Source organism: Paraburkholderia caledonica, from assembly GCF_000383275.1.
Taxonomy (GTDB): domain Bacteria; phylum Pseudomonadota; class Gammaproteobacteria; order Burkholderiales; family Burkholderiaceae; genus Paraburkholderia; species Paraburkholderia caledonica.
On record NZ_KB911045.1, the window covers coordinates 1 to 56,591 of the forward strand.

The window sequence follows — 56,591 nt, forward strand, 5'->3', positions numbered from 1 at the left end:
CGTGCAAAACGAGAGGCATCCTCTCAACTACTTCTTCCCGATTGGCTGTATTGCCCCACCGGCAGTACGGCAACCCGTCAAAGCCTGATGACCATAGCGAGTCGGTCCCACCCCTTCCCATCCCGAACAGGACCGTGAAACGACTCCACGCCGATGATAGTGCGGATTGCCCGTGTGAAAGTAGGTAATCGTCAGGCTCCCCAGCAGCATCAGAAACCCCACCCCACAAAAGGTGGGGTTTCTGCGTTTACGCAGCGGTAAATTCACACGACGGAGACCTTGGGCGGGCCGACCCCGGACAGCTTCGCCGCCGCAGTCGGAACCGCCGCGGCGTTTCCGCCGCCAGCGCATTACGTCGTGGTCCTTCCAGCCAAGCCGAGAATGACTTCCGGCAGCGCGCCCACTGCGCTATCCATTTGACGCATGTTAGCCAACAACGCCTCATCGCGCGCGATTACTTTCGGCAAATGCGTGCGCAAAAACTCGACCCACGTCCTCGTCTTCGCGTCGATGAACTTCCGCGACGGATACAGCGCATAAACGTTCATCTTCTGCAGCGTGTAGTCCGGCAATACCCGCACCAATGTGCCATCCCTCAATCCGGCGATGGCAGCGTAAAGCGGCACCATGCCAATTCCTATGCCTTCCTGGATGGCGACGATTAACGACTCCGCAATATTCACCTGCACAGGACCGTCGACTTCCATCATCTCGCTGCCGTTGGGGCCGTCGAGAACCCACTCGTGCGGCGCAAACGCTGGCGTATGCAGGATCAGGCACTCGTGATGTGCGAGATCGGCAGGTTGTTCGGGCGCACCGCGCGCTGCGAGATACGCCGGCGATGCGCAAAGTATGCTGAACGTCGTACCAAGCGGGAACGAGACAAGGTCGGAATCGGGTAGCGCAGAAGCGCCAATCACCGCGACATCCGCGCTGCCTTCGAAAAGATCCGGTATGCGCTGCGATAGTGTCAACTCCACGGTCACTTCGGGATAAAGCGCGCGATAGTGTGCGATCGCAGGCAGCACATAGTGTTGTCCGATACTCGCAAAGCTATGCATACGAAGCGGACCGCTCGGGCGCTCATGCGCGCCGCTGGCTTCTTCTTCGGCGGTATCGACGTCGGCAAGTATTTGCTGACATCGCTTCAGATAGCGCTCACCGGCGGTAGTCAGCGCGAGACGGCGCGTCGAACGGTTCAACAAGCGTGTACGCAGATGTGCCTCGAGTTCGGACACTGCTCGCGACATCGCGCCAGTCGTCGAATTGAAGGACTGCGCGGCAGCGGTAAAACTGCCGGCTTCCACTACGCGCGAGAACACCCGCATGTTTTGTAACGTATCCATCAAACCTTCTGTTTCATAGCTGAAGACGTATTGTCCGCCCGACTGATGAGCTCATTGTTGTTTGTTCTGGAAGGGACGTTCCGCGGCCGGCCTGTTAATGCCGGCATCACATGCTTCTAAAATCGGCGCCTTGCTTGCCGGTGTCCACATGAACCGGCGCTTTCTTCCGCGACAAGCCGAGGCGCATTGCCTTCCAATGAAACGCCAACATGCGATCAGCCCAACCTCAGATTCCATTGAAAAGTGGCACGCGTTATTGCGCGATTTGAGCCCAGGCGTTCGCAACTGGGTGAGTACGGACGGACTCGTCTGGCTGCACCTACTGAAGACGGTCACCGCAGGATTGCTGGCACTAGGCATAGCGATGGTGCTGGATTTGCCACAACCGCGTATTGCCATGAGCACCGTGTTCGTGCTCATGCAACCGTTCAGCGGGATGGTGCTCGCGAAGAGCTTCTATCGGATTGTCGGAACGGCGGTGGGCGCGATGGCAGCGCTGACGCTCGGCGCGTTGTTCGTCCAGCAGGCTGAGTTGCACATGCTCGGCATGACCATCTGGATCAGCGCGTGTATCGCAGCGGCAGTCCGGTATCGGCATTTCAGATGGTACGGCTTTGTTCTCGCGGGTTACACGGCGGCGCTGATCGGCATTCCGACCGTCGCGGCTCCGCACGATCTTTTCCTCGCGGCGCTCACGCGCGCAGCCGAAGTGACGGTTGGAATCGTATGCTCAAGCGCGGTAAGTGCGTTGATCGTGCCTCAGCGCTCGAGCCTTGCGTTACTGCGGGCACTGGAACTCCGGTACTGTAATTTTACTGCGTTCGCGGCCGACGTGCTTTCGCGCCAAGTCAGTCGCAGCGCGTTCGAGCGGCGTTTCGCGGCTCTCGTCGACGAAATCGTTGGCTTTGAAGCAACGCGCATCTTCGCCGCCTTTGAAGATCCGGCGATGCGTTTGCGCAGTCATCGCCTCGGCCGTCTGAACAGCGAGTTCATGGATGCCTGCGCGCGTCTGCATGCGCTGCATCAGTTGCTCAAGCGCTCTCACGCCGGCAAAGCGTCCGCAACAATGGCCACGATCGACCCGTGCCTTCGTGAACTGGCGGCACTGCTCACATTGCGGCGGGACGCATCTGTCGATGTATCGCATGTCAGCGCCCGACTACGCCAATTTCAGACGGCGCTTCCGCGGCATGTCCGGCAGATAAGAGGGCAGTTGCACGAGGCGTCGGCAGAATTGCTGGCGGATTTCGATACAGCAGCAGAACTGCTATACCGCTTTGTCGATGAATGCGCGAAGTACTCGGACACTTACAGCGCGCTTGCCCGGCGCGAAGATCGTCCACAAGAACGCAGCGCAAACCACTACGTCAGCATAACGAACGGTTATGTGGTTGCCTTCACGTTTATCCGCTCAGCTACGGTGATGGGCATCGCCGCCTGCTTCTGGATTGGGACGGGCTGGCCGAGCGGGGGCCTTGCTGTGATTGGCGCAGCGCTCGCTTGCGCGCTGACGTCGACCGCGCCGGACCCTACAAACATGGCTGTGCAGATGGGGCTTGGTTCCGCATTGGCGACCCTGGTTGGTTACGCATTCACCTGCTATGTGTACCCGAACATCGACGGCTTTCCACTTCTCTGCGTAATGCTTGCGCCCGTGTTGGCCACAGGTGCGTATCTGGCGACGCGGAAGCGGACAGCGGGGCTCGGCGTCGGCTTTTCGGTGTTCTTCTGTCTACTCGCTGCGCCGGATAACATCGTGGTCTTCGAACCTGACCTGCTCATCAACAACGGCGTTGCGCTCACAGCATCGATGTTTCTGGCCGCCATTGTCCTCGCCACGGTCTTTCCCGCCGATATGCGGTGGCTCATCGAACGAATCATAGGCGATCTGCGGGCGCAAGCTGTGCTCGCATGCAAAGACCAGCGGCCGGAACTCAACCAACGTTTTCAGTCGAGCACTCACGACCTCGCTTCGCAATTGCGTCTACTGCTGACGCGGCGGTCGCGGCGTCGCCGCCACGCATTGCGCTGGATGCTGGCGACGCTCGAAGTGGGCCACGCCGTAATCGATCTGCGCAACGAAGTGAGCCATGCCTATTATCTGCAACCGCTCGATCCGCGTTGGCGTCCGGCTGTCGAAGCCGTGCTCGATCGTCTCGCGCAGCTGTTCGAGCGGCCCGACGCGCGAACTTTGGACGGCGCCTTCGTAGCGGTTCGCTCGGCTATCTGGATCGCTCAGGACTTGTTGGCTGCGGTTCGCACAGATCCCGGCGAACGTCACGACGTGCAGCGCATTCTCAGTTGCCTTCATTTCATCCGCACAGCTTTGCTGGACAAAGATGCGCCTTTCGCATCGCGCTGACGAAAGTAGGCGTCTGCGTCACGCGCGATCTTTCCGCCGGATGGAAAGGTCACTTCTGGGCAGCCCCGTTTATTCGCACATACAGCGGCCATATAGTTTCATCGTTGTCACGCAGTAACCGTTAGTCCTGGAGAACGAAATGAAATTGAAGATTGTCCTGGCCGTGTGCTCTTTGTTTGCCGCTGTCGCTCATGCACAGACGCCGCAGGTCGCCCCGCAACAGCAGGCACCGCAGGCGATTGCCCAAAGCAACGATAGCGTTGCCCCGGCGAAGCCGGCTGTCGCGCCTGCGAACAACGCCGACGAGTGCGTCGGCCCTGTGAGCTTCTGCAACATTTACTTCGGCAGCTAATAGCATCGAGCGGCATTACGCCGCGTCCGAGAGCGTGTCGCGACGCATGGATGATGACGCCGCGGCCACCGCGACAAGTCGACCGCCGACCAAAGCGCACCGCAGACGCGCGCACCGGTAGAGCGATCGCTGACCATGGAGGGACCCGTTTCATGTACGAAGACCGGATTCGCTGCGATTCGCTGCGCAATAAAATTACATCCGCCGCCGACGCAGCACTCGCAATTAAGGACGGCATGCGCGTGGGCGCGAGCGGCTTCACGCGCGCGGGAGACGCCAAAGCAGTTCCGCTTGCATTGGCCGAGCGCGCTCGCCACGAAGACAAACCGCTGCGCATCACCTTAATGACGGGTGCGTCGCTCGGCCATGACGTGGACCGCATGCTCACCGAGGCTCATGTGCTGGCGCGCCGGTTGCCGTTCCAGGTCGACAAGACGCTGCGCGACGCAATCAACCGCGGCGAGGTCATGTTCGTCGACCAGCATCTCTCGGAGACGGTCGAAATGCTGCGCGCCAACCAGCTCGGCAAACTCGATGTCGCGATCATCGAGGCCGTGGCTATCACGGAAAGCGGCGGCATAGTGCCGACCACATCGGTGGGAAACTCGGCAAGTTTCGCGATACTCGCCGATAAGGTCATTGTTGAAATCAACCTGGCGCAGCCGCTCGCATTGGAGGGGCTGCACGACATCTGGATTCCAGGCCGCCGGCCGAATCGCGACCCGCTCCCGCTTGTTCATGCGCGCGATCGAATCGGCACGCCGGCGATCGAAATTCCAGCCGAAAAAATCGCGGCGATCGTTATAACCGACAAGCCGGATAGCCCTTCTACAGTGCTGCCCGCAGACACGGAGACGAATCTGATAGCGGGTCATCTGATCGAATTCTTCCGGCATGAAGTTGCGCACGGACGTATGCCGCGACGTTTGCCACCGCTGCAGGCGGGCATAGGCACGATCGCGAACGCTGTTTTGGCCGGCTTCGTGGATGCGCCTTTCGACGCGTTCGAAATTTACTCCGAGGTGCTGCAGGATTCCACTTTCGACCTGTTGGACGCCGGCAAGGTTACGTTCGCCTCGGGCGCGTCGATCACGTTATCTGCCGCGCGTCAGGCGCAGGTGTTCGGCGAGCTCGAACGTTACCGCAGCCGCCTCGTGTTGCGCCCACAAGAAGTGAGCAACCATCCTGAAGTGATTCGCCGGCTCGGACTGATCGCATTGAACACCGCACTCGAATTCGACATCTACGGCAACGTGAATTCAACGCATGTGGGCGGCACGCATATGATGAACGGCATCGGCGGATCGGGCGACTTCGCGCGCAATGCGTCGTGTGCGATCTTCGCGACCAAGTCGACGGCGAAGGGCGGTCGCGTTTCCAGCGTCGTGCCGATGGTTCCCCACTGCGACCACAACGAGCATGACGTGGACGTGGTCGTGACCGAACAGGGCTTAGCGGATCTGCGCGGTCTCGCCCCGCGCGAGCGCGCCACGCTCATTATTCAGAACTGCGTGCATCCGCAATATCGCGAGCTGCTTCGCGACTACTACCGGGATGCGTTGCGAGCCGGAGGTCAGACACCGCATCGGCTCGAAGAGGCTTTCGCATGGCATGCGCGGCTACGCGACACTGGGTCGATGTTGCCGGCAGCTCAGGCAGCTGCTTAAGCCAGGACAAAGCTGGCGTCGTGTACGTTGCCCCCGACGCCAGCTTTGTGCAACAAGCGCTACGTTAGCCGCCGCGCCGAACGAGGCGGATGATAAACAGCAGGATGACCGCGCCGATCACAGCAGTGATGATCGAGCCGATCCAGCCGCCACCCAGCGAAATGTGCAGCACGCCGGCGAGCCAACCGCCAATGAACGCGCCCACAATGCCGACGATGATGTCGACGATAAGGCCGAAGCCGCCGCCTTTGACGAGCACGCCGGCCAGCCAGCCAGCGATCGCGCCGATGACAAGCCAGGCAATGATGCCGTGTTCCATAATCGAGACTCCATGGTTGAATGTGGAAAATACGCGGTGACAAAGCTTAGTCGAAGCCGGTGGGGCAGTCCATATTCAGGATGCAGAATTAACATTGTCTGAAACTGTTGTAAGCCAGATGTAGACAACGCACGCGGGCAAAAGCGATTAGGAAATTTCGACGATCAACGCAGACCAATCGACAAAGTAATACGGAGTCCAAATATTGACGGCGGTCATCACGATAGACACACTATCCGCACGTTTCGTATTTGTCCGGGCATCGCAAGATCGTTACGCCTGCCTGGAAAGCCTGCCTGGAAAAATGGCCGGTTCGCTGAACCGCATTGGTTCTCCGCCGTTCTCTGCCGTTCATGTCGTCGAGGAATGTATGAAAACTAAAGCTCTTGGCATTATTGCGGGCGCGTTTATTGCCGCCGCCCCGTTCGCGTCCTTCGCCGCAGGTTTGCCTGCTACGTTTGAAGGAAGCAGTACCCTGCAGGCGGAAGGTGTCGTGACATCTGTCGACCGCGCAAAGCATTCCGTAACTGTGCGAGACGTGCAGGGCGGTGAGGCGTCGTTCGACATTACGGATAGCCGAGACCTGGCGCGAATCAGTCAAGGCGGCAAGGTACATATCCGTATGATGCGTACCGCTGTGATCAGGGTTACGCGCGGTGCGAACGGGGAAGGCGCAATCGCTGCTCCCGCTGCGTCACTCGGGCAGACCAACCCCGAACAGAACGTAAGCGCTCAAGTGCAGGCAATCGACCATGCTTCCGGCGTGATGGCGTTGAAAGACGCAAACGGCTCAGTCTTCCATCTTCAGGGCCGCGATCCGGCAAAGCTGGCGAACGTAACGCCGGGCATGCAAGTGTCGGTGGCGTTCGCGCCGCAAATCAATGTCGCGGTCGCCCCCGCGCAGTAACGAGCGTTTTCATGTGCCGGCGTGTTGCGTCGAGCGAACAACGCATGTGGTTTCGAACGCCGCTTCGAGCGGCACCTAGTCCGGCACGCCGGGCACAAGGCGCACACGGGTGATCTCCGAAGGTGCGCCAAGGCGCTTCGGCGGTCCCCAGTAACCGGTGCCGCGGCTCGTATATACCCACAATCCGTTCAGGCGTGCGAGGCCGGCGGTGAACGGTTGCTGAATCCGCACGAAGAAGTTCCATGGGAAGAACTGGCCGCCGTGCGTGTGACCCGACAGTTGCAGCGTGAAGCCCGCTGCAGCGGCTGCTTCGGCGGAGCGTGGCTGGTGCGCGAGCAGCACTTTGATCAGCACGTCGCCCGGTGCACCCGCGATCGCTGCCATCGGGTCACTGCGGTGCAGTGGATCATGATGGCCTGCCGAATAATCGGTTACGCCGGCAATGACGGCGCGCGCGCCGTCATGCTCGACGATCACGTGTTCGTTGAGTAGCACGTTGAGTCCGAGGCGCCGGAATTCGTCGATCCACGCGTTGGCTCCCGCGTAATACTCGTGATTGCCAGTAACGAGGAACGCGCCGTGACGTGCACTCAGGCGCGAGAGCGGCTGTGTGTGATGAGTCAGCTGTGGGACCGTGCCATCCACCACGTCGCCTGTCACGGCAATGAGGTCGGGCTTCAGATGATTCACCGCGTCGACGATAGCGTCCACATAGCGGCGCTTGATGGTCGGGCCCACGTGAATGTCGCTGATCTGAACAATCGTGAAGCCATCGAGGGCGGCTGGCAGATCTTCGATCGGCACGTCGATCGTCACGACGCGGGCGCGGCGGCGGGCATTGAAGAGGCCGACCAGCGTGGACAGTATTGCAAGCAACGGCACGGCTGCGGCGGTGCCGGTCCGCCAGCGAGCGAGGGCGATTGTGCCCGGCCAGATCGCGTCCACGGTCATCAGTGAGGCCAGCACCAGGTCGCGCGCAAATGTGAGAACCAGCAGCGAAGAGAAGAAGCCCATTGCCAGCAAGCCGACCCACGCGAGCCGGTCGCCAAGCGGCTGCTGTTTGATCGTGCGCGCAAGCATGCCGAGCGGAATGAGCAGGACCGACAGCACGAGCCACAAGCCTGCCAGCGTGCGGACGGTCATGCCTACTGGCATGTCCGGTATCAAACGGAAGCCGACGTAAATGTGCAGCAGGATGCCAATCAGGATCAGGCGTACAAGGAACGATGAGCGGCGCATAGAGAACGTGAGGGCGGGTAGGGGCCGGAAGGATGAAGCGCCGGCGCTGGCCAGTCACTGCGGCGATGCAACCGACTGGCTGGCTCATTCTACCGGCATGCGCAACGGCGTGCCGGCGCGTGAAATGCACAAGCGTCCGGGCGCAGTCGAGTGTTTCGCTGCAGCGCAGCGATAGCGGCAGGCAGGCCATGTGTCGACAAGGCATTTGCCTAAAGCCATCCACCATGAGCATGGCTCAGCACGCTGATAACCCTAATTAAATGGGCTTTGAATTAAGCGTGGGCGTGAACTATTCTGGAAGTGAGCCGGCTGGCGGAAAGAATCGCTGCAACGTCTATCGACACGACAGCGGTCGAATTCAGTCGGCGTTATCGCCACAAAGGCGAGGCAGGAGGCGATCATGAAGCTGCTCCGATCAGGCCATCGTTTTCACCACGGGGGGCCTGCGCGCCGTACTCATCACGTGGGATACGAGGGCAGTCATGTGATGCTGCCTCTCGTCGGCCTGTCGTTGATGGCGTTGGGTTTGTACCTCGGCGTGCGCAACATCGACTTCTCCGAGGTCGGCAAGAGCGCGCTATTCGGTGTCGTAATGCTGTGCGTCGCGCTCGGTATTGCGGGGCTGTTCGGGGTCGTCGGCGCCTGGCTGCGCTCCAATGGCGACGAAACTGTAGAAAATTTCTGCTTCGTCGGCGCGGTAATAGGCGTCGTCGTGTTTTACATCGCAATCTTCACCTGAAACGGCGTGCGTCAGACTATCCGCGCGGCCTCGGCAAAGCTCAAGCGGGGGCTGCGCGGAAACAGTTTCGACGCATCCCCGTAGCCGAGATTGACCAGGAAGTTCGACCGGATCGTCGTGCCGGCGAAGAACGTCTCGTCGACTTGGGTTGCGTCGAAGCCCGACATTGGGCCGGCGTCGAGACCAAGCGCGCGAGCGGCAAGGATCAGGTATCCGCCTTGTAGCGTCGAGTTGCGAAACGCCGTGTCGGCAATTGCCTTGTCGTTACCGGCAAACCAGCTGCGCGCATCGGCATGCGGGAAAAGCTTCGGCAGATGCTCATAAAATGCCATGTCCATCCCGACAATGACCGTTACCGGCGCCGCCATCGTCTTGTCCACGTTACCCGGGGACAACGCTGGCCGTAGCTTCTCCTTGGCACCCGGGCTCTTGACAAAGACGAACCGTCCTGGACTGCAATTGGCCGATGTCGGGCCGAGCAGCGTCAACTCGACGAGTTGCTCGAGCAATGCGTCATCAACGGGTTTCTGCTGCCAGGCACTGTACGTCCGGGCTTCCCGAAACAACTGGTCGAACGCCTGATCGGATAAATTCATCGTAATGGTCCAGTGAAGGTGGCGCCGCGATCGCAGCGCAATGAGAAGCGCCAATAGAGGCATCCGCCGGGTCCAATGAAACCGCAAGCCGCTAAAGCAGGCGGGTCGTCTTTGCCACCATAATAGTCAACGTTCCATTGCGCACGCTCCGCACTCGTTTCAAGCAACCATATGACGGACCTATTCGATGACCTTCCGACGCCCGACGTCGCCTGGTATCCCGACTGGCTCGCGCCCGATAGAGCCGAGCAGTGCCTTTCGCACCTTCTAGCCGAAGTCGAATGGCGGCAAGATACGATGGGTACGCCCGGCGGCCGCGTCGCGCTGCCGCGGCTAACCGCGTGGCAGGGCGATCCCGACGCGGTGTATGTCTATTCCGGCATACGCAATCTGCCGCAACCGTGGACGCCCACAGTCGCGGAACTAAAGACCGCTGCCGAAGCGGCCAGCAATGCGCGGTTCAATAGCGTTCTGCTCAATCGCTATCGCAGCGGCACCGACAGTATGGGATGGCATGCGGACCGCGAACGCGAGCTCGGGCCGCAGCCGGTGATCGCATCGGTCAGCCTGGGCGCGGCGCGCACATTCGACCTGCGGCATAACAAGACCGGAACCGTTCAGTCGTTTTCGCTGAAAAGCGGCAGCCTGCTGGTCATGAAGGGCGAGACGCAGGCCGAATGGCGGCATAGGGTGCCGAAAGAGCCGCGTGTAACAGGCGAGCGCATCAACCTTACCTTCCGATGGGTCACACCCCGCGAGGAAGCGAGCCGGTCATCGCGCGGATAAAGGCCTCATCGCAGATTTGACTTCCTGGACGCAGCAAAGCGCGTGTCACTCAGCAGGTAAGCACATAAAAACCACTGGCCGCTTTGCCGCCACTCCGATCCATGAACGGATTGGCGCCCCGCAGCTTTGCGCCCGCCATCTCCGCATAAGCCCGCGTCCTATATCAAAATTGATATTGCCGACGCGAATCATATGATTGGACTGTTAAGGCCCGGCACACTACGCTACATCACGATCCACGCATCGCGCAGGACTTAGGGCCGCGCGGATTCGACGGGGTCGCTTACACAACAACGATCAGGAGACAGTCATGGCGAATACACGACGCGCCGCATGTCGTGCGTTGGGCGCGCTCGCGCTGTGCGCGGGTTTCGGTACGCTGACGCTGGCAACGCCCGGCGCCTATGCGCAGGACAAACAGATCACGCTGGGTTTCGCCCAGGTCGGCGCCGAAAGCGCATGGCGGACCGCCAACACGGAATCGGTGAAGTCCGCTGCGGCCGACGCCAAAATCAAGCTCAAGTTCTCAGACGCGCAGCAGAAGCAGGAAAACCAGATCAAAGCGATCCGTTCGTATATTGCGCAGAAAGTCGACGTCATCGCTTTTTCGCCGGTCGTCGAATCGGGCTGGGAACCGGTGCTGCGCGAGGCTAAGGCCGCGAAGATTCCTGTGATTCTCACTGACCGCAACGTCGACGTCAAAGACACCTCGCTGTACGTGACGATGATCGGCTCTGACTTCCTTGAAGAGGGCCGGCGCGGCGGGAAATGGCTCGCCGATCACTATAAAGATGCGCAAGGTCCGGTCAACATCGCTGAATTGCAGGGAACTGTAGGTTCCGCGCCGGCGAACGACCGGCACGCTGGCCTCATCGAAGTGATCAAGAGCGATCCCAAGTTCAAGGTTATCGCGTCGCAAAGCGGCGACTTCACGTTGGCCGGCGGCAAGCAGGTCATGGAAGCATTTATTAAAACTTATGGAAATAAAATAAATGTAGTTTATGCGCATAACGACGATATGGCGCTCGGTGCCATCCAGGCAATGGAAGAGGCGGGCATGCATCCGGGCAAGGACGTCATCGTCGTTTCGTTCGATGCAACCAAGGGCGGCTTCCAGGCAATGGCCGCGGGCAAGATGAATGTCGACGTGGAATGCAGCCCGTTGCTCGGACCGCAACTGATGTCGGCGGTAAAGGATGTGGTGGCCGGCAAGCCTTTGCCGAAGCGCATCCTGACCGAAGAAACCGTCTTCCCGATGAGCGTTGCGGCGCAGACGTTGCCGACGCGAAAGTACTAGGAAAAGTAATTGGTCTTCCTCGCTATTTGCCTGTATGCCATAACGGTTAATCCAGCACTGGCAGTAGCAGAGGAAGCTGTAATCGAGCTTCAAAAGTTTCTCCAGCGGTGCCTGACCGTCCGATTGCTTGGGCAGCGGACGGTCTCTTTTCACCCGATGCTGGGACTTGCCGCAACGACGGCAACACAGGCACGACGCGCCAAGGCACCACGACACCAACGCACCGCCGCTCGAGCGAGGTCTATGACGCATCCCGCTTCCGAACCGAATCCGCCGGCCACGAGAACGACCCCCTCCGTTGCAGCTACCGTTGCAGTCGACGGCGACGTGGACCCCTGCGAGCCGATTCTTGCCACCACCGGTGTCAGCAAGACGTTCCCTGGCGTCAAGGCGCTCCAACGCGTCGATTTCCGATTATTCCCCGGTGAAGTTCACACGCTGATGGGGCAGAACGGAGCCGGCAAGTCCACCCTGATCAATGTGCTCACGGGCGTGATCGCACCCGACACGGGGACGATCAGGCTCGCGGGCGAAGTCGTGGCCTTCGCTTCGCCGCAGGAAGCCGAGGCGGCGGGCGTGCGCACGCTGTATCAGGAAGTGAATCTGTGCCCGAACCTGTCGGTCGCCGAAAACATTTTCGCCGGCCGGCAGCCGCGGCGGTTTGGCGCGATCGATTGGCCGGACATCAAACGCCGCGCGCAAGCTGCGCTCGCACGCCTCGATATCTCGCTCGACGTGACGCGCTCGCTGGACGCCTATCCCATCGCAGTGCAGCAGATGGTGGCGATTGCCAGAGCGCTTTCCGTCGATGCGCGCGTGCTCATACTCGACGAACCCACGTCGAGTCTCGACGACAGCGAAGTCGCACAGCTCTTCAAAATACTTCGGCATCTTAAGCAATCTGGAATTGCGATTCTGTTCGTCACGCACTTTATCGAGCAGACGTATGCCATTTCCGATCGCATTACGGTCATGCGCAACGGCGAGCGCGAGGGCGAATACCTCGCGCGGAATCTGTCGGCCGATCAACTGGTCGCGAAGATGGTCGGTCACGAGCGCATGAGCGAGCGCCTGCGCGAAGCCGCGCATGAAGCGTCCGCTCCGGGCGGAACGGAACGAGGCGAGCGGGCAGCGTCGGCGTTTATCGAATTGCGCGGCGTGGGCAAGCGCGGCACTTTGCAGCCGATCGACCTGAATGTCGAGCGCGGTCAGATACTCGGACTCGCCGGACTGCTCGGTTCAGGCCGCACCGAGACGGCGCGGCTGTTGTTCGGCGCGGATCGCGCCGATAGCGGCACGATGCTCGTGGACGGCAAACCCGTACGGCTGCGCTCGCCGCACGATGCGGTGCGTCACGGCATTGCGTATTGCGCGGAAGACCGCAAGAAAGAGGGCATCGTCGCGGACCTGTCGATTCGCGAGAACATCCTGCTGGCATTGCAGGCAAGACGTGGATGGTGGCGCAAAATCAGCCGTCAACGCGCGCGCGAACTGGCCGACTTGTGGATCGAACGGCTCGGCATCAAGGCCTCGGACGCTGAGCAGCCCATCGGGCTTCTGTCGGGTGGCAACCAGCAGAAAGCGCTGCTTGCGCGCTGGCTCGCCACCGATCCGAAACTCCTGATTCTCGACGAACCCACGCGCGGCATCGATGTCGCCGCGAAGTTCGACATCATGGACCGTCTGCTTGCGTTGTGCGCAAACGGTCTGAGCATTCTGTTCATCTCGTCCGAGATTAGCGAAGTGCTGCGCGTCAGTCATCGCGTGGCCGTCTTGCGCGACCGCCGCAAGATCGCTGAAGTCGAGGGTAAGGCGTCGAATGAAGACAATATCTACCGACTCATCGCGGGGAGCGGCGAATGAAGCTATCGAACTGGCTCGCGCGTGACGGCGTCGAGCGTCCGTTGATCTGGCCGTGCGTGACGCTGGCGTTGTTGTGCGCGTTGAACCTCTGGGTCAATCCGCATTTCCTGTCGCTGCGCATGCTCGACGGCCATCTGTTCGGCGCGCCGATCGACGTGTTGAATCGCGCCGCACCGCTCGTGCTGGTCGCGACCGGCATGACGCTCGTTATCGCGACGCGCGGCATCGACATTTCGGTGGGCGCGGTCGTCGCAATCGCCGGCGCCGCCGCGGCGACGATACTCGCGACGCAACCTGTGCCGACCGGCAACCTGATCGCGCAGGCGTTGCTTGCGGCGTTGATCGTCGGTGTGTTGAGCGGTATGTGGAACGGCTTGCTCGTGTCCTTTGTCGGCATGCAGCCGATCATTGCGACGTTGATTCTGATGGTCGCGGGCCGCGGCATCGCACAGTTGTTGACGGCCGGGCAGATCATTCCGATCGGCGCGCCCGGCTATCTGTTCGTCGGCGGCGGGTACTGGCTGGGTGTGCCGTGCTCGGTGTGGATCGCGACGATCGCCGTGCTGGCGACAGCGGCGCTCGTCGAGGGAACGGCGCTCGGGCTCTTTATCCGCGCGATCGGTGTGAATCCTGTTGCGACGCGCCTCGTCGGCTTGCGCTCGAAAGCGCTCGTCTTCGCGGTGTACGGCTTCTCCGGCCTGACCGCGGCGATGGCGGGCATCCTGATCAGTTCGAACGTGCGCAGCGCCGACGGCAACAACGCCGGCCTTCTGCTGGAACTCGACGCTATTCTCGCCGTCACGCTCGGCGGCACGTCGCTGCTCGGCGGCCGCTTCAGTTTCGCCGGCACGGTGCTCGGCGCACTGATCATCCAGACGCTGACCTACACGACGTATTCGATCGGTGTGCCGCCCGAAGCTACGTTGGTCGTGAAGGCAGCGGTAGTGCTCACGGTTAGCGTAATCCAGTCGCCGGCCGCGCGCGCACTCGCAATGTCGGTCGGCATGCAGATGATCAAGCAACGCGGGGTGGCACGATGAGACGATTTTTCTCTGCGTGGGCTCATATTGTCGATCCGCGCACATTGCCGATCGCGGTCACGATCCTGCTGTTCTGCGCGCTGTTCGGCTTTGGTTCCGTGATGTACACAGGCTTTTTCTCGTGGCAGGTACTGCTCGATCTGCTTGTCGACAACGCCTTTTTGCTGATCGTTGCGATCGGCATGACGTTCGTGATCGTGTCCGGCGGCATCGACCTGTCGGTGGGTTCCGTGGTTGCGCTCACCACCATCGTCGAAGCGGTATTGTCGGAACGCTATCACTTATCGGTGTGGGTGATCGTGCCGATCGTTCTGGTGATGGGCACCGTATTTGGCGCCGTGCAGGGCGCGCTGATTCATTTCTTTCGACTGCAGGCTTTTATCGTGACGCTCGCCGGCATGTTCTTCGCGCGCGGCTTGTGTTTCCTGATAACCACGCAGTCCATCACGATTACGGACCCGACCTTCCACGCCATCTCGGCATTCCGGCTCGACATCGGCATCGGCTCTGTGACGGCGAACGTGCTGATCGCATTCGTCGCGCTGCTCGGGGCGATCTATGTCGCTCACTTCACGCGTTTTGGACGCAACGTGTACGCGGTAGGCGGCAATGCGCGCTCCGCTTTGCTGATGGGGCTGCCGGTCGCGCATACGCGCATCGGCGTGTATGCGCTGAGCGGCTTCTGCTCGGCGCTCGGCGGCGCCGTGTTCACGTTTTACGTGTTGTCCGGCTACGGCCTGCAAGGGCAAGGGATGGAACTCGACGCCATCGCGGCAACCGTGATCGGCGGAACGCTGCTGACAGGCGGTGTCGGCTATGTGGTCGGTTCGCTGTTCGGCGTCGGCATTCTCGGCACGATTCAAACGTTGATTACGTTCGACGGCACACTCAGTTCCTGGTGGACCCGCATCGTGATCGGCGCGCTGCTTTGCGCTTTCTGTTTGCTGCAACGGCTGATCGAACGGCATGCAAAGTCGGTGCGGCGACCTGGCGGCACCGGCGCGGTCGTCACGTCGGGACGCGAGCGCGGGCAGACCGAGCCTTCAGGCGCATCGGATTCGCACGTTATAGGACGCGCGCCCGAGCAGGCGTGAGCAGGCATGAGCGGTGGCCGGCGGCGTGAGAGAGCCGCTGGCGTCGAACAGCAACCTCAGCGGCCCATCGAAACGCGCCACACCCGCCGCGTCCCTCACTCCCTCACTCCCTCAGCGCCTGGCCACGCGTTTCCGGCAGCGTAAGCGCGGCGAGAATCACAATCCCGTAAGCTGCCGCCGCGAATGCGCCGATCGCGTGTCCAAGCGTCATCGTCTGCGACACGTAGCCGATCAGGAATGGAAATGTCGCGCCGATAGCTCGACCGAAGTTGTAGCAGAACCCCTGGCCCGAACCGCGAATCCGCGTCGGAAACAACTCGGTCAAAAACGCGCCCATGCCCGAGAAAATGCCCGATGCGCAAAATCCGAGCGGGAAACCGAGCACGAGCATCGACAGATTATCCAGCGGAAGCTGCGTGTAAATCGACGCAATCGCGCATGAGGCGACAGCGAACGCGATGAACGCGCGCTTGCGGCCAATACGGTCGCTGACATAGGCGCCCGTCAGATAGCCGCAATATGATCCGACGATCACGACTCCGAGATAGCTGCCGGTGCCGATCACGCTCAAGTGCCGCTCGGTTTTCAGATACGTCGGCAGCCACGTGGTCACCGCGTAGTAGCCGCCTTGCACGCCGGTCGCGAGAATGGATGCACGCAGCGTCGTCCAGACAATATCGCCGCGGAAAATGTCGAGCATCGAAGGACGCGCCTGAGCCGCATCCTGAGCTTCTTTTTGCCGCCGATGCACCTCCGGCTCTTCGACGAAGCGGCGGATCCAGATCACGAACGGCGCCGGCGCAATGCCGATTGCGAACAGCACACGCCACGCGTAATCGGCGGGGACGAGCGAGAACACGGCCATGAAGAGCAACGTCGACACGCCCCAGCCGATCGCCCAACCAGCCTGCACGAGTCCCACCGCCTTGCCGCGGTCGCGCGCGCGGATCACTTCGCCGATCAGCACGGCGCCCGCGGTCCATTCGCCGCCGAAACCCAGCCCCATCAATCCGCGCGCCCACAGCAGTTGCGAGAAGTTCTGCGCAAGCGCGCAGGCCAGCGTAAAAATCGCGAACCACAGAATCGTGATCTGCAAGGTCTTCACGCGGCCGATGCGATCGGACAGCACGCCCGCCGCCCAGCCGCCGACCGCCGAACTCAGCAGCGTGACCGTGCCGATCAGTCCCGCATCGCCGCGCGTGATGCCCCACGTCGCGATCAGCGTCGGAATCACGAAGCTCAGGAATTGAGTATCCATTGCATCGAGCACGTAGCCGATCTTGCAACTCCAGAACGCGCGCTTCTCGGCAGCGGAGATCTGCCGATACCACGCAAATGGGCCTTTCGCCGCGACGGAGTCGTCGTAGCGCTCGGCGTCCGCGGTCAACTGCGCTTTGGTTTCCATGCTTGAACTCCGGTCGTCATGATGGGCCGCGTCTAGCGCGCGGCTTGCGGATGAAATGGCGCCGCGCTAGATGACGGCGAGCAAGGCGTTGGGAATGTCGGTGACGAGCATGTGTCCCGGTTTGTGCGCGATCGCGAACGGCAGGCGCGCGCTCTCTATGGCGGCTTGAGGTGTGACGCCGCATGCCCAGAACACCGGCAGTTCGTCGCTGCGTACTTCGACTGCATCTCCGAAATCGGGCCGGCTCAGATCGCGAATTCCGATCAGCGACGGGTCGCCGATATGCACGGGCGCGCCATGCACGGCGGGAAAGCGGCTCGTGATCTGAATCGCGCGGATTGCGTCGGCGGCTTTCAGTGGGCGCATCGAGACGACGCGGTTGCCGCCGAACACGCCTGCGGGCACATTGCGTTCGCGGGTGCGATACATCGGTACATTGACCTGCTGTTCGATATGACGCAGACCAATGCCTTCGCGGCGCAGCATTTCTTCGAATGAAAACGAGCAGCCGATTGCGAACACCACCAGGTCGTCGCGCCAGAGTTCGTTGAGGCTGTGCACTTCTTCGGCGCGCTCGCCGTGGCGATACACATAAAACGCAGGAACGTCGTTACGAATATCGAGGTCGGCGCCGAGCGACGGCACGCGCCACTGGCCCGTCTCGCCGATCCCCAGCAATGGGCACGCCTTTGGATTGAGCGTGCAGAAACGCAGAAAATCGGCGGCGTATTGCTGCGGAAGAATGGCGAGATTGGCTTGCGCGTAGTCGCCGCAAACGCCTGCAGTGGGGCCCGACAGACGGCCGCTGCGTATCTGCTGACGAAATTCGGATGGCGTGTAGGACATGAACGGCTCGCTTCGGATTTAACGGACTGATCTTCTGATGCGTTCCAGAGTAGTAACGTCAAAAATATCCATCCAGCGAGTTTTTCTTCCGTTCCGTTAAATTAAACTTAACGCCGGAAGTGCCGCTTTACGGCAATCATGCCGCCTGTTCATCCGCTCGATTGCGAGACCACATGCAATGAATACCCGCTTCGTCGAAACATTCCTGACGCTCGCCAGGCTCGGCAGTTTTCGTGCGACGGCGGCGGCGATGCACGCAACGCCCGCCGCGATTTCACTGCGTATCAAGACGCTGGAGTCGGAGCTCGGCGTCGAATTGATCGAACGCGATGCGCCCGAATTCAAGCTCACCGCAAATGGCGAGCGGCTGCTTGCTCACGCGCGCTCGGTGGTGCAGGCCACGCGTTCGCTGCAACTGGCCGCACAGGACGAAACGCAGTTGGCGACCCGGTTGCGCCTCGGCGTGATCGAGACGGTCGTGCATAGCTGGTTGCCCGACTACATTCGCATGCTGAACCTGGAGTACCACCGCATAGTCGTGGACCTGACTGTCGATTCGAGCGCCGTGCTCGGACCTCGCCTGCGCGCGGGCGAACTCGATCTCGTGATCCAGGTGGAAGAAGCGGGCGAGCGCGAGACATCGATCGTGTCGTCGCTGCTGGCCAGTTATCCGGTGCGCTGGATCGCGCGCAGCGACCTGATTCCCGCGAGCCGTGCAAAGCACGTCGGGGCGCTGCTGCGCAAACCGGTACTCACGTTCGGTCGCGGCACGGCGCCGCAAATCGCGGTGGAGACCATCGTGCACACGCTGGCCACGCGAGCAGGCGTACCGCTCGCCGATACGCAGGTGACTTGCATGCCGTCGGTCGCGGTCATCGTCAAACTATTGCGTGACGGCTTCGGCATTGCGGCTGTGCCCGCGCTTTTTGTCGAGCCGTATCTGACGAGCGGAGAGTTGGGGCAGTTGCAGGTGCGTCCACTGCCGCCGCCGATCAACGTGGCGATGTACTACCGCGACGACGCCGACGTCGGCGTGCTTGCAGCGGCACGCGTTGCGCGCAATGCGTGCGATGGGTATGCGAAAGCGATGGGGCGGCAGTTGATCGAGAAGCGCCCGTGAGGCGCGGCGTGCCTATCTGCTTTCGAGGCGCCGCTGTGCTGTCGCCGTCAGTCGTTCGAGCGGAAGCGTGCTGGCCGCGAGCGCGGCGACGTCGGGATAGTGTTCGCGGGTGATGTCGGTCAACACCTGGCCGGGCGGCGCCTCTATCGCGACGCGCATGCCCATTTCCTGCATGACGGTGAGCGCGTCGAACCATCGCACGGTGTAGCGCATGTTGGTCGCAAGGTCTTCGCGAATCGCGTCAGCCGTGTATAAGGGGCGCCCGCCGCGATTGCCGATGTAGATGCTTTGCGGCGCGTTGAAGTGAAGGGTACGTGCGTAGGCCGACAGTTCGTTGCTTGCGTTCGCGAGCAATTCGCAATGTGAAGGCACGCTGACCGCAAGGCGCGTTGCCTTGCGTGCCCCCGCGGCCAACGCGCGGGCGAGGAAGCTGTCCAACGCGGCGTTCGCACCCGCCATGACGATCTGCCGCGGCGCGTTCACATTGCCGATGTAGACGGGCGGCTCGCCCGCGTCGGCATGCTGGGCGGCGAGCGTTGCGAGCTGGTGCTCCGTCAGCCCCGACACTGCCGCGAGACCGTAGCCCGATGGGTACGCGGCCTCCATCAGTTCGGCGCGACGGCGAACCATCGTCAATGCATCGTGAAAGGCGAGCGCGCCGCAGCTCACCGCCGCCGGGTACGCGCCCACCGACAACCCGGCGCTCATTTCGGGCGTCAGCCCTTCATCGGCCAGCGCGCGGGCGAGGGCCACCCCTGCGACGGTCAGGCCGCACTGCACGGCAACGGTCGAGCGCAATGCGTCTGGTGTGTCGAGCGAAAGGACGTCGATACCGAGTACGTTAGAAGCCTCGTCGAGCGTCGCATGCACGGCGGGATGTGGCGGCAGGCGATGCAGGAAGCCGTCGGTCTGCGCACCCTGTCCCGGGAAGATCAGCGCGAGCATCAGAGGTCGGTCCGCTGAACGACGGCCCACGGATCGGCAAGCAGTTGCGGACCGCTTGCGTGGCGCGCCATTACGCGTGCTTTGCCCGCGGCCCACTCGGCGAGTGCGACACCGCCTGCGGGCGTTTCCAGCTGCGCGTCGATGCGAATGCCGGTTTGCCGCGAGAGCGCGTCGAACCGGTCCAGCAAGTCTGCGGCGCAATCGCGAGAGAGTCGTTCGGGTGTCCGAATCAAAAGATCCAGGTCGCTCGATTCCGACACCATGTTTCTCCGCGTTGCCAGTTCGAAACCCGCGCTTCCGGTGGGACCCCATACGAGTCGATTCAATGCACTGGCCGGGTCCCGCTGCAACGCGGCGAGCGCGACAAAGGCGGGCAATGCGGCGCGCCCCGCGAGCGGCTCGTTCCGAACGAGCGCTTCGGGCGCGATTGCTTCGACGATCTCCGCCGATGCCACCCACGTGCCGTACCGCTGCGAGCGCTCCTCGCCGCGCACGCCGACTGCAACGACGCCCAGCGCGGTGAGCGCACGCCGCACGACGGCATACGGCGCGCGCTCGAAAGCGTCGCGGACCCATGCCGGTTCGCCTTCGAACGCAGCGAGACGCCGTAAGTGCAGCAAGTCGTGCGGCCGCCAACGTGTATCAGACGACCCGGCGCATGGCCCAGCGGACTGCGCGGCGAAGGGCGGCGCGGCACAGACACGCATCACGCGGCATCCCATTGTTCAGCGAGCCGCCGCCGCACTTCGATAGACGCCGCGCGGTTCTTTTGCGCGGCCGCCGATTCCAGCCGCCGCGACAGATTGCGGCTGCCCGTGCGTGCGCTGCTGATCTGTTCGCACAACACCTGCTGTACGCGCCTGATTTGCGCGCCGTCAGGTGCATCCGCGTCGATGCCTTCTATCAGCTGATCGAGCAGTCCGAGCTTCGCAAACGAAGCCATCGAGTACGACATCGGCACAATGGTTTCGCCGAGTGCGTCGAGTGCTTCCACCGTGCGTCGGGTGACGCGCGCGGCGGCTTCCTTGCCCATCGCATGGACCATCGTGCCGGGTGCATCGAGCGCGACGATGCGATTGGCCTGGTAGCCATGTGCTAGGAATGCGCCCGACATCGCCGGTCCGACGATCAGCGCGATAACCGGATGTCCCGCATCGCGAGCCGATGCATATGCGTCGACTGCGGCGGCGCACGCGAGGTGAATGCCGAGCATTTCCTCGCGATAGCCATACGCCTGGCTTTTCACATCGACGATTGCGACGATAGGGCGGCGCGTCCTGCTCGCCGCATCCGCCGCGATTGTTTCGCGGACCGCTCGTGCAAGTTGCCAGCCTTGTTCGAGACCGACCACGTTGTCGGTCGCGCGCGGAAAGCGGTTGGCGGGATCGGGCACGACGGTGATGAAGCGCGCGGTCTCGTCGCCGAGCGGCGCATCGCCGCTCCATACCGGCGCCGCGCTGCGGGAATCGCCGGCGAGCGCGTGGAACCAGCGCGCGCCGCGGCTCAGTTGGGTGTCGCTCATGCTTGCTCCTTGCGCGGCTGATTGGCGTTTTGCTTCGTCGAATAAACCTCGCGCATGCTTTCCGGCGTCACGCTGGCCGGGTCGATCCGCGCAAGCCGTTGCAAGAACACGTCGACCTGTTCGCTTCGGTGCGCTGCCGGCACGCCGAGCGCGAACGCGGAACGCACGGCGGCGCGCACGGCCTCGGCGTCGTCGTCGACGAGGCTATCGGCGAGCGCCGTCGCCGCGCGCTGTTCTCCGCCGATCAGTTGCCACACGCGGCGCCGGTCGCTTGCATCCAGCTCTTCGATGCCGGCTTCCTGTTCGATCACCTCGGGCCCGTTCATACCGAGGCGGCCCTGTTTCGTCACGACGAGGTGCGAACACAGCGCAGCCGCGAGCGACATGCCGCCGAAGCAGCCGACCATGCCCGCGATCACGCCGACCACCGGCACATGACGGCGCAGCGCAACGATCGCCGCCTGCATTTCGGCGATCACGGCGAGGCCCAGGTTGGCTTCCTGAAGGCGCACGCCGCCGGTTTCGAACAGCACGACCGGCCGCACGATCTTGCCGCGCTCGCAATCGCGCAGCGCCAGTTCGAGCGCGGCGGCGATCTTGCTGCCCGACACTTCGCCGATGCTGCCGCCCTGGAACGCCGATTCGATCGCGGCGATCACAGCGGGCTCGCCGCCGATCGTGCCGCGCGCGATCACGCAGCCGTCGTCCGCCTGGCAAACGACGCCTTGCAGCGGCAGCCAGGGCGACTCGATCCTGTCGAATGGGCCGAGCAATTCGCTAAAGGTGCCCGGATCGAGCAGCGAGCGGGCGCGCTCGCGAGCGGGCAGTTCGATGAAGCTGTCGCGCAGCAGCGGCGCGGCATGCGTGCTTGCAAGCGTGCTCATGCGTCGTCTCCCTGTTCGGCGGCCTCGACGGCTTCGGCGAGCCGCAATGCCACGACGCCCGGCGTCGCACCGAAGTCGTTGATTTCGATTTGCGCGGCGCCGTCGTAGCGAGTGAAGAAGCGGTCGAGCACGCTCTTCCAGATGTGACTGTAGCCGTCCACGCTCGTGCGCACGACGACATGCGCGGTCAGCGCGTTGGCGTTATCGACGGGGGCGAGCAGCACTTCCAGATCGCCCGAGCCGACCACGCCGACATGCGCGCGGGTCGTGACGGCGCGTTGCGCCGGATAGTCGAAGGTCAGATGTTCCATGTGGCTCAGCTCCCGCTGGCGTCGTGATGCGCCAGCATGTCGAGAAAGAGGGTGGCGGCGAGCAGGTCGGCTGCGCCGCCGGGCGATGCGTTGAGCGACAGCAGTTGCTGTTCGAGTGCGGCGAGCGCGATCTGGCCTTCGCGTGTCGAGCTGCCACCGGCTTGCAGCACGCGCTGCGCGCCGCGCTGTCCGGCATGCAAGCCGTCGAGACCGGCGCGATGCAGCAGGCAGGTATCGTCGAGCGAAGCCATGATCGAGAGCAGGGCGTCGACGCGCGCGGCGTCTTCGGCGATGCCGCGCTCGCGCGCCGCGATCAACGCGGGCAAGCCCGTGCCGATCACATGCGGAAAGCCTTCTTGCGCTTCGCGGCGTGCGCCGCCGACCTGATAGCGCTGACGCACGCGCTCTCCGTGGCTGTCGGTGGCAGCGGCAAAGCGGTCGGGGAAGCAGGCGATCTGCGCCGCGCGTTGGCAGATGTTCGATGCGTCGAGGCGGCCCGCGGTCTGCTGCAACGACGCGCCCGCGACCAGCAGGCCGACAATCCAGATTGCACCGCGATGCGCGTTGCTGCCGCCAGTCGCGCGCAGCATGTCCTGCTCGCCCGCGCGGCCGATCTGCGCGAGTTCAGTGCGCAACAGCGCCGACGGTTCGCCGCGGCGGCGCGCCGTGCGCGCTAGCGCGTCAAACGTCGGTTCGAGCGCTTGCGCCGAGCGGCGCATGATCGCAAGGTCCAAGTCGCGATGCGCGCCGCTGCCGCGCCGATCGACGAGCGCGGGCTTCGGCGTGAGTTCGGCTTCGTCGATTAACGCTGTCACGGCGTAATGGGCTAGTTCCGCGTCGGTGAGCAGGTTCTGGAAAAACTTGCTGACGCGAGCGGCCGGCAACTGCGCGGGCCCGGCTTGCACGGCTTGCGCGGCCTGTGCGGGCGAACGCTCATCGCGCTCGAACAAGACAGCAGCGGCTCTCATTACCAGCTCCTGAAGCGAGCCGGCGGCGCATACAAACCGCCCGACCACGTGACCAGATCGTCGATGCTGCGTGCCGCCAGCAGCGAGCGCTTCGCTTCACCGCGACGAATGCCGAGATCTTCCGGATACGCGACGATGCCGCGCCGGCGCAGTTCGGCGGTTTTTTCAGGCTTCGCACGCAAGCCGATCGGCGTCACGCCGGCCACGGCGGCAATCGCGGCGCGCCGTTCGTCGATGCCTTCGGCCTTGTGCAAATGCGCGATGCCTTCCTCGGTGACGACATGGCTCACGTCGTCGCCATAGATCATGACCGGCGCGATCGGCATGCCGTTTTTCGCGCCCACGGCGACGGCATCCAGTTCGTCGACGAAGGTCGGCTCGCCGCCTTTCTTGTATGTCTCCGCGAGTTGCACGACGAGTTTCTGACCGCGCGACACGGGCCCCTGATCCTTCAGAAGCTTGAGCCACGCTTCGCTCGAATGACGGCGGCCGCGCGGATCGTGGCCCATGTTCGGCGCTCCGCCGAAGCCGGCGAGACGTCCGCGCGTCACCGTGGATGAATTGGCGTCCGCGTCGATCTGCAACGTCGAGCCGATAAAGAGATCGACACCGTATTGCCCGGCCAGTTGGCACAGCACGCGGTTGGAGCGCAGCGTGCCGTCGTTGCCGGTGAAGAATACGTCCGGACGCGCCTCGATATACGCCTCCATGCCGACTTCGCTGCCGAAGCAATGGATGCTGTCGACCCAGCCCGATTCGATCGCGGGGATCATCGTGGGATGCGGATTGAGCGTCCAGTTGCGGCAGATCTTGCCTTTCAGGCCGAGCGACTCGCCGTACGTGGGAAGCAGCAACTCGATCGCCGCGGTATCGAAGCCAATGCCGTGGTTCAAAGAACTCACGCCGTACGGTTCGTAGATGCCGCGTATCACCATCATCGCGGTCAGCACCTGCAGGTCGCCGATATGGCGTGGATCGCGCGTAAAAAGCGGCTCCACCGCGAACGGCCGGTCCGCCTGCACGACCACGTCGACCCACGAGCCTGGAATATCGACACGCGGCAGTTCATCGACGATCTCGTTGACCTGCACGATCACGATGCCGTGACGAAACGCGGCGGCCTCCGCGATGGTCGGTGTGTCTTCGGTGTTCGGGCCCGTGTAGAGATTGCCGTGACGGTCCGCTTTTTCTGCGCAAAGCAGTGCGACGTGCGGCGTCAGGTCCACGAACATGCGTGCGTAAAGTTCGACGTACGTGTAGATCGCGCCGATTTCCAGTTGCCCGTCTTCGAGCAGTTGCGCGACGCGCAAGCTCTGCGGCCCGGCAAACGAGAAATCCACTTTATGCGCGATGCCGCGTTCGAACAGCGCCAGATGCTCGGGGCGGCTGATGCTCGATATGAGCAGATGCACGTCGTGAAGCTTCTGCGGATCGACCTTCGCCAGCGAGCGCGACAGAAAATCCGCCTGCTTCTGGTTGTCGCCCTCGAGCGCGACCCGGTCGCCTGGCTGGATCAGCGTTTCGAGTGCATCGACGATGCGGTTGGGCGGCAGGACGCCGTCTTCGAGCCATGGCGCGATAACGGCGAGGCGGCGGTTCTTTTCGTCGCGGCGCGTGGTCCATGAACGTGCGGCGGATGACGCTTCAGCGGATGGGTTCATCGGCTCAATCAGCTCCCGGTGGTGATGCGCGGGGGTCTGCCGCGCGGCTTGGGCCGGTTCGCGAGCGCGGCTTCCGCCTGCGCGCGTTCGGTCAGGAAACGGTGAAGCAGATCGCCCGTGCCGAGCAGATGCGCAACGACGAGCGCTTGCGCGCCCGGCACGTCGCGCCGTTGCACGGCGTCGAGCAATTCGCTGTGTTCATTGTCGGATTCGCCCTTGTAAGAAGGCAAACCGAATTTCAGGCGCAGATACCGTTCGCCACGCCGATGCAGCACGCGGATCAGGTCTTCGAGTTGAGGACGCGCGGCCGGCGCATACAGGCTCATGTGGAATTCGGCATTGCGCGCCACGTATAGCGACGGGTCCGGCTCGCGCTCCGCCGCGCGGCACAGCGCCGCGCATTCGCGCAGCGTGGCCGCCGTGTGTTTGGGTATTGCCAGCCCGATCGCAAGGCTCTCCAACGCGGAGCGGATCTCGTAGATCTCACGCGCTTCATCTGCGGACAAGGGCGCGACAGTGGCACCCTTGTGCACCGCGACCTTCGCCCAGCCTTCGGTCTCGAGCAGGCGCAAGGCCTCCCGCACCGGGATCGCGCTGACCGAAAAGTGCCGGGCGAGCGCGTCCTGGCGCAGCGGCGCACCGGGCGCCAGCGTGCCGTCGATAATTGCCTCGCGCAGCGCCTCCGCAATTACGCGGGACGTGCTCTCCCGTGGCGCGGCTGCCGGAAGAAGCGGGGCGCGCACGGGGGCATCCAGGGGAAAACCATCTGTTGCGTCGTTCATAGTTCAAATATTATATACAAAACGACGCTAATTAAACGCGGGCAAACCCGGAATTTCTCTCCGGGCCCCGCAGGGTGCTGCGGGCTTGCACGGCAACCATGGCTTCACGACAGCTCGTGTCCGGCCGTTTCCCTTTCATATGCAGGTAACAGCAGGCAGGAGGAGCACGATGAGTTCACTCACCGACCGCACGTCGGCCGCACGGCGCCGCACGCCGTTGAATCGCTCGCAGATTGCGGGTTTTTGGGGCGCTTGGGCCGGCTGGACGCTCGACGGCATGGACTCGTTCATCTACGCGCTCGTGCTCACGCCGGCGCTGACCGAGCTATTGCCGCGCTCCGGCTACGCGGCGACGCCCGCCAACATCGGACTGGCCGGTTCTATTCTGTTTGCGCTGTTCCTGGTCGGCTGGGGCATGTCCTTCATATGGGGGCCGCTCGCCGATCGCTTTGGACGAACCAAGGTGCTGGCCGGCACGATCTTCACATTCGCGATTTTTACGGGGCTTGCCGCGACTTCTCACAACGTGTGGGAGTTGGGCATCTATCGCTTCATCGCGGGCGTCGGTATAGGCGGGGAATGGGCGCTCGCCGGCACCTACGTGGCGGAAGCGTGGCCGGAGGATCGTCGCAAGATGGGCGCCGGCTATCTGCAAACGGGGTATTACGCGGGCTTCTTCCTGGCCGCGGCGCTGAATTACACAATTGGCGTGCACTTCGGCTGGCGTGCAATGTTTCTGACGGGAGCCGTGCCGGTCGTCGTCGCGATTCTGATTTTGTTGCGCGTTAAGGAATCCGAGAAATGGCAGAAGGCCGAGGCGCACGCCGAACGCGCGAAACCGCTGCGCGAGATCCTGGGACCGGCCTACCGGCGGCGCACATGGGTCGCGTGCATTCTGTTGACCATTGCCATTATCGGTTTGTGGGCGGGGGCCGTATATGAGCCGTCGGCGGTCATCCAGCTTGCGTCCAAGGCGGGCATGGCGAAGAACGATGCAATCAAAATGGCGTCGCTCGCAACGGGCTTGCTGTCCATCGGCACGATTCTCGGATGCCTCGCACTGCCGCCGCTCGCGGAACGCTTCGGCCGCCGCAAGACGCTGGCGTTTTACTTCGCGGGAATGGCGGTGGCGATCACCGGCAGTTTCGGCTGGGCCTTCTATTTGCCGAATGGGCTCGCGCCGTTCATCGCCTGGCTGTTCGTGCTGGGTTTCTTCGGCGGCAACTTTGCGCTCTTCAGCTTGTGGCTGCCCGAGCAGTTCGAAACGCGCGTGCGTGCGACGGCGTTTGCGTTCTGTACGTCGTTCGGACGGTTTGTTGGCGCGGGCGTGAACTTTCTGCTTGGCGCGGCGGTTCTTCACATGCACACGCTCGGCGTGCCGGTTGCTCTGACGGCGCTCGTGTTCGTCGCCGGTCTGTTTGTCATTCCGTTCGCGCCGGAGACGAAGGGTGAAGTGCTGCCGCAGTAAATCTGACGGGCTTCGCAACGCGGTGCCGGCTGTTTGCCGGCACTTATTTATCGCCAAGCCTGAACCTGCGACTCACTCTGCATGACCCCGCGCGCGCCGGTGCGGGAGCAGCAACGATACAAGCGGCCAGCCGAGATTCACGCCGAGACTCGCGATCACGATGAGCGCCATACCCGCGAGTTGCGGCAGCGAAAGCGCGCGGCCGTACACGATCGCATCGACGGCAATCGCGGTGAGCGGATAGACGAACAGCAGCACCGCGATGATCGGCGTGGTGAGCTTGGGCAACGCGCCGTAGATCAGCACATATGAAAGTCCCGTGTGCAGCACCCCCATGCCGACGATCCAGAACCACTGCATTGCCCCGATGTGCACGGCGTCAAAGGGCGCAATAAGCGGCGCGATGATCGGCAGGAACACCACACCCACCGCGCATTGTGCGAGTGTCAGCAGGTGCGGGCGCAGGTCGCCGAGTCCCTTGGCGATCAACGTAACGCTCGCATACAGCACCGAGCCGGCCAATGCTTCGCCGATGCCGATCAGATAGCTCGTATGGCCTTGCAGATTTTCCGTGGCCGCGACACCCGACGCGAGCACGAGTCCGACAAAGGCGGTCGCGATCCAGCCAAGCCGATCCGCGCCTAGCCGTTCGTTGAAAAGCGCGGCGCCGATCAGCACGACCCAGAACGGCTGCACGTGGAACACCACGGTCGCGACCGCGATGCTGGTGCGATGGATCGCATCGAAAAAACCGACCCATTGCGTGACCATCAGTACGCCGGAGATCAGCGCGAGTACGACCGTACGCCGTTTGAAATGTGCGCGCGTGAAGAAGCCCTTCCACGCGCAGTACGCGGCCAGCGAGAGGAATCCGAACAGGCAACGGAAGAACACCAGGGTCAGCGCACCGAGCCGCGCTTCCTCGACAAAGACGCCGAGCGTGCCCATCAGCAGCCCTCCGCCGGCCAACGTGATGGCGCCCTGTTGACGTTGGGTGAGGGTCATGCCGATCGTCTCCGTGAAGTGATGCAGCCAAGTATTGCGCGGGTTGCGCGGCCATCACAAACGAATTAAATTGAGAAATTCCATAAGCGGGATTGATAAATCATGCACCCCGAATTCGACGCCGATCTGCTGCGCACTTTCGTCGCAGTCGTGGATACGGGCAGTTTCACGAAAGCGTCGGCAACCGTTCACCGCTCGCAGGCCGCAGTCAGCATGCAGATCAAGCGGCTCGAAGCCATGCTCGGCACCACGCTGTTCGCGCGCAACACGCGCAACCTGTCGCTCACGCGGCCCGGCAATACGCTGCTCGAATATGCGAGGCGCGTGCTGGCATTGCACGAGGAAGCGTGGTCGGCGATCGTTCGGCCCGAAGTTACCGGACGCGTGGTGCTCGGCGCGCCGGACGATTACGTGTCGTCGCTGTTGTCGCCGGTGTTGCGGCGATTTTCGAATCTCTACCCGCACGTGGAGATCGAAATCGTCTGCGCTCAAAGCACGTCGCTCGCGCCGATGCTGGCCGACAACAAGATCGATCTCGCCTTTGTCACGCGCGACCGCAAATTGCGCGGCGAATTCGTTCGCAGTGAGCCGATGGTGTGGGTAGGGGCTAGCGTCGATACGCCGGTACTGGCGGCGTCGCCGTTGCCCGTCGGGCTGTACGAGCCCGGCTGCGTGGCGCGGCAGCATACGCTGGCCGCGCTCGACGGCGCGCGGATTCGCTATCGCGCGGCATTCAGCAGCGCGAGCCTGATGGGTCTCGTCGCAACGGTGGACGCGGGTTTATCGGTGGTGGCGCTCACGCGTTGCAGTGTGCCGCCGCGCCTCGCTGTTCTCGGCGAAGCACAGGGCTTGCCGAAGATAGAGCCGCTGGAAATCGTGGTCGCGCGCAGCGTGAAGTCAGATCGGCCGACCTGCGATTATCTGGCCGCGCAGATGGTTCAGGATCTGTCGTTACGCAACCAGCCGCGCGGGGCGGCGGCCGCGCAGTGAACGGTTGCAGCCGACTTCACGCGTCCGGTCGCAGCGCGATGCGTATCAGAACGCGATGTTCGTGCGCAGGCCGACGACGAACGTGTTGCGCAGCGGCTTCGTCGGATCGTTCGGATTCTGACCGGCGCCCGCATTGAAGGTGTATTGCGCGTCGGCCTGAAGCATCCACCACGGGGCGATCTGGTACTGGTAGGTCGCTTCGAGCGCGGTTTCACTCGTTCGTACACCGTACGGGCCGCCGCTGAATGCCAGGTTATCCTGATCGATCCCGTGTGCGTGGTTGCCGATCTTGATGTACGTGAGCGCCAGACCCGCGCTGTCATTGTCGCGGCCGGCGAACGGCGCTTTGAGCACGACGCCAAGGTTAGCCGCGACGCTCACCAGATTGCGGTCACCCGGTGCGCCCATCACGCGAGCAAACACGCCGAGGCTGCGCGCTTCGCCCGGGTTGGGCCGCCAGATCATCTGATCGGCCACCGCATAGAAGCTGTAGTCGCCGCGATGGTTCGCCGCGACGCCCGTTGACGCGGGACTTGCGAGCGACACACCGTTGCTGTCGTAGCGTGGGTCCGCGAAATGGCCGTTGTTGTACCAGACACCGATCTTGTAGGTGCCCGGCAGTCCGCCTCCTCCGGTGCTCGCCGCAGGTGGCGTGTCGCTGTCCGCTGGCTGATTGATCGCATACTGCAACTCGCCGATGAACAGCGTGCCGTTATGCAAGTTGAAATTAGTCCCGCTGCGGTTGTTCGGATTGTTGCCGAGCGGATCGCCGTCGAACACACCGGCGAGCGCCGTCAACGAAGGCGTGATCTGTCCGCGCACGCGCACGCCGAGCGCCGACAGCGGATACGCCGGCCCGCCCGACGGCATGTCGTAAGTGGGCAGCGCGGGCCAGCCGAACATCGTGTTGATGAAAAGCGCGGAGTACGTGCTGGAGATGAACTCCTGGTCGATACTTTGCTGACCGACCTTCACGTCGATCCGTTTGTTCAGGAACGACTGCTGATACCACAGCTCCCACAGGCGCGTGCTGTTTTCGGCTTCAATGCCGCTTGCCGTATTCAGCGTGCCGAGTTTGTCACCGCTGAAGTTGCCGCCGTGAATCTGCAATGCGCTCACGTTGAACTGGCCGCCCGGCAACCCGAACGCCTTGTCAGTATCCAGTTGGACAGTCGCGGTAGTCACGCCGTCGTACGCGGCGCCGCGCGCGAGGCCGCCGCGCAGGTTGCCAAGCAGTTCGCTGGTTTCAGTGAGCGCGAAGCTCACGCCATATTTGCCGAGCCACGGGCGCAAGCCGCCCATGTCGCCGAACATCTGGTCGCGGCTCCAGAAGCCGGTCTCGCTGGCCGCGGCTTTGCCCGTATCCGCGCCTGCTGCTTCGTTTGTTTTGCTTGCATCGCGCGCGGCATCGGCATTTGCGCCTGCGTTGGCATCGCCTTGCGCCATTGCCGCACCCGAAGTGCAAGCCCAAGCGAACGCCGTGCACCACGCGATGCGGCGAATCGAACGCGTGCGGCTGCGCCCGGCCGCCTTGCTGCCAGATGACAGCAACTCGAAGCGGACAGGCAAGGATGCAACGGGGCGAATGGATCGGGCGAGCTTCATCAAAATGCCTTTAATGTTGTTATCGACTGCTTTCGTGCGCCGCGGCGTTAAACAGCTATTTAACCGGACGCAGGCCGGCATCGGTTCGCGCGAACCGGACAATGGGCGTGATCGTACCGAGGCATGTACCGGTGCGTCAACGAGAGGCAAACGACTCGCGTCAACATACAGGGGACTCACGCGTCGAAAATTTGTGCGAACGCGTATCGGTGCGGCTTGTCGAACCGCACGAGTTTCCGCAGTCTCTTACAAGGAGTTACATATGAAGCGTGTCCTTCTGATTTCGTTGCTGGCGAGCGCCGGTCTTTTCGCAAGCGGCGTTTCGAACGCACAGTTGAATCTGAAGCAGTTCGGCATTGGTGGCGGGGACACATCCGCGGATGCTGGCGCGGCATCGTCTGGCGGCATATCGCAGTTGTTGCAAACGTACGTGGGTGCGAATCAGCAGGTGCTGAGCGGGCAGTCGTCGCTTGCGTCCGCAATGGGTCTGTCGAGCGCGGCCGGGCAGGCACAGCAGGCCGCGGGCTTGCTGAGCGGTGGTACGCCGTCGGTCAGCCAGTTGACGCAAGTGGGCAGCACGCAGCAGTCGCTGTCGCAAACATTGACGCAGGCATTTGCCAGCCGCGTGGGTGGAACGGGCAACGCAACGCAAACGCCGGTGAACAAGCAGGCGTTCACCGACGGCTTGGCGTCGCTCGGTAAAGGCGTCAGTCAGTATTCGAGCTTGCAGTCGGGCCTCGGCAGCATCGGACAGATGAATCCTGCTTCGCTGTTGCAGGCCGGCATGAATCCGCAGACCGCGCAAAGCGCGTCGTATATCGCGCAATCGGCACCGGGGCAGTTGCAGTCGCTGATGTCGACGCTCAGTTCCGCGGTACAGTTCGCAACGAGCAACGGTATCAGCGTGCCGTCGATCGCGAAGTCGGCGCTCGGAGGCGGACAGTAGCGCAACTAGAACCAGACGGACGACGCCTATGTCACACACACTCAATCTCGACAACTACTTCGAGCGCATCGGTTATACGGGTCCGCGTGCGCCGACGCTCGAAGTGCTGAAGGCAATTCACCGGTTGCATCCGCGAGCCATTCCGTTCGAAAACCTGAATCCGCTCACGCGTCGCGCAGTGAAGCTGGATCTGGAATCCGTCGAAAGAAAACTCGTCGACGATCGCCGGGGCGGCTACTGCTTCGAGCAGAACGCGCTGCTCGCGAACGTACTGGTCGAATTGGGCTTTCAGGTCACGCCGTTGATTGGGCGAGTGCTGTGGGGCCGGGAGCCCGACGCGGTTCCACCTCGTACGCACATGGTGCTGCGAATCGATGTGGATAACGAAGCATGGATCGCGGACGTGGGTTTCGGCAGCGTTACGCTGACATCGCCGGTGCGATTGACGCCGGGTCTTGCGCAACGCACGGACCTGGGCATCTTCCGTCTCGCCGACGCTTCCCACGACGCGCTGTATCTCGAAGTGCAGGCGCGCGATCAAACGTGGTCGCGCGTCTATCGCTTCGATTTGCATCCGGTCGAGTGGATCGATTACGAAACGTCGAACTGGTACACGTCGACGTCGCCGGAAGCGATCTTCGCGAACAATCTCATCGTGTGCCGCGTGTTGGACGACACGCGCCTCGCGCTGCTGAACGATCAACTGAACGAGCGCGCGGCGGACGGCAGTATCGTCCGCGAGCAGCGCCTTGCAAGCGCTGACGAACTCGCGGCCTGTCTGCACGAACGCTTCGGTCTGAAGACCGGCGACATCGACCTGGCGGAAATATTTGACCGCGTGCGCGCGCGGGCCGATTCCGAGTAATTCCTCGCCCGCACCGTCGGTCCTTTCATTGGGCCGACGTATCCCCGCAGCGCACCTCCGCGTTCCATTCGTCAAACCTGTCTAGACAAAGTGCACCATGCCGACGCATCCGTTGCGGCGCGGGAAGGGTGCGCCTTCGTCGTCGACACCCTCCGAAAGCCCCGATCCACCGCGCCTTATAGGGGCTTACCCGATGATCGGGCAATTTTTCCAAGAATCTGCTTGCGACGGCTTTTTGACTCATGCAGACTTGTCTATACAAATTCAGCGGCGCTCAGAACGCTGGTCCGCATTCCGGTTCGACGGTTTCCTCAATCAAAGGAGTTTCGACGTGAAAGTGAAACGCACCACGGCAGCAAAAGCATTGATCGGCGCCGTGCTCGGCGCCGCGGCGATTTTGGGCGCACCGGCGCAGGCGAAGGAATGGAAGACGGTGACGATCGCGCTCGAGGGCGGATATGCACCGTGGAACCTGACCTTGCCCGGCGGCAAGCTCGGCGGTTTCGAGCCTGAACTGGTTGCGAACCTCTGCGAGCGCATCAAGCTGCAATGCAACCTGGTCGCGCAAGACTGGGACGGCATGATCCCGGGTCTGCAGGCCGGCAAGTTCGACGTGTTGATGGATGCGATCTCGATCACGCCGGAGCGCGAAAAGATCATCGCGTTCTCGAAGCCGTATGCGGCCACGCCCGCCACGTTCGCGGTGGCCGACGCCAAGGTGCTGCCCAAGGCCGCAGCGGACGCGGGCGTCGTAAAGCTCACGGGCGATCCGAAGTCCGATCAGCCGACCGTCGACGCGCTGCGCAAGCAGTTGAAGGGTAAGACGATCGGCATCCAGTCCGGCACTGTCTATACCAAGTTCATCAACGACGGCTTCAAGGACATCGCCACGATCCGCGTCTACAAGACGTCGCCCGAGCGCGACCTCGATCTGGCGAACGGTCGTATCGACGCGTCGTTCGACGACGTGACGTACTACGCCGCGAACATCGACAAGAAGGAAACCGCATCGATCGTGATGGCCGGCCCGAAGATCGGCGGTCCGATCTGGGGTCCGGGTGAAGGCCTCGCGTTCCGCAAGCAGGACGCCGACCTGAAAGCGAAATTCGACACCGCGATCAGCGCGGCGCTCGCCGACGGCACCGTCAAAAAGCTGTCCGCGAAATGGTTCAAGACCGACGTCACGCCCTGATTCACGAGGCGTTGCACGAATGCTGCATGGGTGGGCGCGAGCTTGCGCGTGCAGCTGTTTCATCGTCCGTCAAGACGGGAGGTAGGCAATGGCTCTGATACAGATTCTCGGCTTCGGGCCGGAAGGTTGGGGCGGCGTGCTGCTGCTCGCTGCGTTGATGACTGTCGCGCTCACGCTCGCAGCGCTCGCGGTCGGGGCCGTATTCGGCGCCCTGGTCGCTGCGGCCAAGCTGTCGCGTCTGCGCACACTGCGCGTGATCGGCGACATCTACACCACGGTATTTCGCGGCGTGCCCGAACTGCTCGTCATCTACCTGTTCTACTTCGGCGGCTCGACGCTTGTGACGACCGTGGGCCAGTGGTTCGGCGCCGAGGGCTTCGTCGGCGTGCCGCCGTTCGTAATCGGCGCGCTCGCTGTCGGCATGATTTCCGGCGCGTATCAGGCGGAGGTGTATCGCTCGGCGGTGCTCGCGGTATCGCGCGGCGAACTCGAAGCGGCGCGCTCCATCGGCATGCCTACCCTCACCATGGCGCGCCGCATCCTGATTCCGCAAGTGCTGCGTTTCGCCTTGCCCGGCATCGGCAACGTATGGCAACTGAGCCTGAAAGATTCCGCGCTGATCTCGGTGACGGGTCTCGCCGAACTGCTGCGCACGAGTCAGGTGGCGGCGGGCTCCACGCATCAATACTTCACGTTCTTCGTGGTCGGCGGCGCGCTGTATCTGCTGATGACCAGCATCTCGAACCGGGTCTTCAACCACGCCGAGGCACGCGTGGGCCGGTCCTTCAAGCGCAACTTCGCGCGCAACTGACGGCGACGGCATCATGAACTTCGACTTCGATTTTCTGCTCGACACGGTGAAGCAACTGCTCGCCGCCGTGCCGACCACACTCGGCCTGTTCTTCTGTTCGCTCGTTCTCGGGGGGCTGCTGTCGCTCGTGATCGTCACGATGCGCGTGTCGCCGCACTGGCTGCCGAACCGTTTCGCACGCGCTTATATCCTCGTGTTCCGCGGCTCGCCACTGCTGATCCAGATGTTCCTCGTGTACTACGGCATGGGTCAATTCGGCGTGATCCGCGAGAGCTTCATGTGGCCGGTGCTGCGCGAGCCGTATATGTGCGCTGTTTTATCGCTCGCGCTCTGTACCGCTGGTTATACGGCCGAGATCATTCGCGGCGGCCTGATGGCCGTGCCGGTCGGTCAGATCGAGGCGGGTTACTCGATCGGTCTGTCGGGCTTCGGGCTGCTGCGCCGCGTGATCGGCCCGATTGCACTGCGCCAGTGTCTGCCCGCTTATTCGACCGAAGCCGTGCTGCTCGTCAAATCCACCGCGCTCGCGAGTCTCGTGACGGTGTGGGAAGTGACCGGCGTCGCGCAGCAGATCATTCAGCAAACGTATCGCACGACCGAAGTGTTTATCTGCGCCGCGCTGATCTATCTGTTCCTGAACTTCATTATCGTGCGCGCACTCGGCATGCTTGAAACGCGACTGTCGCGGCATCTGCGTGCGGCGCCCAGGCAGACCGCGCCGAGCCGGCCAGTGTCCGCCACTACCGAAGCACGCCGCGCCGCGCCCTGAGCGCCCGGCCATTCCGGATGAACCTGGAGAATTCCATGAACGCTACGGCACCCGTTGCACTGTCGGTCAAGAACATTCACAAATCGTTCGGCGACCACCACGTGCTCAAAGGTATTTCGCTCGACGCTCATCAAGGCGATGTGATCTCGATTCTCGGCGCGAGCGGCTCGGGCAAAAGCACCTTCTTGCGCTGCCTGAATCTGCTGGAGACACCCGACGACGGTTCCGTCGCGCTCGCCGGAGAAGAACTGAAAATGAAGCGCCGCGGCGACGGCAAGCTGCAACCGAGCGACCGCCGCCAGGTGGACCGCGTGCGCTCGCAACTCGGCATGGTGTTCCAGAACTTCAATCTCTGGTCGCATATGACGGTGCTCGAAAACCTGATCGAAGGGCCGATGCGCGTGCAAAAGCGCAGCCGCGCCGAGTCGGTGGAAGAAGCCGAGGCGCTGCTCGCGAAAGTCGGTCTCGCGGAAAAGCGCGGCCACTATCCCGCGCATCTGTCGGGCGGTCAGCAGCAGCGTGTGGCGATTGCGCGCGCGCTTGCCATGCATCCCAAAGTGATGCTGTTCGACGAACCCACGTCGGCGCTCGATCCCGAACTCGTTGGCGAAGTACTGCGCGTGATGCGCTCGCTTGCCGAAGAAGGGCGCACGATGCTGGTCGTCACGCACGAAATGGGTTTTGCGCGGCACGTGTCGAACCGCGTGATGTTCCTGCATCAGGGACAAGTGGAAGCCGACGGCACGCCTGACGAAGTATTCGTCGAGTGCAAGTCGGAGCGCTTCCGTCAGTTCGTGTCGAGTCATCAGGACCGCACGACCAACTAATCCGTATCGCCACGCACTCTACCGAGCAGAGCAACATCATGGCCGTGATCCGTTCCGATCGTCCTCTCGACTGGGCCCAGGTGGCGGCGGTCGCCGCCGGGGAGCCGCTCGAACTTTCCGCCGACGCCCGCGCGCGCATTGCGGCGGCAAATGTACTGGTGCAACAGATCGTCGAGCGCGGCATTCGTGCGTACGGCGTCAACACGGGCGTGGGTGCGTTGTGCGACGTGATCGTGTCGCCCACCGAACAGCGCACGCTGTCGCGCAACATTCTGATGAGTCACGCAGTCGGTGTCGGCACGCCGCTCGGTGTCGCCGAGACGCGCGCGATCATGGCCGCCGCCGTCAACAATTTCGCGCATGGGCACTCGGGCATCCGTATCGAGGTCGCCGATCAACTCGTGGCCTTGCTCAATGCGGACTGCTTGCCTGAAGTGCCGGCGTTCGGCTCGGTCGGTTATCTGAGCCATATGGCGCATATCGCGCTGGTGTGCATCGGCGAAGGTCATGTGCGATATCGCGGCGAGCGTATGAAGGGCCGCGACGCGTTGCACATGCTCGGCCGCGAGCCGCTCGTGCTGGAAGCGAAGGAAGGCCTCAGCCTGATCAACGGTACGCCGTGCGTGACCGGGCTTGCCGCATTGGCGCTTGCACGCGCGGTGCGTCTGCTCGATTGGACCGATGTCGTCGCCGCAATGAGCTTCGAGAATCTGCGCGGCCAACTGGCAGCATTCGACGAAGACTCGCTCGCGCTGCGCATTTCGCCGGGGCTGAACCTGGTGGGCGAGCGCATGCGCACCGCGCTTGCCGACAGCGGCATTCTCGCGGCCGTGGTCGGCCAGCGAACGCAAGATCCGCTCAGCATGCGCACCATTCCGCACGTGCACGGCGCGGCGCGCGACGTACTTGCCGCGACCGCCGACGTGGTCGATCGCGAACTGGCGTCGATCACCGACAACCCGATTGTGGCGGGCACGCCGGAAGATCCGCGCGTTTATTCGCAGGCGCATGCGGTGGGCGCATCCATTGCGCTCGCGATGGACAGCCTCGCCACCGCCATCGCGCAGGTCGCCGCAATGGCCGAACGGCGGCTCGATCGTCTCGTCAATCCGCTGGTGAGCGGCTTGCCCGCGTTTCTGGCCGAGCCTGGCGGCACCTGCTCGGGCTTCATGATCGCGCAGTACACGGCGGCCTCGCTGGTTGCGCAGAACCGGCGGCTCGCGCTGCCAGCGAGTCTCGACGGCGGCATCACGTCGGGTTTGCAGGAAGATCATTTGTGCCACGCCACGCCTGCCGCATTGAAGGCGCTGGAAATCATCGACAACGCGGGGCGCATCGTCGCGATAGAGCTATTGGCCGCGGCGCAGGCCTACGACCTGCAAGCCACCGACGCCCCACCGGCCCCGCATACGCAGGCGTTGTGGCAGCGCGTGCGGCAGATCGTGCCGACGTATCGCGACGACCGTCCGCTTGCGGACGACATGAGCGTGGCGTTCCGGATGATCGCTGGCGAGACGCCGCCGCCGTTGCCTGGTCCTGACAAGCTGAGGCAACGCAATTTCAGTGTCGTTGCGGACGCGTCTATCGGGAAGCTCGCAGCGGCCAGTAACTTGCCCGCCGCCGCAAATAGTGTGAGCGATAGCGCGGGCCTGATGAACGTAGCCAGCCATGTCGCCATTGCAGGCGGCGCGCCGGTTGTCGCTCACGTGGCCTGACACAGACATATCCGGTGAGCGGGCTTACCCGCCGGCGAACCGACCGAGGTGTCCCCAAGGGACTTACTGCGGGCGTAAAAGCGGTACAACGGATGCGATCCGCAACCCACCCACGAGGTCGGAGTGAACACAACTACAAATGAGCAAAAGCGCGCACAACAAAGCGCGGAGACAGTTGCACAGGCCGGTGCACAAGAGGGTGCACGAGCGGGTGCACATGCGGGTGCACATGCGGCCCCGCAAATAAGCGCGGCAAATGGCGGCAACGCGGACCGCGCCGTGTGCAAGGAGACGCCCGCGAAAGCGATGCCCGCCTATGAACAGATCAAGCGCTATGTGATCCGGCGTATCAGCGAAGGCGACTGGAAGCCGGGCGGACTGATCCCTTCCGAAACGGAACTGGTAAAGGAGTTCGGCGTCGCGCGCATGACGGTCTCGCGCGCATTGCGCGAATTGACCACTGAGCGCGTGCTGACCCGTGTGCAGGGGTCCGGTACGTTCGTCGCGCCGCAGCGCTACGAATCGACGGTGTTGGAAATCCGCAATATCGCCGATGAAATCACCGCGCGCGGTCATCGTCATTCGGCCCGCGTGTTGACGCTCGAACCGAGCGACGACCCGCAGGCGCTCGAAGCGCTCGGCCTGTCGAATGGCCCGGCGTTCCACTCGTGCATCGTGCACAGCGAAGAGGGCGAGCCGATCCAGTACGAGGATCGCTACGTGAATCCGAAGGTGTTTCCGGAGTATCTGCAGCAGGACTTCACCATCGAGACGCCGAATCATTACATGGTGCGCCTCGCACCGATTCAACGCGCGGAGTTTCGCATCTACGCGCAGAAGCCGGACGCGTATGTGCGCCGTCATCTGTCAATGGAGATCGGCGAGCCGTGCTTGCAACTCTGGCGTCGTACGTGGGTCGGCGAAGACGTGGCGACGTCCGTGCAGTTGTGGCATCCGGCGTCGCGCTTTCATCTGGCGGGCAATGTGTGACGGGTCAGCACGGCGCCGGCACGGCGGGAAACCAGGTTGTGAAGCGTGAAGCGTGAAGCGTGGCGCGTCAGCCTTGCCGCTGCGACATATCCGGCGAAAAGCGGCAGCCGAGCCGGTACCGCGAGCCGGGATGTACGAACCGCGCGAACGTCACCGCAACACCGCTCGTCCAGGTTCGACGCACTAGCGTGAGACAAGGTTCTTCCGCGCGAATTTCGAGTAGTCCCGCTTCGGCCTGGGTCGGTAACCCCGCGTCGACAATGTGTTCGACGTCGTGCGCAGGCACCGTTTCGAACAGATACTCCGACGGCCTGATCGACGAAAAATCCTGCTGCAAAAAATCCGGCGCAATGGCCGGATTCACGTAGCGATCCTCCAGTTGCACCGGCAAGCCATTCTCACGGTGCACGCAAACAACATGAAAAACCGAAGCGGCTGGCGCGAGCCCTAACGCATTCGACACGACGACAGATGCAGTCTCGCGCTGCAAAAGCACGGTACGGTAGCTGTATTCGTGTCCGCGTGAGCGAATCTCGTCGCCGATATGCGCGATCATCAGGAGCGTGGATTGCGGTCTTGCTTGCGCGACGAATGTGCCGACGCCCGACACGCGCGTAACGAGCCCTTCGTGCGCCAGCTCGCGCAGCGCGCGATTGACGGTCATGCGCGAAACACCCAGCGTCGCAACGAGGTCCAGTTCGGAGGGCAGACGCTCGCCGGCCTGACGCGCGCCCGACTCGATGATGCCAAGAATATGCTGCTTGACCTGCTCGTAGCGTGCAGCCGGCGCCTCACCTGCAGCGCTCGTACCCGCAGTCGCGTCGCGCGTGCTTTGAGCCGCGGCGGCTGGCGGCTTGCCGTGGGTTTTGTGGCTCTTGCCGCGAAGCATGGAGGACATCGGCAGCCCCTGGTTACTGTCCGCGCAATGCGGTCGGGGCAGGGCGCGCGTTCATAGCGGCTCTGCGTCGTCTGGGCCGCGCGCCCAGAAAGCGTTGCGGTCGAAGTAGTTCTGCAGGAACTGCCGCAAGCGCGGCTGTCCGGCGTCATGGAAAACTTCGCGCGGTTGGCCCTGAACAGCAATGCGCCCCTGGTCGATGAACATGACTTTGTCCGCGACCTGCGCGGCAAAGCCCATTTCGTGAGTGACGACGGCCATCGTCATGCCGTCGCGCGCGAGTTGCTTCATCACTTGCAGCACCTCGCCGACGAGTTCGGGATCGAGCGCCGAAGTGGGTTCGTCAAACAGCATGATGTGCGGCTCCATCGCGAGCGCTCGCGCAATCGCCACGCGCTGCTGCTGGCCGCCCGAAAGTTTCGCCGGGTAAGCATCGCCCTTATTCGAGAGGCCCACTGTTTCCAGCATCGCGTTCGCGCGGCGGCGCGCGTCGGCGTGCGGCAGATGCCGCACGCGCAGCAGCGCTTCCATGACGTTGCCGAGCGCCGTCATGTGCGGCCATAGATTGAATTGCTGGAATACCATGCCGACGTTACGCCGCACGCGATTGATTTCGCCTTGCGTCGCACGCACGCGCTTGCCGTTGCGCTCGCTATAGCCGAGCAGTTCGCCTTCGATGCGCACGTCGCCGTGATCGTACGTTTCGAGCGCAGCGAGGCAGCGCAACAGTGTGCTCTTGCCCGATCCGGAAGGCCCGATGATGCATACCACCTCGGAGCGGGCAATCTCCAGATCGACGCCGCGCAGCACTTCGACTTCGCCGAAGCGTTTGCGAAGATCGCGCACCTGGATCAGCGGCGATCCATGTCGGGCGTGAACGGCGGACGCGGAGGAGGGCATGTCGGCGATAGCGTTCATGAAGTGATCCGATTCCTTTTATGCCATAAAACGCGCGATGCGGGTTTCGGCCCACATGCCCGCGCGCGACGTCAGTTCGACGAGCGCGAGATAGCACACGCACAGCATGAGCAGCGTTTCCACGAAAGCGAAGCTTGCCGAGCCGATGCCGGTCAGCACGAACGTCAACTCGGGGACCGTGACGATGGACAGCACAGCGGTCTCCTTGCTCAACACGATGATGAGGTTGGTGAGCGCGGGCACGATCAACACTAGCATTTGCGGCATCTGGATGCGCCACACGGCCTGTGTGCGCGTCAGGCCGAGACACGACGCCGCTTCGAGATGGCCGGGCGGCACCGATTGAAACCCGGAGCGAAACGCTTCGGCGAAATACGCACTGCCATAGAGGCCGAGACCGAGCACGCCGGCTGTCATCGGTTCGAGCGTGAGGCCGAACGACGGGCCGCCGTAGTAGAGCAAAAACAGTTGCACGAGAAATGGCGTGCCGCGGAAGAGCTCGATATAAAAGCGCAACAGGCCGCGTACCCAGCGTCCGCAAAAGAGCTGCAGCACCGCGATCAGAAAGCCGATCACCATGCCGATCACGACTCCCGCGGCCCAGGTGCCGAGCGTGGTGGTGAGGCCCGCTGCGATCGGCTGAAGATTGTGCGTAATGACGGTGGGATCGAACTGTTGCATAGCAAAGGCTCCGGGCCGATCAGGCGTGCTTCAGACGGAACTCGGCGGCATGCGCGATCAGCGCGAGCGCACCGCAAATCACGAAGTAGATAAGCCCGGCGGCAAGATATGCCTCGAGCGGTCTGTAAGTACTCGCGGCGATGTTCTGCGCGGTGCGGGTCAACTCTGCGACACCGACAACCGAAATCAGCGACGAAGCCTTGATCAGCAGCACCATTTCATTGACGAGCGACGGTAGCGTCAGGCGAAACGCCTGGGGCACGAGAATGCGCCGGAGCGTGTCGAACGGCGAGAGGCCGAGCATGCGTGCGGCTTCTATATGGCCCGGCGGAATGCTGAGAAAACCGCCGCGCAGAATTTCGGCAATGTAGGAGGCCGAGCACAGCGACACCGCGCTGATCGCGGCGACGAGCGGCGATACGTTGATGCCTGCGAACGGCAGCAGGTAATACACCAGCAGCAATTGCACGAGCATCGGCACGCCGCGAAAGAAGAACACATACGCACCGCCGAATCTGCGCGCGGCGCGATTCGGCGACAGGCGCGCTGCGCACACGCCGACCGCGACGAAAAAGCCGATGAAAAGGCCCGTCAGCGAAACGCCGATGGTGGCAAGCGCCGCGTGCAGCAGGAGCGGCATGCCCTGAACGAAGACGGTCGTACTGAACATGGGCGTCGACCTCGCCAATGTGCGTTAGGTACGCATTAAACAGCCACTAGCGTGCGCTGAATATGCGTGTAATGTGCTTCGGGAACGAACTCAATAGTTCGGCGTGGGCATGGTCGTGGGGGCGTCCATTGCAACGCCGAACCACTTCTTCTGCAAAGTCGCGAGGCGTCCGTCGCTATGCATTTTCACGAGCGCCGCATTGAATGCGTCTGCGAGCGGCTTGCTGTCGGCATCTTTGCGCAGGCAGTAAGCAAAGTACACTTTCGCGCCGAACGGCGGCTGCACCACTGCGAAAGTTTCGGGACGCTGTTTGGCGACGTAGGCGATGTTGGTCATTGAATTCGCCACCGCGGCAATGCGGCCGGCGGCGAGGTCGGCATAGGCCTGATTGTTGTCGACGTATTCGCGGATTTCCGGCGGCTTCGGCAACGTGGCGACATATGCCTTCAGCTGATCGAGTTGAGCCGAACCCTTGCCGGCGCCCACGGTCTTGCCCGCGATGTCCGACGATTGCTTGAGCGCGGTGTCGTTCGCGCGCTTGAGCAGCGCGTCGGTGGCGTCTGCAACCGGCAGCGTGTATGTGTAGCGTTCCATGCGCGCCTTGGTGACGGTGAGCGGGCCGCCTACCATATCGAACTTGCCCGCTTCGAGGCCGGGCAGCACGCTCGGCCACGGCAAGTCGATAAAGCGCACCTTCACGCCGAGTTCCTTGCCAACCTCGGCGAACAGATCCTTGTTGAAACCGGCCTGTTGACCGTTTTCGAGGAAGTCGAAAGGTGCGAACTGCATCTCGGTGCCAACGACGAGTTCACCGGCCTTCTTCACTTTGGCGAGCTGGTCTTCCGCATGGGCGGCGACACTTGCGGCGCACAATGCCAGCACGACCAAACGACACTTCCAGCCTGAAAGGATGCTCATGAGATTCTCCGGTTGGCAAAGCGAGGACCGCACAGAGCGGCTCGGCGCAAGTCATGCGAGGCAGTATATACCGCAGTATTCGCGCGAAATAAATAAACCCGCCAGTAGAGAAAAGCCCTTATAGGAAGAGCCGCGCGTTCACTTGCGAGCACGCTTTTGGCGGTATATACCACTGCAATGACCTGGCGACCCGCCGGTCCGGCCGGTCCTCTTACGGAGCAACGCGATGCCTGTGACCCGTATTCCACTCATTGACTTTGCCGGCGTGCGCGCGGGCGACCCGCATGCGTTGCAGCGCGTGGCGCGCGAAATTAGCGAAGCGTGCACGACGATCGGGTTCTTCTACATCGTCAATCACGGCGTGCCGCAAGCGACCATCGACGCGGCGGCACAGGCGGCGCGCACGTTCTTCGCTTTCCCAACCGAGATCAAACGGCGCGCGGCGGTCAACCATCGGCATCGCGGTTTCAATGCGCTTGGCGACGCGACCATGTACCAGGCAAAACGGCCCGATTACAAAGAATTCTTCAGCATCGGACTCGAACTGCCCGAAGACGACCCGGATGTGCTCGCGGGACAGGCGCTACGCGGACCGAACAACTGGCCGGAGTTCATGCCCGAGCTGCGTCCCGCGTTGTACGGCTACTACGAGGCGGTGGGCGCATGCGGCGCCGATCTGCTGCGCGCGGTGGCGGTCAGTCTTGGCGTCGATGAACATTTTTTCGCACCGCGTTATACGAAGCGAATGCAGCGCACGCAGATGGTCTACTATCCGCCGCAGCCGCCTCAGTCGGACGAGGATCAATTCGGTGTCGCGCCGCATACCGATTACGGCTGCATCACACTGTTGTGGCAGGACCAGGTGGGTGGCTTGCAGGTGCGCGAAATCGCTAACGATACGTGGATCGACGCGCCGCCTGTGGAGGGCAGCTTCGTCGTCAACGTCGGCGATCTGCTTGCGCGCTGGACCGACGACCGGTTTCGCTCGACGCTTCATCGCGTGATCAATGCGTCCGGGCGTGAGCGTTATTCGATCGCGACGTTCTACGATCCGACCTACGGCGCAATCGTCGATCCGCGCGATCTGGGCGCGAGCGCGGATCATCCGAAGTATCAGCCGGTGGCCGCGGGCGACTATATCCTCGGGCGCATCAACGATTCGATGGGCTATCGCAAGAAGCACGCTGCCCAAACGACTTAAGCAAACAGGTAACCGAAGGAACACTTGCATGACCGACAACAGCAACGCGAACCCACCGCTCAGCACGGCTGCCCCCGCGGCACCGCTTGCCGCAACGCTCGACGCGCTGCGTGCCGCGCTCGGCGACGAGGCGGTGCGCGTGGGCGACGAGATCGGCGAGCGTGCGCTGACCGACTGGACGCGTCACGCTCCGACCCGGCCTGCCGCATTGCTGCTGCCGCGCAGCACCGAGGACGTCGCACGTGCGCTCGCCATTTGCCATGCCGCCTGTCAGCCAGTGGTGCCGCAGGGCGGTATGACTGGCCTCGCCGGCGGAGCGATTGCGCGCGCCAACGACATCGCGTTGTCGCTGGAACGCTTGACCGGCATCGAGGAAATCGACGCGGCTTCGGCCACGCTGACCGTACGCGCCGGCACTACTTTGCAAACCGCACAGGAAGCGGCGGCGCAAGCGGGCTTTGAACTCGCGCTCGATCTCGGCGCGCGCGGCTCATGCCAGATCGGCGGCAATCTCGCGACGAATGCAGGCGGCAATCGCGTGATCCAGTCGGGGACCGCGCGCGACCAGGTGCTGGGTCTCGAAGTCGTGCTCGCCAATGGCGACGTGCTGACCTCGCTTGGAAAGATGGTCAAGAACAACACCGGCTATGACCTCAAGCACTGGTTCATCGGCTCCGAAGGCACGCTCGGCATCATCACGCGCGCGGTGCTGCGGCTTCATCCGCAGCGCGCCGCGCGTCACACGGCGCTCGTCGCACTCGACGGCTACGATGCGGCCGTCAATCTGCTTCGGCGTCTGTCGACGCGTTTCGGCAACGACATCGGCGCATTCGAAATCATGTGGCCGGACTTCTACGAATTCGGCGTCAAGCTGACGGGCGCGCGTTCTCCGTTCAACGGATCGCATCCGCTCTACGCGCTGATCGAACACGCGAGCTTCGATGCAAGCGACAACGGCGAGCGCTTTTCCGCCGCGCTCACCGACGCGCTCGAGCAAGGCGCGATCCGCGATGCGGTGATAGCGCAATCCGTGGCAGACGCGCGTGCGCTATGGGCAATTCGCGAATGCACCGCCGAATTTCCGGTGCGGCTCGACGCGATCAATTTCGACGTGAGCCTGCCGATCAGCGTGATCGGCGAATTCGTAGAACGTTGCCGCTCGGCCCTGAACGAACGGTGGCCCGGCAATGAGTCCTATTTCTTCGGGCATATCGGCGATTCGAATTTGCATGTCACCGTGGACGGCCATTCGATCCCGGGCGTCGATCATCACGCCGTGTACGCGTTCGTTTATGAAATGCTCGGGCCGCTGCACGGTTCCGTGTCGGCTGAACATGGAATCGGTTTGCTCAAGCGCGAGTTTCTGCCCATCTCGCGCTCGCCTGCCGAACTCGCAGCCATGGCAGCAATCAAGCATGCGCTCGACCCTCACGGCATTCTCAATCCAGGCAAGCTGTTCTGAAATGCGGCGTTAGTGCGCGTTCAGATAGCGCGCAATAGTCGGATAGACATCGACTGCCGCGTTCTTGCCAAAGATGCAGTCGATGTGTCCGTAACCCGGGATCAGATACCGCTCATAAGGCTGCTCGGGAAACGCATCGATGAGCATTTCGTAGGTGAGCGCGGTGCTTTGTGGCACATACGTTTCGTTGCAGTCGCCGTGAATGAAACCGATCGGAATCCGCATGCCTTCCAGGCCTTTCATGCCGCGCGCGCCTTTCAGATAAACGTCGTCACCGTCGGCGTTGACGACGTTGCCCGCCCGTACCATGGCGGCGAGGTGCTTGAACACGCCGACGTCATGTACGCCGAGCAGTTCCTGCAAATTCGAATGAAGTGTCTCGCTCACCTGCGCGTGTTCGTAGAGCAGGCCGTACATGAAAGTCGCGCGATGACAGATCGGGTTGCCGCAGCCCTCGTCGTGATCGACCGGATAGAGCCGCAGTGCTTCGTCGAACAGATTGTGCGGCCACCTTGCGTCCTTTGTGTAGGCGGTGAGGTCGGTCACGCCGAGGTGCTGCATGATGTCGGGAATATGCAGGCCGGCCTTGATCCTGCCGAGCCGGCCGGGCACCGGATGCGCGGCCACCTGTGATATCACCGCCGAGCGCACGCCTTCGAGTCCCGCCATCAGCGACATGCTCAACGCGAGCCCGCCCATGCAGTGGCCTAACGCCTGGATATCCGCTGCGCCCGTCACTTCGCGAATCTTTGCAACGGCTGCGGGAATGTCTTCGAGCGCGACCTTATCGACGTTCGTCGGCACGAGCACGCTCGGCATTTCGATGCTTACGCGAAGATCCACGAGCCACACGTCGTAGCCCGCGGCACACAGATATTCGACGAGGTTGGTGCCGACCAGATCCGTCGAGAAGATGCGGCTCGACACGCCCGAGCCGTGAATCAGCAACACAGGGCGCGCGTTCTTGCGCGCTGGATCGACGTAGCGCGTGAGCCGCAGGTGCGTGCCGTCCGGCGTGTCGAAAAAGAACACCTGTGGCGCCGGCGCACGAAGGGCACGCTTCAGGCGTGGTGCCCCGTTCGGGTCGTAGTACTGCAAAGGCGCAGCAACACCGCCATATTCGCTGAACAGCACGCCAGCGAAGAATTTGCCGAACTTCAACGTCCATTCGAGACGCGTTATCAGATCGGGCGCATTGGTGACTTCGAGCGTGCGTTGCTGTTTCAGAAAGTTTTCCGGCGTGATGACCAGCTTCGCGCTGCCGACAGGCGGCGCGTCGATCGACGGCGCATCGCGAACCTGTGCATACAGCGTGTTCGTCTGCTCCCACAACTCGAGCGGCGACGTGCGTGTAATGATCTTTTGCCCCCTCAGATACCAGGTCTTGCCTTCTGCCGAATTGAGCGTCATTCGATAGTTCATGTTGCGCTCGTCAACGTCATTCGGATCAGCCACGAAGAGATTGAAGGTGCCCTCGGTGATCGTCATTGGCTGCGCGGACAGAGCCGGGCAGGTCAGCGTACCGGCGGTTCTCGCCATATGATCGGGATTGCCAAGCATATCGGCGAGGTCGTCGGATTCGACAGTGAGCGTGAACGCCATGGGGCTTGCGGCGGCCTCGTTCGCGCCAGTCGGCGTGTAGTGGCCGACCATGGTTTCGGTGAAACGCAGTCCGATCTTCTGAGCGGGTGGCGTGCCGGCGGTGCCTTTCGAATCGTAGTCGATCGTCCAGCCGCGCGATGCCGCCAGCAGCGTACAATTGCGCTCGGCGAGCGCAGAGATCGTCCAAAGCGGATTCACGCCGAGCGACAGGGGCATGACCGCGCCGTCCATCACGTAGAGGCCCTCGTGTACGTCGGTGCCGGCTTTGCCGCTAAAAACGCGGCCCAGATGATCGACCACCCCATGCTCCGCGTCCTCGCCCATCGGGCAGCCGCCAAGCGGATGCACGGTCACGGTCCGATTGCCGAAAATGTCGTTCGAAATGGGATCGCGCAAGTATTTGCCGCCGAGCGGAACCGTCGCCTTTTTCAGCGTGTCCTCGACGGTTGCGAAAATGGGCTGCTTGCCCGCGTTTTCCCATGCGATGCGCGGCCGTCCCTTTTCATTCACGCTGATCTGGCCGCTTTCGTCGTCGTGCGCCATCACGAGGTAGCTTTGCGTGTGATTGAGCGCGCCGCGATAGGGTCCGTGCAGCAACCCTTCGACGACCCGTGCGTCGTAAGCAAGCTGCTGTTCTATTGTGCGCGGCCCCGAAACATCCACACCCGAGAGCGGCGCAGCGGCGCCTAGCATGCCGACGAGCGCCGCGCCGATCGGCCCGGCGAGCGAACCTTCCTCGATCACGAAGCCGTCTTTGACGTCCGCGGTATTGCGATGATCGATCAGGCCAGTAATAGTCGGGCCGACCGGAGGTATGTCGCGATCGACATGCGCGCCCCAGCCGACGCCGTTGATCACGTCGTCGGTGTTGTACGCGAAGGCGAGCACGTCGCCGTTGCCGGTGAAGCGCTGGCCGAGCATGCCGGATACGCTCAAGCCCTCGTTGCGCGAACGCAGGAGCAACGCGCTCGAGCCGATTGTTCCCGCCGACACGATCACGATGTCGGCGGTGACGAACAGGTCCGGCGCATCGTAGCTCTCGCGGCCGAGGCGCACGAGCTGGTAGGCGACTTGCCACTTCTGCGTGTCTGCATTGCGCACGACCGAATGCACCGCGGCTCCCGTGAAAATCTGCGCGCCGTGCGCGACGGCATCGGGCAGATAGTTCATGTGCGTGGAATTCTTGGCGTCGTAGTTGCAGCCAGAATTGCAGTCGCCGCAACCGATGCACGCTTTCTGCGGGACGCCGGCCGCGTTGGTGCGGTCCTCGAAGGTAACGGTCACGGGCGGCGTGCTGAAGCGGTCTGCCATGCCGAGCGCCTCGGCGGATTTTTCGAGCGCAACCAGTTTCGGCAATTTGCGGAAGCGCGCGGGGACGGGCGACGGTTCGAGCATGTCCCACGCACGCTGATAACCTTTGTCGCGTCCGGCCTGATCGGCGCGCAACGCGGCGGGCCAGCGCGGGTCGTCCCACAGGCGCGGATCGGCCTTCAACGCGACATTGGCGTTGATCAGCGAAGTACCGCCGAGGCCGCAGCCGACCACGGCGTTGACGTCGTCGTTCACATGCACTTCGAGCAGCGCGAGCGGCGAGCCGATTTGCGCGAGCGCCGTGTTGTATTGCACCTGCTCGGCGCCCTGAAACGGCGTGCGCGGGAATTCGCCGGCCATGAATTCGCGCCCGCGTTCGAGCACGCACACGCTGCGACCCGCGCGCGCCATTCGGCTTGCGGCAATGGCGCCGCCGTAACCCGAACCGATCACGACGACTTCGTAGTGCGATTTCATCGCCGTCATGGCGCTCGATAAGCGGTTCATACTGGACCACCTCGTCAGGAATCGATGCTGGGAAACGGATCCGGGCTGCGCAACGAAGACGGCGCGCTCTCGCGGTTTTTTTATCGTAGGCGGTGCGGGATGACAAAAAAAGGCGCATCGAAGCGATGCGCTACGCGGTGTTGATGCCGCCCCCGGTTTTTGCCTTCTGCGTGGCGCTGATGCATTTGCGCTGTTACGCGGCTACTTCATTCATTTCGCTATCGTTCGATTCTGCCGCAAGCAGGTTGAGCGCAAGCAGAATGGCGCCGCGATTGTCGACGTCTATTTCGATGCCCAGCACGTCGGTGAGCCAGCGGCCGATCTTCGTGTTGGAAAAATCGTCGGCGGTGGCCGTCTTTTTCATGGTGACGCCGAGTTTGACGGCGCGATAGTGATACGAGGGCACACGATGCTGGGCCGCAACCGCAGACAATCCGCCTTTGCCTTCCGAGCACCAGCCAAGGCTGCCGGCCAGCACGATGCGCTCGGGCTCGTCGAGGCTTTCGATAAATGCGCGAGCTGCGAGCCGCACGCTTTGCTCGTTGAGACCATATTGCAGCAGCACGCTTTGCACGGGGTCTTCCAATGCCTGGGCATGCAGATCGATTTCCTGCGCCATGCCGTCGGTTTCCATCGACACGTTGCGTTGATGGCCGGCGCTGCGCAGGCAGTCGATCAGATAGCGGCGGAAATACGCGCACAATGCGTAGCCGTTGGACGGCGCGCTGTCCGCGCAGGCATGCGTTTCCGTGTGGCCGGGCGCGAGGCGCAACACCTTGGAATAAATGAACTGCGCGACCAGTTCTTCCTTGTCTTCGCCGAGCGCCTGCAATTCCAGCGGGTGATACGTGCGCAAGGCCCGCTTGACCAGTTCGACCATCGACACCATCTCGTCGGCGGACAGCTGGGTACGGCGGCGCCATAGATCGGGCAGGATCGCATCGTCGAGATTGCGGACGAACTCGTGGCTCGGAACTGCGCCCATGAAAGCCTCCATTTGGGTAAGGCGAGAAGCGCGGTGAGCCTCGACTGCAGGCGAAGAATCGACGATGGAACTGTTTGGGCCGCGCTATGTTGTGAAAGCAGTATGGTCGCCGCCGACGGCTTCGCATATATGGATTAAGTCGTAGCTGATGGGTAAACTGCCGGGTAAACCATCCGACAGGGCGCCCCTCATTCGTCTGATGAGAAAGCGGTTGCGCCTCGCCGCTGCATTGCCGTAGACCGTGCAAGCTCTTGCGCAACACGCCGGGCCGCGCTTCATGCGAGCACCGGGCTTTCGCGCCACATCACCGAATTTGCCGTGCCCACAAGGAGACCGCGCGATGCGGGCTGACCCGATCCAGCGTGCAATCGACGAAGACCTGGTGCGCGTGCTGTACGCGCAAGATCCGATCGCGTTCTTCTCGCACTGGTTTTCGATCGCGGTGCTGGTTGCCATTTACTGGCCCGCCATCCCCTCGCCGCCGCTTTTCATTGCCTGCTTCGGGTTCTATGCGGCGGCCAATTGTGCGGGCCTCGCGCTGTGGATCTGCAACCGGCGTTATCCGCATCTCGTTTCGCCGCGCGGCTGGATCAATCTGCATGCGGTGCGCGGCGTGCTGCTTTACAGCGCGCCTGGAATCGCCATCTGGTTCGCGTTCCAGAGTCCGCAGAGCGATTTGCCGCTCTTGCACACGGTGATGCTCGTCACGCTGGCAGCGGGCGTGTTCATGTCAAACGGTTTCGACATGCTCAATTTCGCCACCGCCATTCCGTTCCTGCTGTTCCCGTCAATCTTGCTGCACTTCGGCACGCATACGTTCGACCGCACGATTCTTGCCATCGTGCTCGCGTTCTTCTTCTGCGCGATCAACGTGTATGCGCTCAGCTACCGGAAGCTCTTCCAGCAGGTGGTGCAGGCGCGCGTCGATCAGCAGTACCTCGCGGAATCGCTTGCGATGCAAAAGCATGTCGCCGAAGAGGCCAGTCTCGCGAAAACGCGATTTTTCGCTGCAGCGAGCCACGATCTGCGTCAGCCGCTGCACGCGATCGGCCTGCTCGCGGCGTCGCTGAACGATCCGGCGGCGACGCCCGCGCAGCATGCGAAGACCGCCGAGCACATTGTCTATAACGTCGAAGCGCTCAATCAGCTGTTCAACCAGGTGCTCGATCTCGCGCGGCTCGAGAGCGGCGTCACGCAGGTGATCCGTCTGCATTTCCGGCTCTCCGAGTTATTCGAGCGCGTCGGCAGCCAGTATCGACCGCAGGCGGCGGCGAAAGGGCTCGCACTGCGAATAGCACCGACGTCGATGGTGGTCCACGACGATCCGGTGCTGCTCGAACGCGTGCTGAGCAATCTGCTGTCGAACGCAGTGCGCTATACCGAGGAAGGCGCGATCTGGCTCGGTGTCCGGCGCGCGGGGCGAACCACGGGCGGCTATATCGAGGTGCGCGATTCGGGCATCGGCATTCCTGCTGAAGAGCACGAACGCATCTTCGAAGAGTTCTATCAGGTCGCGAACCCGCAGCGCGACGCGCGTCAGGGTCATGGCCTCGGGCTGCCGACGGTCAAGCGACTGGTCGGCATGCTGGGCGGCGAGTTGCAGTTGCGCTCGGCGCCGGGCCGCGGTTCAGTGTTCCGCTTCCCGGTGCAGGAGGGCGACGCCAGCGCAATCGTCGCGAGCCTGAACGAAGCGGGGGCGGGCGGACCGTCGGCGCAAGGGCGGCAGGTGTTGTGCATCGACGACGAACCGTCGATTCTCGAAGGCCTTTCCGCGCTGCTCGGGCGCTGGGGCTGCACGGTGCGCGGCGCACGCGACGAAGCCGCTGCGCTGGCCGCGCTGGCGGACGGTTTCGTGCCTGACGCGGTGCTATGCGATTACCAGCTGGCCAATCACAGGACCGGCGCGCAGGCGCTCACGGCGGTGCGCAGCATGCTCGCGCACGCAGGCCACGAAGGTGTGGTCACGCTGCTGATTACTGGCGACATGGCGTCGGCTGAACTGGCTGCGCTTGCGTTGCAAGGCATTCCGGTCTTGCACAAGCCGGTCACGGCGGCGCGTTTGCGCCGCACGCTGGAAATGCTGTGGCAACAGGCGGAACTCGACAAGGGGCATCAGGGCGCCGCTTCCGAATCGCCTGCGGGCCACAGCGTCGATGCAGGCGGTGAAGGGACCGTGCTGAGCGAAGAGACTGGCGGCGCTCAGGCGACCATGCCGCAAGGCAGGGCGGGTGTCGAAGTGCGGCATCGTCCGCAGAGCGCATCGCAACAGGAAGGGTAGGCGGTGATAGTAAGGGGGTCGCGGGTCTTCGTAGCAGCGCGGCGCCAGGGTCAAGAATGGGCGCAGGCAAGCACGAGCAAAAAGCGGATCTGCGTCACGACGTGCCCGCGGGAGTCCATAAACGCGAGCACATCGCGCTGCCGACCACCGTCGCTACAACGTTTTCCCCGCTTCGAGCCACCCGTTGATCACCGCGATTGCCATCGACCGGTTGTGCACGCCGAGCGCCCGGAAAATCACCGACAGATGCACCTTGACGGTGCCCTCGGCCACGCCGAGTTCGCGTGCGATCATCTTGTTGGTCCAGCCGCGATGCACGAGCCGCATGATTTCCTGCTGACGCGGCGACAGATTTTCGAGCAGATGCTGCTGATGTGGCTGCAACGCCTGCAACTGTGCAATCGGTTCGGTCAGCGTCGCCGTGCTCTGGCCGGCGCCGCCCGGCGCTGTCTGCTGCGACGATCCAGCACCGGCGCGCTCCGCGCATGAGTCCGCGGATTGGGCGTCGCGTGAGCCAAGCAGGCTGAGCGCTTCCATCGGCACATATGCGCCGCCCGACAGCACCAGCTCTATCGCCTTCAACATGACGCTTGCGGGCTGCCGCTTGGGCACGAAGCCGAGCGCGCCGGCGGCCAGCACCGCACGCATCTCGTCCGGCGACTCTTCGGCGGACAGTACGACTACCGGGAGAGCCGGATTCGCCTTCAGCAGTATTTCGAGCGACGACGCGCCGCTCATGCCCGGCATATGCAGATCGACGATCGCGAGATCGTGATCGGCGTCGGGCCGCGCCGCGGCGGCGAGTGTTTCCCAAGTATCGGCTTCGTCGAACTGGGCGTCGGCGTCGAGTCCGCGGAGCATGCCCTTGACGCCTTGCCGGATCAATTCATGGTCGTCCGCCACAAGAAACTTCATGATGTCTCCACGAGTCGGGCTTGCGCGTTGTGGACTACCGCTGTTGCTGGGTCTTGTTTTACTTCTGTTGTCGTGAGTCGCATCATTGCCGGCTACCCCGTGATCATAAGCCGATCGGTGTGGGGCGGCGGGCCTTGCGGCTCGCCGCCCCGGTCATTCTCTGCTGGTGGCATCGCCGGCGCCACGTTTTTATTTACGCCTGATCCAGGCAGGTCTCACTCGCGCATTAGTTCCGGCTTGCTACGTAGACGAGCCGTGCGCGTCGTTTTTGAAGCCGCGGGGGTCCGATACGAAAGCTTATGCGAGCCGGATAAACCGTACGGGCGCTCGCGCGGCGAGCCGTCATTTCACGGCAAACAGCGTCGCATTCATCAGAAGCTTGAAGGCGAAGCCAAGCGACATGGCCGAGCCCACGCCGAGGCACCACAGCGCGATGAACCAGAGCCAGCCCGGCAGCTTGCGCGCGGAGTTAGTGATAGTGATGTTGGTCGCCATGACGCACCTTGCCTCGAAATACCCAGTAACCCATCGTCGTGTACGCGATGATGATCGGCAGAATCACCGCTGCGCCGACCAGCGTGAAGGTCTGGCTGGAGCGCGGCGCGGCCGCGTCCCACAGCGTCACGCTCGACGGTATCGCATACGGCCACAAGCTGACCAGCAGTCCGGCATAACCGAGCAGCACGAGCAGTAACGCGAGGACGAACGGCGTGTTGTGATGCCGCTCCCGCACCGCGCGTCGCATCAGGACCGCGCAGGCCGCGACCATGAAGGGAACAGGCAGTAGCCGATAGAAGAGACCGTCGTGGAACCAGCGCTGCGCGATGTTCGGGTCTTGCAGCGGCGTCCACAGGCTCACCATCGCGATGAAACCGAGCAGCACCACCGTCAGCGGCCACACCACGCGATGCAGGCGGCGCTGCAGGTCGCCCTCCGTTTTCGCGATGAGCCAGCAGCAGCCCAGCAATGCATACGTGACGATGAGCCCGAGGCCTGTCAGCAGGCTGAACGGGGTGAGCCAGCCGAAGGCGTCGCCGGCATAAGCGCCGTCGATCACCGGAATGCCTTGCAGAAATGCCCCGAGCACGACGCCCTGAAAAAACGTCGCGCCCGCCGACCCGCCGATGAACGCGAGGTCCCACATATGCTTCGTGCGGTTCGCCTTCGCGCGAATCTCGAAGGACACGCCGCGAAAGATCAGGCACACCAGCATGAAGATGAGCGGCAAATACAGCGCTGACAATACGGTGGAATACACCATCGGGAACACGGCGAAAAGCGCGGCCCCGCCGAGCACGAGCCATGTCTCGTTGCCGTCCCAGACCGGTGCGACGGTGTTCATCATCAGGTCGCGTTCGCTTTCCTCGGGGAAGAACGGAAAGACAATGCCGATGCCCAGATCGAAGCCGTCCAGCACGACATACATGAAAAGGCCTAGCGCGATGATTGCGGCCCACACTACGGTTACGTCCATTTTGTTACTCGCAGGCGATCAGGGTTAGGCGGCGTCGATCATCTGATCGGCGGCAGAGAAAGGGCGGCGCGCGGTCTGGTTTGGCGTCTGCCCAGGCACGCCGTGCGGCGTGTGCCCAGGAAGCGCCGGGCCCGAACGCATCAGCTTGAGCATGTAATAGATGCCCGTGCCGAATACGAGGAAGTAGACGACCACGAACGCCATCAGCGAAATGCCGACCTGTTGCGCGGTGAGCGGCGACACGGCTTGCGACGTGCGCATCACGCCATAGACGACCCATGGCTGACGGCCGGCTTCAGTGGTCACCCAGCCGGCCAGCAGCGTGATGAAACCGCTCGGACCCATCGCCACCGCGACGCGCTGGAACGACTTCGACTCGAACAGACGCCCGCGACGGCGCAACACCCACGCGGCGACCGACATGACGATCATCAGCACGCCCAGCCCGGCCATGATCCGGAAGCTCCAGAACACCACTGTCGAGTTCGGCCGGTCTTGCGGCGGGAATTCCTTCAGGCCGCGTATTTCGCCGTCCCAGCTATGCGTGAGAATCAGGCTGCCCAGGTGTGGGATCGACACTGCATAGTGTGTGGTCTCGGCCTGCATATCGGGAATGCCGAACAGGTTCAGGGCGGTGCCGCCTTTTTCGGTGTCCCAGAGGCCTTCGATCGCAGCGATCTTGGCCGGCTGATATTCGCGCGTGTTCAAGCCATGCTGATCGCCGACGAACGCCTGGATCGGCGTGAGAACCAGCAGCAACCAGAGCGCCATCGAGAACATCTTCTTGACGGCCGGGTCGCGCCGTCCGCGCAGCAGATGCCACGCGCCCACCGCCGCCACGACGAGCCCGGCGACGATAAACGCCGCGAGCGCCATATGCGCGAGCCGGTACGGGAACGACGGATTGAAGATGATCTTGAACCAGTCGAGCGGAACCACACGGCCGTTCACGACTTCGAATCCTTGCGGCGTCTGCATCCAGCTATTGGACGCGAGAATCCAGAACGTGGAGATCAGCGTGCCGATGGCGACCATCAGCGTCGCGCCGAAGTGTGCGCGCGGACTCACGCGCTGCCAGCCGAACAACATGATGCCGAGGAAGCCGGCTTCGAGGAAAAACGCGGTCATGACCTCGTACATCAACAGAGGTCCGGTGACAGGGCCGGCGAAACTCGAAAAGCCCGACCAGTTGGTGCCGAACTGATAGCTCATCACGACGCCGGACACCACGCCCATGCCGAAGGCGACGGCGAAAATCTTCGACCAGAAGAGGCACAGGTCCTTGTAGTACGCCTTGCCGGTTTTCAGCCAGCGCCATTCGAGCACGGCGATAAAGCTCGCGAGGCCAATGCTCAGCGCCGGAAAGACGATATGAAAAGAGACGGTGAACGCAAACTGGATGCGGGCGAGGTCGAATGCCGATATTGCGGAGTTCATGATCGTGAAGTGCGTGATGCCGCGTGGGCGGACTACGCGCGTCGACCGGTGTCGGTGCGCACTGCGTTTCGCAGATGGCCGAAGATTAGGGGAAGCGTGGGAT

At 62.8% G+C, this 56,591-nt stretch carries 51 protein-coding genes and 1 rRNA gene; 25 read left to right on the forward strand and 27 right to left on the reverse strand.

Features of this window, described 5'->3' with window-relative positions:
- The first annotated feature begins 83 nt into the window (after positions 1-83).
- Positions 84-197 (forward strand): 5S ribosomal RNA (rrf, locus tag H281_RS0127060).
- Positions 198-350: 153 nt separating this feature from the next.
- On the opposite strand, the gene H281_RS0127065 is transcribed toward rrf, so the two are convergent.
- Positions 351-1,346 carry a LysR family transcriptional regulator gene (locus H281_RS0127065; RefSeq protein WP_020070274.1) on the reverse strand — a complete coding sequence of 332 codons (996 nt, stop codon included), beginning with the start codon at positions 1,344-1,346 and terminating at the stop codon, positions 351-353.
- A 196-nt stretch (positions 1,347-1,542) separates the two neighbouring features.
- On the opposite strand from H281_RS0127065, the gene H281_RS0127075 reads away from it, so the two are divergent.
- From H281_RS0127075 to H281_RS0127085, 3 genes are all read left to right on the forward strand, one after another.
- Positions 1,543-3,708 (forward strand): FUSC family protein, encoded by a 2,166-nt coding sequence (locus tag H281_RS0127075; RefSeq protein ID WP_027804982.1) that lies wholly within the window; start codon positions 1,543-1,545, stop codon positions 3,706-3,708.
- Positions 3,709-3,847: 139 nt separating this feature from the next.
- Positions 3,848-4,060, forward strand: a complete 213-nt coding sequence (locus H281_RS0127080; RefSeq protein ID WP_020070277.1) for a hypothetical protein — start codon at positions 3,848-3,850, stop codon at positions 4,058-4,060.
- A 152-nt stretch (positions 4,061-4,212) separates the two neighbouring features.
- Positions 4,213-5,727, forward strand: a complete 1,515-nt coding sequence (locus H281_RS0127085) for an acetyl-CoA hydrolase/transferase family protein (protein ID WP_020070278.1) — start codon at positions 4,213-4,215, stop codon at positions 5,725-5,727.
- A 64-nt stretch (positions 5,728-5,791) separates the two neighbouring features.
- On the opposite strand, the gene H281_RS0127090 is transcribed toward H281_RS0127085, so the two are convergent.
- Positions 5,792-6,046 carry a GlsB/YeaQ/YmgE family stress response membrane protein gene (locus tag H281_RS0127090; protein ID WP_020070279.1) on the reverse strand — a complete coding sequence of 85 codons (255 nt, stop codon included), beginning with the start codon at positions 6,044-6,046 and terminating at the stop codon, positions 5,792-5,794.
- A gap of 370 nt (positions 6,047-6,416) precedes the next feature.
- On the opposite strand from H281_RS0127090, the gene H281_RS0127095 reads away from it, so the two are divergent.
- Entirely contained in the window at positions 6,417-6,953 is a 537-nt protein-coding gene (locus H281_RS0127095) for a hypothetical protein (protein WP_027804983.1), read from the forward strand.
- Positions 6,954-7,028: 75 nt separating this feature from the next.
- On the opposite strand, the gene H281_RS0127100 is transcribed toward H281_RS0127095, so the two are convergent.
- Positions 7,029-8,192: a metallophosphoesterase gene (locus tag H281_RS0127100; protein ID WP_020070281.1), complete on the reverse strand. Its 1,164-nt coding sequence runs from the start codon at positions 8,190-8,192 to the stop codon at positions 7,029-7,031.
- A 400-nt stretch (positions 8,193-8,592) separates the two neighbouring features.
- On the opposite strand from H281_RS0127100, the gene H281_RS0127105 reads away from it, so the two are divergent.
- Entirely contained in the window at positions 8,593-8,931 is a 339-nt protein-coding gene (locus H281_RS0127105) for a hypothetical protein (RefSeq protein WP_027804984.1), read from the forward strand.
- Positions 8,932-8,942: 11 nt separating this feature from the next.
- On the opposite strand, the gene H281_RS0127110 is transcribed toward H281_RS0127105, so the two are convergent.
- Entirely contained in the window at positions 8,943-9,527 is a 585-nt protein-coding gene (locus tag H281_RS0127110; RefSeq protein ID WP_027804985.1) for a malonic semialdehyde reductase, read from the reverse strand.
- Between the two features lie 171 nt (positions 9,528-9,698).
- Here H281_RS0127110 and H281_RS0127115 point away from each other — a divergent pair, with 171 nt between their 5' ends.
- The 5 genes from H281_RS0127115 to yjfF all read left to right on the forward strand — a co-directional run bounded on the left by H281_RS0127115 (position 9,699) and on the right by yjfF (position 15,607).
- Positions 9,699-10,313: an alpha-ketoglutarate-dependent dioxygenase AlkB family protein gene (locus H281_RS0127115; RefSeq protein ID WP_020070284.1), complete on the forward strand. Its 615-nt coding sequence runs from the start codon at positions 9,699-9,701 to the stop codon at positions 10,311-10,313.
- A gap of 310 nt (positions 10,314-10,623) precedes the next feature.
- Positions 10,624-11,610, forward strand: coding sequence for an ABC transporter substrate-binding protein (locus tag H281_RS0127120; RefSeq protein WP_020070285.1), 987 nt, complete (start codon positions 10,624-10,626; stop codon positions 11,608-11,610).
- Positions 11,611-11,853: 243 nt separating this feature from the next.
- Complete coding sequence (locus H281_RS0127125; protein ID WP_020070286.1) at positions 11,854-13,473, forward strand: sugar ABC transporter ATP-binding protein; 1,620 nt, start codon at positions 11,854-11,856, stop codon at positions 13,471-13,473.
- On the forward strand, positions 13,470-14,513 hold the full coding sequence (locus tag H281_RS0127130) for an ABC transporter permease (RefSeq protein WP_020070287.1): 1,044 nt from the start codon (positions 13,470-13,472) through the stop codon (positions 14,511-14,513). Before H281_RS0127125 ends, H281_RS0127130 begins: the two co-directional genes overlap by 4 nt.
- Positions 14,510-15,607 carry a galactofuranose ABC transporter, permease protein YjfF gene (yjfF, locus tag H281_RS0127135; protein WP_020070288.1) on the forward strand — a complete coding sequence of 366 codons (1,098 nt, stop codon included), beginning with the start codon at positions 14,510-14,512 and terminating at the stop codon, positions 15,605-15,607. The genes H281_RS0127130 and yjfF overlap by 4 nt, the downstream gene beginning before the upstream one ends.
- Before the next feature lie 103 nt (positions 15,608-15,710).
- Here the strand turns inward: yjfF and H281_RS0127140 are convergent, their stop codons facing one another.
- Positions 15,711-17,012 (reverse strand): MFS transporter, encoded by a 1,302-nt coding sequence (locus tag H281_RS0127140; RefSeq protein ID WP_020070289.1) that lies wholly within the window; start codon positions 17,010-17,012, stop codon positions 15,711-15,713.
- Positions 17,013-17,078: 66 nt separating this feature from the next.
- Positions 17,079-17,858, reverse strand: a complete 780-nt coding sequence (locus H281_RS0127145; protein WP_020070290.1) for a putative hydro-lyase — start codon at positions 17,856-17,858, stop codon at positions 17,079-17,081.
- Between the two features lie 178 nt (positions 17,859-18,036).
- Here H281_RS0127145 and H281_RS0127150 point away from each other — a divergent pair, with 178 nt between their 5' ends.
- Entirely contained in the window at positions 18,037-18,978 is a 942-nt protein-coding gene (locus H281_RS0127150; protein WP_020070291.1) for a LysR family transcriptional regulator, read from the forward strand.
- A 12-nt stretch (positions 18,979-18,990) separates the two neighbouring features.
- On the opposite strand, the gene mdcH is transcribed toward H281_RS0127150, so the two are convergent.
- The 8 genes from mdcH to H281_RS0127190 are packed head-to-tail and all read right to left on the reverse strand — an operon-like array spanning position 18,991 to position 26,051.
- Complete coding sequence (mdcH, locus tag H281_RS0127155; protein WP_020070292.1) at positions 18,991-19,923, reverse strand: malonate decarboxylase subunit epsilon; 933 nt, start codon at positions 19,921-19,923, stop codon at positions 18,991-18,993.
- Positions 19,923-20,630 carry a malonate decarboxylase holo-ACP synthase gene (locus H281_RS0127160; RefSeq protein WP_027804986.1) on the reverse strand — a complete coding sequence of 236 codons (708 nt, stop codon included), beginning with the start codon at positions 20,628-20,630 and terminating at the stop codon, positions 19,923-19,925. The genes mdcH and H281_RS0127160 overlap by 1 nt, the downstream gene beginning before the upstream one ends.
- Entirely contained in the window at positions 20,630-21,445 is an 816-nt protein-coding gene (gene mdcE / locus H281_RS0127165; RefSeq protein WP_020070294.1) for a biotin-independent malonate decarboxylase subunit gamma, read from the reverse strand. Before mdcE ends, H281_RS0127160 begins: the two co-directional genes overlap by 1 nt.
- A complete protein-coding gene (locus H281_RS0127170; RefSeq protein ID WP_020070295.1) occupies positions 21,442-22,329 on the reverse strand; it encodes a biotin-independent malonate decarboxylase subunit beta in 888 nt (295 codons plus the stop codon). The genes mdcE and H281_RS0127170 overlap by 4 nt, the downstream gene beginning before the upstream one ends.
- Positions 22,326-22,640: a malonate decarboxylase subunit delta gene (locus H281_RS0127175; protein ID WP_020070296.1), complete on the reverse strand. Its 315-nt coding sequence runs from the start codon at positions 22,638-22,640 to the stop codon at positions 22,326-22,328. The genes H281_RS0127170 and H281_RS0127175 overlap by 4 nt, the downstream gene beginning before the upstream one ends.
- A 5-nt stretch (positions 22,641-22,645) precedes the next feature.
- Positions 22,646-23,608: a triphosphoribosyl-dephospho-CoA synthase gene (locus tag H281_RS0127180; protein ID WP_020070297.1), complete on the reverse strand. Its 963-nt coding sequence runs from the start codon at positions 23,606-23,608 to the stop codon at positions 22,646-22,648.
- Positions 23,608-25,269 carry a malonate decarboxylase subunit alpha gene (gene mdcA, locus H281_RS0127185; RefSeq protein WP_020070298.1) on the reverse strand — a complete coding sequence of 554 codons (1,662 nt, stop codon included), beginning with the start codon at positions 25,267-25,269 and terminating at the stop codon, positions 23,608-23,610. The genes H281_RS0127180 and mdcA overlap by 1 nt, the downstream gene beginning before the upstream one ends.
- Positions 25,270-25,277: 8 nt before the next feature.
- A complete protein-coding gene (locus H281_RS0127190) occupies positions 25,278-26,051 on the reverse strand; it encodes a GntR family transcriptional regulator (protein WP_020070299.1) in 774 nt (257 codons plus the stop codon).
- Positions 26,052-26,220: 169 nt separating this feature from the next.
- Between H281_RS0127190 and H281_RS0127195 the strand changes: the two genes are divergently transcribed.
- Positions 26,221-27,519, forward strand: coding sequence for an MFS transporter (locus H281_RS0127195; protein WP_020070300.1), 1,299 nt, complete (start codon positions 26,221-26,223; stop codon positions 27,517-27,519).
- Between the two features lie 72 nt (positions 27,520-27,591).
- Here H281_RS0127195 and H281_RS0127200 read toward each other — a convergent pair whose 3' ends face one another.
- Positions 27,592-28,524, reverse strand: a complete 933-nt coding sequence (locus H281_RS0127200) for a DMT family transporter (RefSeq protein WP_020070301.1) — start codon at positions 28,522-28,524, stop codon at positions 27,592-27,594.
- A gap of 102 nt (positions 28,525-28,626) precedes the next feature.
- Here H281_RS0127200 and H281_RS0127205 point away from each other — a divergent pair, with 102 nt between their 5' ends.
- Positions 28,627-29,514 carry a LysR substrate-binding domain-containing protein gene (locus H281_RS0127205; RefSeq protein ID WP_020070302.1) on the forward strand — a complete coding sequence of 296 codons (888 nt, stop codon included), beginning with the start codon at positions 28,627-28,629 and terminating at the stop codon, positions 29,512-29,514.
- A gap of 45 nt (positions 29,515-29,559) precedes the next feature.
- Here H281_RS0127205 and H281_RS0127210 read toward each other — a convergent pair whose 3' ends face one another.
- Positions 29,560-31,119: a carbohydrate porin gene (locus H281_RS0127210; RefSeq protein WP_020070303.1), complete on the reverse strand. Its 1,560-nt coding sequence runs from the start codon at positions 31,117-31,119 to the stop codon at positions 29,560-29,562.
- A 262-nt stretch (positions 31,120-31,381) separates the two neighbouring features.
- On the opposite strand from H281_RS0127210, the gene H281_RS0127215 reads away from it, so the two are divergent.
- The 8 genes from H281_RS0127215 to hutC (H281_RS0127250) all read left to right on the forward strand — a co-directional run bounded on the left by H281_RS0127215 (position 31,382) and on the right by hutC (H281_RS0127250) (position 39,234).
- Positions 31,382-32,065: a hypothetical protein gene (locus H281_RS0127215; protein ID WP_020070304.1), complete on the forward strand. Its 684-nt coding sequence runs from the start codon at positions 31,382-31,384 to the stop codon at positions 32,063-32,065.
- 28 nt (positions 32,066-32,093) lie between these two features.
- Positions 32,094-32,930: an arylamine N-acetyltransferase family protein gene (locus H281_RS0127220; protein ID WP_020070305.1), complete on the forward strand. Its 837-nt coding sequence runs from the start codon at positions 32,094-32,096 to the stop codon at positions 32,928-32,930.
- Positions 32,931-33,261: 331 nt separating this feature from the next.
- Positions 33,262-34,122, forward strand: a complete 861-nt coding sequence (locus tag H281_RS0127225) for a transporter substrate-binding domain-containing protein (protein ID WP_020070306.1) — start codon at positions 33,262-33,264, stop codon at positions 34,120-34,122.
- 88 nt (positions 34,123-34,210) lie between these two features.
- The gene (locus H281_RS0127230) at positions 34,211-34,933 is read left to right on the forward strand and encodes an ABC transporter permease (RefSeq protein ID WP_020070307.1); all 723 of its coding nucleotides are present in this window, start codon (positions 34,211-34,213) and stop codon (positions 34,931-34,933) included.
- A gap of 13 nt (positions 34,934-34,946) precedes the next feature.
- Entirely contained in the window at positions 34,947-35,702 is a 756-nt protein-coding gene (locus H281_RS0127235) for an ABC transporter permease (RefSeq protein WP_020070308.1), read from the forward strand.
- A 35-nt stretch (positions 35,703-35,737) separates the two neighbouring features.
- Complete coding sequence (locus H281_RS0127240) at positions 35,738-36,529, forward strand: ABC transporter ATP-binding protein (RefSeq protein WP_020070309.1); 792 nt, start codon at positions 35,738-35,740, stop codon at positions 36,527-36,529.
- A gap of 38 nt (positions 36,530-36,567) precedes the next feature.
- The gene (locus H281_RS0127245) at positions 36,568-38,244 is read left to right on the forward strand and encodes an HAL/PAL/TAL family ammonia-lyase (RefSeq protein ID WP_020070310.1); all 1,677 of its coding nucleotides are present in this window, start codon (positions 36,568-36,570) and stop codon (positions 38,242-38,244) included.
- A 306-nt stretch (positions 38,245-38,550) separates the two neighbouring features.
- Positions 38,551-39,234 carry a histidine utilization repressor gene (gene hutC, locus H281_RS0127250; RefSeq protein ID WP_020070311.1) on the forward strand — a complete coding sequence of 228 codons (684 nt, stop codon included), beginning with the start codon at positions 38,551-38,553 and terminating at the stop codon, positions 39,232-39,234.
- Positions 39,235-39,301: 67 nt separating this feature from the next.
- Here hutC (H281_RS0127250) and hutC (H281_RS0127255) read toward each other — a convergent pair whose 3' ends face one another.
- The 5 genes from hutC (H281_RS0127255) to H281_RS0127275 form a co-directional block, all read right to left on the reverse strand.
- Positions 39,302-40,132 (reverse strand): histidine utilization repressor, encoded by an 831-nt coding sequence (gene hutC, locus H281_RS0127255; protein ID WP_027804987.1) that lies wholly within the window; start codon positions 40,130-40,132, stop codon positions 39,302-39,304.
- Positions 40,133-40,183: 51 nt separating this feature from the next.
- On the reverse strand, positions 40,184-41,047 hold the full coding sequence (locus H281_RS0127260) for an amino acid ABC transporter ATP-binding protein (RefSeq protein WP_020070313.1): 864 nt from the start codon (positions 41,045-41,047) through the stop codon (positions 40,184-40,186).
- An 18-nt stretch (positions 41,048-41,065) separates the two neighbouring features.
- A complete protein-coding gene (locus H281_RS0127265; RefSeq protein ID WP_020070314.1) occupies positions 41,066-41,728 on the reverse strand; it encodes an amino acid ABC transporter permease in 663 nt (220 codons plus the stop codon).
- Between the two features lie 19 nt (positions 41,729-41,747).
- The gene (locus H281_RS0127270) at positions 41,748-42,398 is read right to left on the reverse strand and encodes an amino acid ABC transporter permease (RefSeq protein WP_020070315.1); all 651 of its coding nucleotides are present in this window, start codon (positions 42,396-42,398) and stop codon (positions 41,748-41,750) included.
- Between the two features lie 90 nt (positions 42,399-42,488).
- On the reverse strand, positions 42,489-43,316 hold the full coding sequence (locus H281_RS0127275; protein ID WP_020070316.1) for a transporter substrate-binding domain-containing protein: 828 nt from the start codon (positions 43,314-43,316) through the stop codon (positions 42,489-42,491).
- A gap of 226 nt (positions 43,317-43,542) precedes the next feature.
- Here H281_RS0127275 and H281_RS0127280 point away from each other — a divergent pair, with 226 nt between their 5' ends.
- Positions 43,543-44,517, forward strand: a complete 975-nt coding sequence (locus tag H281_RS0127280; RefSeq protein WP_020070317.1) for an isopenicillin N synthase family dioxygenase — start codon at positions 43,543-43,545, stop codon at positions 44,515-44,517.
- A 28-nt stretch (positions 44,518-44,545) separates the two neighbouring features.
- Positions 44,546-45,979: an FAD-binding oxidoreductase gene (locus H281_RS0127285; RefSeq protein WP_020070318.1), complete on the forward strand. Its 1,434-nt coding sequence runs from the start codon at positions 44,546-44,548 to the stop codon at positions 45,977-45,979.
- Positions 45,980-45,988: 9 nt separating this feature from the next.
- Here H281_RS0127285 and H281_RS0127290 read toward each other — a convergent pair whose 3' ends face one another.
- Both H281_RS0127290 and H281_RS0127295 read right to left on the reverse strand, forming a co-directional pair.
- Positions 45,989-49,399 carry an alpha/beta fold hydrolase gene (locus H281_RS0127290; protein ID WP_027804988.1) on the reverse strand — a complete coding sequence of 1,137 codons (3,411 nt, stop codon included), beginning with the start codon at positions 49,397-49,399 and terminating at the stop codon, positions 45,989-45,991.
- A gap of 193 nt (positions 49,400-49,592) precedes the next feature.
- Positions 49,593-50,384: a hypothetical protein gene (locus tag H281_RS0127295; RefSeq protein ID WP_020070320.1), complete on the reverse strand. Its 792-nt coding sequence runs from the start codon at positions 50,382-50,384 to the stop codon at positions 49,593-49,595.
- A gap of 340 nt (positions 50,385-50,724) precedes the next feature.
- Here H281_RS0127295 and H281_RS0127300 point away from each other — a divergent pair, with 340 nt between their 5' ends.
- The gene (locus tag H281_RS0127300; RefSeq protein WP_020070321.1) at positions 50,725-52,662 is read left to right on the forward strand and encodes an ATP-binding response regulator; all 1,938 of its coding nucleotides are present in this window, start codon (positions 50,725-50,727) and stop codon (positions 52,660-52,662) included.
- Between the two features lie 153 nt (positions 52,663-52,815).
- Here H281_RS0127300 and H281_RS0127305 read toward each other — a convergent pair whose 3' ends face one another.
- The 4 genes from H281_RS0127305 to H281_RS0127320 all read right to left on the reverse strand — a co-directional run bounded on the left by H281_RS0127305 (position 52,816) and on the right by H281_RS0127320 (position 56,488).
- Positions 52,816-53,577 carry a response regulator transcription factor gene (locus H281_RS0127305; RefSeq protein WP_020070322.1) on the reverse strand — a complete coding sequence of 254 codons (762 nt, stop codon included), beginning with the start codon at positions 53,575-53,577 and terminating at the stop codon, positions 52,816-52,818.
- 342 nt (positions 53,578-53,919) lie between these two features.
- Positions 53,920-54,072 (reverse strand): hypothetical protein, encoded by a 153-nt coding sequence (locus tag H281_RS37030; protein WP_020070323.1) that lies wholly within the window; start codon positions 54,070-54,072, stop codon positions 53,920-53,922.
- Entirely contained in the window at positions 54,047-55,051 is a 1,005-nt protein-coding gene (gene cydB, locus H281_RS0127315) for a cytochrome d ubiquinol oxidase subunit II (RefSeq protein WP_020070324.1), read from the reverse strand. The genes H281_RS37030 and cydB overlap by 26 nt, the downstream gene beginning before the upstream one ends.
- Before the next feature lie 24 nt (positions 55,052-55,075).
- Complete coding sequence (locus H281_RS0127320) at positions 55,076-56,488, reverse strand: cytochrome ubiquinol oxidase subunit I (RefSeq protein WP_020070325.1); 1,413 nt, start codon at positions 56,486-56,488, stop codon at positions 55,076-55,078.
- Between the last annotated feature and the right edge of the window lie 103 nt (positions 56,489-56,591).

What these genes read in the sequence shown, in the direction of transcription:
- H281_RS0127210 (WP_020070303.1), bottom strand. Translation starts at nt 31,119, where the DNA reads ATGAAGCTCGCCCGATCCATTCGCCCCGTTGCATCCTTGCCTGTCCGC.
- H281_RS0127230 (WP_020070307.1), top strand. Translation starts at nt 34,211, where the DNA reads ATGGCTCTGATACAGATTCTCGGCTTCGGGCCGGAAGGTTGGGGCGGC.
- cydB (WP_020070324.1), bottom strand. Translation starts at nt 55,051, where the DNA reads ATGGACGTAACCGTAGTGTGGGCCGCAATCATCGCGCTAGGCCTTTTC.
- H281_RS0127285 (WP_020070318.1), top strand. Translation starts at nt 44,546, where the DNA reads ATGACCGACAACAGCAACGCGAACCCACCGCTCAGCACGGCTGCCCCC.
- H281_RS0127115 (WP_020070284.1), top strand. Translation starts at nt 9,699, where the DNA reads ATGACGGACCTATTCGATGACCTTCCGACGCCCGACGTCGCCTGGTAT.
- mdcE (WP_020070294.1), bottom strand. Translation starts at nt 21,445, where the DNA reads ATGAGCGACACCCAACTGAGCCGCGGCGCGCGCTGGTTCCACGCGCTC.
- yjfF (WP_020070288.1), top strand. Translation starts at nt 14,510, where the DNA reads ATGAGACGATTTTTCTCTGCGTGGGCTCATATTGTCGATCCGCGCACA.
- H281_RS0127080 (WP_020070277.1), top strand. Translation starts at nt 3,848, where the DNA reads ATGAAATTGAAGATTGTCCTGGCCGTGTGCTCTTTGTTTGCCGCTGTC.
- H281_RS0127160 (WP_027804986.1), bottom strand. Translation starts at nt 20,630, where the DNA reads ATGCGTGTCTGTGCCGCGCCGCCCTTCGCCGCGCAGTCCGCTGGGCCA.
- mdcH (WP_020070292.1), bottom strand. Translation starts at nt 19,923, where the DNA reads ATGCTCGCGCTGATCTTCCCGGGACAGGGTGCGCAGACCGACGGCTTC.
- H281_RS0127190 (WP_020070299.1), bottom strand. Translation starts at nt 26,051, where the DNA reads ATGAACGACGCAACAGATGGTTTTCCCCTGGATGCCCCCGTGCGCGCC.
- H281_RS0127085 (WP_020070278.1), top strand. Translation starts at nt 4,213, where the DNA reads ATGTACGAAGACCGGATTCGCTGCGATTCGCTGCGCAATAAAATTACA.
- H281_RS0127180 (WP_020070297.1), bottom strand. Translation starts at nt 23,608, where the DNA reads ATGAGAGCCGCTGCTGTCTTGTTCGAGCGCGATGAGCGTTCGCCCGCA.
- H281_RS0127065 (WP_020070274.1), bottom strand. Translation starts at nt 1,346, where the DNA reads ATGGATACGTTACAAAACATGCGGGTGTTCTCGCGCGTAGTGGAAGCC.
- H281_RS0127090 (WP_020070279.1), bottom strand. Translation starts at nt 6,046, where the DNA reads ATGGAACACGGCATCATTGCCTGGCTTGTCATCGGCGCGATCGCTGGC.
- H281_RS0127275 (WP_020070316.1), bottom strand. Translation starts at nt 43,316, where the DNA reads ATGAGCATCCTTTCAGGCTGGAAGTGTCGTTTGGTCGTGCTGGCATTG.
- H281_RS0127150 (WP_020070291.1), top strand. Translation starts at nt 18,037, where the DNA reads ATGAATACCCGCTTCGTCGAAACATTCCTGACGCTCGCCAGGCTCGGC.
- H281_RS0127140 (WP_020070289.1), bottom strand. Translation starts at nt 17,012, where the DNA reads ATGGAAACCAAAGCGCAGTTGACCGCGGACGCCGAGCGCTACGACGAC.
- H281_RS0127175 (WP_020070296.1), bottom strand. Translation starts at nt 22,640, where the DNA reads ATGGAACATCTGACCTTCGACTATCCGGCGCAACGCGCCGTCACGACC.
- H281_RS0127270 (WP_020070315.1), bottom strand. Translation starts at nt 42,398, where the DNA reads ATGTTCAGTACGACCGTCTTCGTTCAGGGCATGCCGCTCCTGCTGCAC.
- H281_RS0127105 (WP_027804984.1), top strand. Translation starts at nt 8,593, where the DNA reads ATGAAGCTGCTCCGATCAGGCCATCGTTTTCACCACGGGGGGCCTGCG.
- H281_RS0127300 (WP_020070321.1), top strand. Translation starts at nt 50,725, where the DNA reads ATGCGGGCTGACCCGATCCAGCGTGCAATCGACGAAGACCTGGTGCGC.
- H281_RS0127235 (WP_020070308.1), top strand. Translation starts at nt 34,947, where the DNA reads ATGAACTTCGACTTCGATTTTCTGCTCGACACGGTGAAGCAACTGCTC.
- H281_RS0127120 (WP_020070285.1), top strand. Translation starts at nt 10,624, where the DNA reads ATGGCGAATACACGACGCGCCGCATGTCGTGCGTTGGGCGCGCTCGCG.
- H281_RS0127125 (WP_020070286.1), top strand. Translation starts at nt 11,854, where the DNA reads ATGACGCATCCCGCTTCCGAACCGAATCCGCCGGCCACGAGAACGACC.
- H281_RS0127215 (WP_020070304.1), top strand. Translation starts at nt 31,382, where the DNA reads ATGAAGCGTGTCCTTCTGATTTCGTTGCTGGCGAGCGCCGGTCTTTTC.
- H281_RS0127305 (WP_020070322.1), bottom strand. Translation starts at nt 53,577, where the DNA reads ATGAAGTTTCTTGTGGCGGACGACCATGAATTGATCCGGCAAGGCGTC.
- H281_RS0127320 (WP_020070325.1), bottom strand. Translation starts at nt 56,488, where the DNA reads ATGAACTCCGCAATATCGGCATTCGACCTCGCCCGCATCCAGTTTGCG.
- H281_RS37030 (WP_020070323.1), bottom strand. Translation starts at nt 54,072, where the DNA reads ATGGCGACCAACATCACTATCACTAACTCCGCGCGCAAGCTGCCGGGC.
- H281_RS0127095 (WP_027804983.1), top strand. Translation starts at nt 6,417, where the DNA reads ATGAAAACTAAAGCTCTTGGCATTATTGCGGGCGCGTTTATTGCCGCC.
- H281_RS0127200 (WP_020070301.1), bottom strand. Translation starts at nt 28,524, where the DNA reads ATGACCCTCACCCAACGTCAACAGGGCGCCATCACGTTGGCCGGCGGA.
- H281_RS0127295 (WP_020070320.1), bottom strand. Translation starts at nt 50,384, where the DNA reads ATGGGCGCAGTTCCGAGCCACGAGTTCGTCCGCAATCTCGACGATGCG.
- H281_RS0127265 (WP_020070314.1), bottom strand. Translation starts at nt 41,728, where the DNA reads ATGCAACAGTTCGATCCCACCGTCATTACGCACAATCTTCAGCCGATC.
- H281_RS0127075 (WP_027804982.1), top strand. Translation starts at nt 1,543, where the DNA reads ATGAAACGCCAACATGCGATCAGCCCAACCTCAGATTCCATTGAAAAG.
- H281_RS0127145 (WP_020070290.1), bottom strand. Translation starts at nt 17,858, where the DNA reads ATGTCCTACACGCCATCCGAATTTCGTCAGCAGATACGCAGCGGCCGT.
- hutC (WP_020070311.1), top strand. Translation starts at nt 38,551, where the DNA reads ATGCCCGCCTATGAACAGATCAAGCGCTATGTGATCCGGCGTATCAGC.
- H281_RS0127195 (WP_020070300.1), top strand. Translation starts at nt 26,221, where the DNA reads ATGAGTTCACTCACCGACCGCACGTCGGCCGCACGGCGCCGCACGCCG.
- H281_RS0127240 (WP_020070309.1), top strand. Translation starts at nt 35,738, where the DNA reads ATGAACGCTACGGCACCCGTTGCACTGTCGGTCAAGAACATTCACAAA.
- H281_RS0127110 (WP_027804985.1), bottom strand. Translation starts at nt 9,527, where the DNA reads ATGAATTTATCCGATCAGGCGTTCGACCAGTTGTTTCGGGAAGCCCGG.
- hutC (WP_027804987.1), bottom strand. Translation starts at nt 40,132, where the DNA reads ATGTCCTCCATGCTTCGCGGCAAGAGCCACAAAACCCACGGCAAGCCG.
- H281_RS0127130 (WP_020070287.1), top strand. Translation starts at nt 13,470, where the DNA reads ATGAAGCTATCGAACTGGCTCGCGCGTGACGGCGTCGAGCGTCCGTTG.
- H281_RS0127100 (WP_020070281.1), bottom strand. Translation starts at nt 8,192, where the DNA reads ATGCGCCGCTCATCGTTCCTTGTACGCCTGATCCTGATTGGCATCCTG.
- H281_RS0127205 (WP_020070302.1), top strand. Translation starts at nt 28,627, where the DNA reads ATGCACCCCGAATTCGACGCCGATCTGCTGCGCACTTTCGTCGCAGTC.
- mdcA (WP_020070298.1), bottom strand. Translation starts at nt 25,269, where the DNA reads ATGAACCCATCCGCTGAAGCGTCATCCGCCGCACGTTCATGGACCACG.
- H281_RS0127170 (WP_020070295.1), bottom strand. Translation starts at nt 22,329, where the DNA reads ATGAGCACGCTTGCAAGCACGCATGCCGCGCCGCTGCTGCGCGACAGC.
- H281_RS0127220 (WP_020070305.1), top strand. Translation starts at nt 32,094, where the DNA reads ATGTCACACACACTCAATCTCGACAACTACTTCGAGCGCATCGGTTAT.
- H281_RS0127280 (WP_020070317.1), top strand. Translation starts at nt 43,543, where the DNA reads ATGCCTGTGACCCGTATTCCACTCATTGACTTTGCCGGCGTGCGCGCG.
- H281_RS0127245 (WP_020070310.1), top strand. Translation starts at nt 36,568, where the DNA reads ATGGCCGTGATCCGTTCCGATCGTCCTCTCGACTGGGCCCAGGTGGCG.
- H281_RS0127290 (WP_027804988.1), bottom strand. Translation starts at nt 49,399, where the DNA reads ATGAACCGCTTATCGAGCGCCATGACGGCGATGAAATCGCACTACGAA.
- H281_RS0127260 (WP_020070313.1), bottom strand. Translation starts at nt 41,047, where the DNA reads ATGAACGCTATCGCCGACATGCCCTCCTCCGCGTCCGCCGTTCACGCC.